The sequence below is a fragment of the Pseudomonas sp. DP-17 genome (assembly GCF_022380625.1).
Lineage (GTDB): Bacteria > Pseudomonadota > Gammaproteobacteria > Pseudomonadales > Pseudomonadaceae > Pseudomonas > Pseudomonas nitroreducens_A.
Genome location: NZ_JAKSXG010000009.1, coordinates 392014 through 449507, shown reverse-complemented (window position 1 = coordinate 449507; position 57494 = coordinate 392014). Strand labels below are relative to the sequence as shown.

General features: G+C 66.0%; 51 protein-coding genes (2 of these 51 only partly in view). 18 read left to right on the top strand and 33 right to left on the bottom strand.

Annotated elements, in window-relative coordinates; genetic code table 11:
* The 9 genes from hutG to MJ122_RS16515 all read right to left on the bottom strand — a co-directional run.
* On the bottom strand, positions 1-135 hold the 5' portion of the coding sequence (gene hutG / locus MJ122_RS16555) for an N-formylglutamate deformylase (protein ID WP_239744842.1). The gene continues 669 nt to the left of window position 1, outside the view; 135 of the gene's 804 nt are visible here — the first part of the coding sequence; its start codon is at positions 133-135; its stop codon lies off the left edge, out of view.
* Positions 136-339: 204 nt separating this feature from the next.
* The gene (gene hutI / locus MJ122_RS16550) at positions 340-1536 is read right to left on the bottom strand and encodes an imidazolonepropionase (RefSeq protein ID WP_239744841.1); all 1197 of its coding nucleotides are present in this window, start codon (positions 1534-1536) and stop codon (positions 340-342) included.
* Complete coding sequence (hutH, locus tag MJ122_RS16545) at positions 1533-3065, bottom strand: histidine ammonia-lyase (protein ID WP_239744840.1); 1533 nt, start codon at positions 3063-3065, stop codon at positions 1533-1535. Before hutH (MJ122_RS16545) ends, hutI begins: the two co-directional genes overlap by 4 nt.
* Before the next feature lie 49 nt (positions 3066-3114).
* Complete coding sequence (locus MJ122_RS16540) at positions 3115-3930, bottom strand: glycine betaine/L-proline ABC transporter ATP-binding protein (protein ID WP_239744839.1); 816 nt, start codon at positions 3928-3930, stop codon at positions 3115-3117.
* Positions 3927-4781: a proline/glycine betaine ABC transporter permease gene (locus tag MJ122_RS16535; RefSeq protein ID WP_045215843.1), complete on the bottom strand. Its 855-nt coding sequence runs from the start codon at positions 4779-4781 to the stop codon at positions 3927-3929. The genes MJ122_RS16540 and MJ122_RS16535 overlap by 4 nt, the downstream gene beginning before the upstream one ends.
* Positions 4782-4843: 62 nt before the next feature.
* Positions 4844-5815: an ABC transporter substrate-binding protein gene (locus tag MJ122_RS16530; RefSeq protein WP_088416039.1), complete on the bottom strand. Its 972-nt coding sequence runs from the start codon at positions 5813-5815 to the stop codon at positions 4844-4846.
* Between the two features lie 80 nt (positions 5816-5895).
* A complete protein-coding gene (locus tag MJ122_RS16525) occupies positions 5896-7308 on the bottom strand; it encodes a cytosine permease (RefSeq protein ID WP_088416038.1) in 1413 nt (470 codons plus the stop codon).
* A gap of 118 nt (positions 7309-7426) precedes the next feature.
* On the bottom strand, positions 7427-9094 hold the full coding sequence (gene hutU, locus MJ122_RS16520) for a urocanate hydratase (protein ID WP_239744838.1): 1668 nt from the start codon (positions 9092-9094) through the stop codon (positions 7427-7429).
* Between the two features lie 544 nt (positions 9095-9638).
* Positions 9639-10655: an ABC transporter substrate-binding protein gene (locus MJ122_RS16515; protein ID WP_239744837.1), complete on the bottom strand. Its 1017-nt coding sequence runs from the start codon at positions 10653-10655 to the stop codon at positions 9639-9641.
* Positions 10656-10889: 234 nt separating this feature from the next.
* Here MJ122_RS16515 and hutH (MJ122_RS16510) point away from each other — a divergent pair, with 234 nt between their 5' ends.
* Entirely contained in the window at positions 10890-12419 is a 1530-nt protein-coding gene (hutH, locus tag MJ122_RS16510) for a histidine ammonia-lyase (protein ID WP_239744836.1), read from the top strand.
* Between the two features lie 71 nt (positions 12420-12490).
* Here hutH (MJ122_RS16510) and MJ122_RS16505 read toward each other — a convergent pair whose 3' ends face one another.
* A complete protein-coding gene (locus MJ122_RS16505) occupies positions 12491-13081 on the bottom strand; it encodes a HutD family protein (protein ID WP_239744835.1) in 591 nt (196 codons plus the stop codon).
* The gene (gene hutC / locus MJ122_RS16500; RefSeq protein WP_088416422.1) at positions 13078-13788 is read right to left on the bottom strand and encodes a histidine utilization repressor; all 711 of its coding nucleotides are present in this window, start codon (positions 13786-13788) and stop codon (positions 13078-13080) included. Before hutC ends, MJ122_RS16505 begins: the two co-directional genes overlap by 4 nt.
* A gap of 235 nt (positions 13789-14023) precedes the next feature.
* Here hutC and MJ122_RS16495 point away from each other — a divergent pair, with 235 nt between their 5' ends.
* A complete protein-coding gene (locus MJ122_RS16495) occupies positions 14024-15388 on the top strand; it encodes a formimidoylglutamate deiminase (RefSeq protein WP_239744834.1) in 1365 nt (454 codons plus the stop codon).
* 559 nt (positions 15389-15947) lie between these two features.
* Here MJ122_RS16495 and MJ122_RS16490 read toward each other — a convergent pair.
* From MJ122_RS16490 to bioB, 10 genes are all read right to left on the bottom strand, one after another.
* Complete coding sequence (locus MJ122_RS16490; protein WP_239744833.1) at positions 15948-17726, bottom strand: acyl-CoA dehydrogenase C-terminal domain-containing protein; 1779 nt, start codon at positions 17724-17726, stop codon at positions 15948-15950.
* Positions 17727-17934: 208 nt separating this feature from the next.
* Complete coding sequence (locus tag MJ122_RS16485) at positions 17935-19731, bottom strand: acyl-CoA dehydrogenase C-terminal domain-containing protein (protein ID WP_088416031.1); 1797 nt, start codon at positions 19729-19731, stop codon at positions 17935-17937.
* Between the two features lie 118 nt (positions 19732-19849).
* Positions 19850-21130, bottom strand: a complete 1281-nt coding sequence (locus tag MJ122_RS16480) for a GGDEF domain-containing protein (protein ID WP_239744832.1) — start codon at positions 21128-21130, stop codon at positions 19850-19852.
* Positions 21131-21301: 171 nt separating this feature from the next.
* Positions 21302-23107 carry a phenylacyl-CoA dehydrogenase gene (locus tag MJ122_RS16475; RefSeq protein WP_017520219.1) on the bottom strand — a complete coding sequence of 602 codons (1806 nt, stop codon included), beginning with the start codon at positions 23105-23107 and terminating at the stop codon, positions 21302-21304.
* Positions 23108-23417: 310 nt separating this feature from the next.
* Positions 23418-23654, bottom strand: a complete 237-nt coding sequence (locus MJ122_RS16470; protein ID WP_088416029.1) for a hypothetical protein — start codon at positions 23652-23654, stop codon at positions 23418-23420.
* A 74-nt stretch (positions 23655-23728) separates the two neighbouring features.
* Positions 23729-24412 carry a dethiobiotin synthase gene (gene bioD / locus MJ122_RS16465; protein ID WP_088416028.1) on the bottom strand — a complete coding sequence of 228 codons (684 nt, stop codon included), beginning with the start codon at positions 24410-24412 and terminating at the stop codon, positions 23729-23731.
* Positions 24413-24498: 86 nt separating this feature from the next.
* Complete coding sequence (gene bioC / locus MJ122_RS16460; protein WP_239744831.1) at positions 24499-25305, bottom strand: malonyl-ACP O-methyltransferase BioC; 807 nt, start codon at positions 25303-25305, stop codon at positions 24499-24501.
* Positions 25298-26023, bottom strand: coding sequence for an alpha/beta fold hydrolase (locus tag MJ122_RS16455; RefSeq protein ID WP_239744830.1), 726 nt, complete (start codon positions 26021-26023; stop codon positions 25298-25300). The genes bioC and MJ122_RS16455 overlap by 8 nt, the downstream gene beginning before the upstream one ends.
* Complete coding sequence (gene bioF / locus MJ122_RS16450) at positions 26016-27221, bottom strand: 8-amino-7-oxononanoate synthase (protein WP_239744829.1); 1206 nt, start codon at positions 27219-27221, stop codon at positions 26016-26018. Before bioF ends, MJ122_RS16455 begins: the two co-directional genes overlap by 8 nt.
* A gap of 138 nt (positions 27222-27359) precedes the next feature.
* Positions 27360-28418 carry a biotin synthase BioB gene (gene bioB / locus MJ122_RS16445; RefSeq protein ID WP_239744828.1) on the bottom strand — a complete coding sequence of 353 codons (1059 nt, stop codon included), beginning with the start codon at positions 28416-28418 and terminating at the stop codon, positions 27360-27362.
* A gap of 243 nt (positions 28419-28661) precedes the next feature.
* On the opposite strand from bioB, the gene MJ122_RS16440 reads away from it, so the two are divergent.
* The 6 genes from MJ122_RS16440 (at position 28662) to rarD (ending at position 33140) form a co-directional block, all read left to right on the top strand.
* Positions 28662-28955: a hypothetical protein gene (locus MJ122_RS16440; RefSeq protein WP_017520212.1), complete on the top strand. Its 294-nt coding sequence runs from the start codon at positions 28662-28664 to the stop codon at positions 28953-28955.
* Positions 28956-28980: 25 nt separating this feature from the next.
* The gene (locus MJ122_RS16435) at positions 28981-29703 is read left to right on the top strand and encodes a ComF family protein (RefSeq protein WP_088416022.1); all 723 of its coding nucleotides are present in this window, start codon (positions 28981-28983) and stop codon (positions 29701-29703) included.
* 93 nt (positions 29704-29796) lie between these two features.
* Positions 29797-30561, top strand: a complete 765-nt coding sequence (locus MJ122_RS16430; protein ID WP_088416021.1) for a TOBE domain-containing protein — start codon at positions 29797-29799, stop codon at positions 30559-30561.
* A gap of 119 nt (positions 30562-30680) precedes the next feature.
* The gene (locus tag MJ122_RS16425; RefSeq protein WP_239744827.1) at positions 30681-31052 is read left to right on the top strand and encodes a hypothetical protein; all 372 of its coding nucleotides are present in this window, start codon (positions 30681-30683) and stop codon (positions 31050-31052) included.
* A gap of 68 nt (positions 31053-31120) precedes the next feature.
* Positions 31121-32095 carry a serine/threonine protein kinase gene (locus MJ122_RS16420; RefSeq protein WP_239744826.1) on the top strand — a complete coding sequence of 325 codons (975 nt, stop codon included), beginning with the start codon at positions 31121-31123 and terminating at the stop codon, positions 32093-32095.
* A gap of 157 nt (positions 32096-32252) precedes the next feature.
* Positions 32253-33140, top strand: coding sequence for an EamA family transporter RarD (rarD, locus tag MJ122_RS16415; RefSeq protein WP_088416018.1), 888 nt, complete (start codon positions 32253-32255; stop codon positions 33138-33140).
* A gap of 646 nt (positions 33141-33786) precedes the next feature.
* Here rarD and MJ122_RS16410 read toward each other — a convergent pair.
* Both MJ122_RS16410 and MJ122_RS16405 read right to left on the bottom strand, forming a co-directional pair.
* Positions 33787-34305 carry a glycine cleavage system protein R gene (locus tag MJ122_RS16410; RefSeq protein WP_017520206.1) on the bottom strand — a complete coding sequence of 173 codons (519 nt, stop codon included), beginning with the start codon at positions 34303-34305 and terminating at the stop codon, positions 33787-33789.
* A gap of 19 nt (positions 34306-34324) precedes the next feature.
* On the bottom strand, positions 34325-34774 hold the full coding sequence (locus tag MJ122_RS16405) for a GNAT family N-acetyltransferase (RefSeq protein ID WP_017520205.1): 450 nt from the start codon (positions 34772-34774) through the stop codon (positions 34325-34327).
* Positions 34775-35068: 294 nt separating this feature from the next.
* On the opposite strand from MJ122_RS16405, the gene MJ122_RS16400 reads away from it, so the two are divergent.
* Positions 35069-37246, top strand: a complete 2178-nt coding sequence (locus MJ122_RS16400; RefSeq protein WP_239744825.1) for a malate synthase G — start codon at positions 35069-35071, stop codon at positions 37244-37246.
* A gap of 459 nt (positions 37247-37705) precedes the next feature.
* The gene (locus tag MJ122_RS16395; protein ID WP_239744824.1) at positions 37706-39235 is read left to right on the top strand and encodes an NCS1 family nucleobase:cation symporter-1; all 1530 of its coding nucleotides are present in this window, start codon (positions 37706-37708) and stop codon (positions 39233-39235) included.
* A 59-nt stretch (positions 39236-39294) separates the two neighbouring features.
* Here the strand turns inward: MJ122_RS16395 and pcaD are convergent, their stop codons facing one another.
* Positions 39295-40092, bottom strand: coding sequence for a 3-oxoadipate enol-lactonase (pcaD, locus tag MJ122_RS16390; protein ID WP_239744823.1), 798 nt, complete (start codon positions 40090-40092; stop codon positions 39295-39297).
* A 94-nt stretch (positions 40093-40186) separates the two neighbouring features.
* Between pcaD and MJ122_RS16385 the strand changes: the two genes are divergently transcribed.
* The gene (locus MJ122_RS16385; protein ID WP_239744822.1) at positions 40187-41062 is read left to right on the top strand and encodes a LysR family transcriptional regulator; all 876 of its coding nucleotides are present in this window, start codon (positions 40187-40189) and stop codon (positions 41060-41062) included.
* On the opposite strand, the gene MJ122_RS16380 is transcribed toward MJ122_RS16385, so the two are convergent.
* Positions 41063-41815, bottom strand: a complete 753-nt coding sequence (locus MJ122_RS16380; protein ID WP_239744821.1) for a glutathione S-transferase family protein — start codon at positions 41813-41815, stop codon at positions 41063-41065.
* Positions 41816-41987: 172 nt separating this feature from the next.
* Here MJ122_RS16380 and MJ122_RS16375 point away from each other — a divergent pair, with 172 nt between their 5' ends.
* The 3 genes from MJ122_RS16375 to MJ122_RS16365 all read left to right on the top strand — a co-directional run bounded on the left by MJ122_RS16375 (position 41988) and on the right by MJ122_RS16365 (position 46054).
* Positions 41988-42506, top strand: a complete 519-nt coding sequence (locus tag MJ122_RS16375; RefSeq protein WP_088416012.1) for an RNA polymerase sigma factor — start codon at positions 41988-41990, stop codon at positions 42504-42506.
* Positions 42503-43465 (top strand): FecR family protein, encoded by a 963-nt coding sequence (locus MJ122_RS16370; RefSeq protein ID WP_239744820.1) that lies wholly within the window; start codon positions 42503-42505, stop codon positions 43463-43465. Before MJ122_RS16375 ends, MJ122_RS16370 begins: the two co-directional genes overlap by 4 nt.
* 189 nt (positions 43466-43654) lie before the next feature.
* On the top strand, positions 43655-46054 hold the full coding sequence (locus tag MJ122_RS16365; RefSeq protein WP_239744819.1) for a TonB-dependent siderophore receptor: 2400 nt from the start codon (positions 43655-43657) through the stop codon (positions 46052-46054).
* A gap of 208 nt (positions 46055-46262) precedes the next feature.
* Here MJ122_RS16365 and MJ122_RS16360 read toward each other — a convergent pair whose 3' ends face one another.
* Positions 46263-47120, bottom strand: coding sequence for a protein phosphatase 2C domain-containing protein (locus MJ122_RS16360; RefSeq protein WP_088416009.1), 858 nt, complete (start codon positions 47118-47120; stop codon positions 46263-46265).
* 80 nt (positions 47121-47200) lie between these two features.
* Between MJ122_RS16360 and MJ122_RS16355 the strand changes: the two genes are divergently transcribed.
* Together MJ122_RS16355 and MJ122_RS16350 are read left to right on the top strand one after the other, a co-directional pair.
* Complete coding sequence (locus MJ122_RS16355; protein ID WP_239744818.1) at positions 47201-48151, top strand: SMP-30/gluconolactonase/LRE family protein; 951 nt, start codon at positions 47201-47203, stop codon at positions 48149-48151.
* 31 nt (positions 48152-48182) lie between these two features.
* Positions 48183-48806: a glutathione S-transferase gene (locus MJ122_RS16350; RefSeq protein WP_239744817.1), complete on the top strand. Its 624-nt coding sequence runs from the start codon at positions 48183-48185 to the stop codon at positions 48804-48806.
* 301 nt (positions 48807-49107) lie between these two features.
* On the opposite strand, the gene MJ122_RS16345 is transcribed toward MJ122_RS16350, so the two are convergent.
* From MJ122_RS16345 to MJ122_RS16325, 5 genes are all read right to left on the bottom strand, one after another.
* Complete coding sequence (locus MJ122_RS16345; protein WP_088416005.1) at positions 49108-49407, bottom strand: hypothetical protein; 300 nt, start codon at positions 49405-49407, stop codon at positions 49108-49110.
* A gap of 11 nt (positions 49408-49418) precedes the next feature.
* Positions 49419-50861 carry a cell envelope integrity protein CreD gene (creD, locus tag MJ122_RS16340; RefSeq protein WP_088416004.1) on the bottom strand — a complete coding sequence of 481 codons (1443 nt, stop codon included), beginning with the start codon at positions 50859-50861 and terminating at the stop codon, positions 49419-49421.
* A gap of 187 nt (positions 50862-51048) precedes the next feature.
* Complete coding sequence (creC, locus tag MJ122_RS16335; RefSeq protein ID WP_088416003.1) at positions 51049-52467, bottom strand: two-component system sensor histidine kinase CreC; 1419 nt, start codon at positions 52465-52467, stop codon at positions 51049-51051.
* Positions 52467-53156, bottom strand: a complete 690-nt coding sequence (gene creB, locus MJ122_RS16330; protein WP_088416002.1) for a two-component system response regulator CreB — start codon at positions 53154-53156, stop codon at positions 52467-52469. Before creB ends, creC begins: the two co-directional genes overlap by 1 nt.
* A gap of 65 nt (positions 53157-53221) precedes the next feature.
* Positions 53222-53743, bottom strand: a complete 522-nt coding sequence (locus MJ122_RS16325; RefSeq protein ID WP_017520188.1) for an ATP-dependent zinc protease — start codon at positions 53741-53743, stop codon at positions 53222-53224.
* Between the two features lie 134 nt (positions 53744-53877).
* Between MJ122_RS16325 and MJ122_RS16320 the strand changes: the two genes are divergently transcribed.
* Positions 53878-54762, top strand: a complete 885-nt coding sequence (locus MJ122_RS16320; RefSeq protein WP_239744816.1) for an acyltransferase — start codon at positions 53878-53880, stop codon at positions 54760-54762.
* Positions 54763-54768: 6 nt separating this feature from the next.
* Here the strand turns inward: MJ122_RS16320 and MJ122_RS16315 are convergent, their stop codons facing one another.
* Together MJ122_RS16315 and MJ122_RS16310 are read right to left on the bottom strand one after the other, a co-directional pair.
* Positions 54769-55332 (bottom strand): DUF2780 domain-containing protein, encoded by a 564-nt coding sequence (locus MJ122_RS16315; protein ID WP_239744815.1) that lies wholly within the window; start codon positions 55330-55332, stop codon positions 54769-54771.
* A 97-nt stretch (positions 55333-55429) separates the two neighbouring features.
* The gene (locus tag MJ122_RS16310; RefSeq protein ID WP_239744814.1) at positions 55430-55972 is read right to left on the bottom strand and encodes a DUF2780 domain-containing protein; all 543 of its coding nucleotides are present in this window, start codon (positions 55970-55972) and stop codon (positions 55430-55432) included.
* Positions 55973-56265: 293 nt separating this feature from the next.
* On the opposite strand from MJ122_RS16310, the gene mdtD reads away from it, so the two are divergent.
* Positions 56266-57494: the 5' portion of a multidrug transporter subunit MdtD gene (mdtD, locus tag MJ122_RS16305; RefSeq protein ID WP_239744813.1), read on the top strand. It continues 208 nt past the right edge of the window; only the first 1229 of its 1437 coding nucleotides appear in the window; it begins with the start codon at positions 56266-56268; its stop codon lies off the right edge, out of view.

The window sequence follows — 57494 nt, the reverse complement described above, 5'->3', positions numbered from 1 at the left end:
CCAGTCGGTGTCGGCCAGTTCGCGGGCTTCGTCGACCAGGCCGGCTTCCACGGCTGGGGTCAGGCGGATGCCGGGGTGCGGCATGCTGATCAGCAGCGGCACGCGGCCGCGCTTGAATTCGAGAACGTTGTCCATCGGTAGTTATCTCCAGACCAAGCGAGATGAGTTCATTGTCGAACTGAATGTCGGTGCCAATGCTTTCCCCTCTCCCCAACCCTCTCCCTGAAGGGAGAGGGGGCTGTCCGCGCCGGCTGATGCTGCAATTTCATCCTGCACCGAACGGTCCCCTCTCCCGCTCGCGGGAGAGGGTTAGGGTGAGGGGCTTTTGATCTGGTGGCTTCACAGCTCCTGCCCGTGACGAATGACGCGCTTGGGCAGGTCGCCGCCGAGCCAGTAGGCCAGTTCGGCGGGGCGCTGGATGTCCCAGGCGATGAAGTCGGCGACCTTGCCCGCTTCCAGGCTGCCGTGGCTGTCGGCCATGCCGAGCGCGCGGGCGGCGTTGAGGGTGACGCCGGCCAGCGCTTCTTCCGGAGTCAGGCGGAAGGCGGTGCAGGCCATGTTCAGCATCAGGCGCAGCGACAGCGCGGGCGAGGTGCCGGGGTTGAGGTCGCTGGCGATGGCGATGTTCACGCCGTGCTTGCGCAGGGCGTCCATCGGCGGCAGCTGGGTTTCGCGCAGGACGAAGAAGGCGCCCGGCAGCAACACGGCAACGGTGCCGGCTTCGGCCATGGCGATGGCGTCGCTTTCATCCATGAATTCCAGGTGATCGGCGGACAGCGCGCCATACCGCGCGGCGAGGCTGGAGCCATGCAGCGAGGACAATTGTTCGGCGTGCAGCTTCACCGGCAGGCCCAGGCGCTGGGCGGCCTGGAATACTCGCTCGACCTGCGCCGGAGAGAACGCCAGGTGCTCGCAGAAGGCATCCACTGCGTCCACCAGCCCTTCCTCTGCCAACGCCGGGAGAATGTGGTTGCAGACCTGATCGATATAGTCGTCGGGCCGGCCAGCATATTCCGGCGGCAACGCGTGTGCCGCCAGGCAGGTAGTGCGTACTGTTACCGGCAACTCCTGCTCCAGACGGCGGGCAGCGCGCAACATACGGCGCTCGCTTTCCAAGTCCAGGCCGTAGCCGGACTTGATTTCCAATACCGTGACCCCGTCAGCCAATAAAGGCCGAGCGCGTTTGATGGCGCTGGCCATCAGTTCCAGGAGGCTGGCTTCGCGGGTGGCGCGCACGGTGCTGGCGATGCCGCCACCGGCCGCCGCGATCTCGGCATAGCTGACGCCGTTCAGGCGCTGCTCGAACTCGCCGCTGCGGTCGCCGCCGAAGACCAGGTGGGTATGGCAGTCGATGAAGCCCGGCGTGACCCAGGCGCCGCCCAGGTCGGTGCTCTGCACGGGGCGCTCGGGCAGTTCGGCGCGCGGGCCGATCCAGCGGATGCGCTCGCCCTCGGTAATGATCGCGGCGTCCTCGATGATCGAATAACGACCATCCTTCATGGTCGCCGCGTGGCAGTGTTGCCAGAGGTGGTTCATTGCAGTCTCCCGATGCTCGCGCCGACGCTGTGCAGCGCCGCCGGGTCGGCCAGCAGCTCGGCGGCGCGCTCGATATCCGGCGCCAGCCAGCGGTCGCTGTCATAGGCGGGCACCTGCTCGCGCAGCAGGCTCCAGGCGCAGTCGGTGCCGCTGCCGAAGCGCTGCGGCTTGAGGAATTCGAAGGCCTGGGCGGCCAGCAGGTATTCGATGGCGAGGATGCGCCGGCTGTTGTCGATGGCGCGGCCGAGCTTGAGCGCGGCGCTGGTGCCCAGGCTCAGGTGGTCTTCCTGCAGGCCGGAGGTGACGTAGTTGTCCACCACCGCCGGTTGCGCCAACTGGCGGTTCTCCCCGGCCAGGGAGGCGGCGACGTATTGCACGATCATCATTCCCGAGTTGACGCCCGGCTGGCTGACCAGAAAGGCTGGCAGGCCGCTGACCAGCGGGTTGATCAGGCGGTCCAGGCGGCGCTCGGAAACCCCGCCCAGCTCGGCCACGGCGATTGCCAGCAGATCGGCAGCCATGGCCACGGATTCACCGTGCGGGTTGGCCTGGGACACCACGCGGTAGTCGTCCGGCGTACCCAGTACCAGCGGGTTGTCGGTGGCGGAATTGAGCTCGGTCTCGATCTGCTTTGCCGCGTGCTCCAATTGGTCGCGGCAGGCGCCGTGGATCTGCGGCATGGAGCGGATGCTCAGGGCATCCTGGGTGCGGATGCCACGGTTCGAGGCGATCACTTCGCTGCCTTCGAGCAGCGCCCGCAGGTTGGCGCCGACCTTCTGCATGCCCGGGTGCGGCTTGAGCGCGATGATCTCGGCGTCGAAGGCGTCGATCTGCCCGCGCAGGGCTTCGAAACTCATGGCCCCGATGACGTCGGCCCACTGCGAGAGGCGCGTGGCGTCGTCGAGGGCGAGGCAGCTCAGGCCGGTCATGCACGGCGTGCCGTTGACCAGGCAGAGCCCGTCCTTGGCGCCCAGTTGCACCGGTTCCAGGCCCTCGGCGGCCAGCGCCTGGGCGGCGGGAACGATCTCGCCGCGATAACTCACCTCGCCGATACCCAGCAGCGCCACGCCGACGTGGGCCATGTGGGTCAGGTAACCGACCGAGCCCTGCGACGGTACGCGCGGGGTGATGCCATGGTTGAGCAGCGCGACCAGCGCTTCCACGACGCGGCGGTGCAGGCCGGACTTGCCATGGCTGTAGTTGGTGATGGCCGCGCAGATGATCGCGCGGGTCTGTTCGTCCTTCAGCGGCTCGCCGACGCCACAGGCATGGCTGAGCAGGGTGTTGCGCGAGAGCTGCGCCAGTTGTTCGCCCTGCAGCACCACGTTGCACAGCGCACCCAGCCCGGTGCTGATGCCATAGGCCCGTTCCCCGCGGCTGACGATACGCTCGACGATGCCATGGGCATTGTCGATGCGCGCCCAGGCCGCCGACGCCAGTTGCAGGGGCGCGCCATGGCGAGCCACCGCGACCAGGTCCTGCCAGCGCAGCGGGCCGTTGCCGAGGGTGATGGTGGAAGAGGACGACATGCAGAACTCCTGTAGGCGGGGAAGCCCCCTTCCCCGCCGGTGAATGGCTTTAGATCGCGGCGACGCGGCGCTGGACGAAGCGGTCGACGTATTCGTCGGCGGGCTTGTGCAGGATGTCGGTGGGCGCGCCGACCTGGATCAGCTGGCCGTCCTTGAGGATGGCGATGCGGTTGCCGATGCGCACCGCTTCGTCAAGGTCGTGGGTGATGAAGACGATGGTCTTGTGCAGGGTCTTCTGCAGCTCCAGCAACTGGTCCTGCATGTCCGCGCGGATCAGCGGGTCGAGGGCGCTGAAGGCTTCGTCCATGAGGATGATGTCGGTGTCCGCGGCCAGTGCGCGGGCAAGACCAACCCTTTGCCGCATGCCGCCGGAAAGCTGGTGCGGGTAGGACTTCTCGTAGCCCTTCAGGCCCACGGTGGCGATCCAGTGCAGGGCGCGCTCCTGGCACAGCGTCTTGCTCTCGCCACGGATCTTCAGGCCGTAGGCGACGTTGTCGAGCACGCTCTTGTGCGGCAGCAGGCCGAAGCTCTGGAACACCATGCTGATCTTGCGCCGGCGGAAGTTCTCCAGCGCGGCCGCGTCATAGGCGAGGACGTCCTCGCCGTCCACCAGGATCTGCCCGCTGGTGGGGTCGATCAGGCGGTTGAAGTGGCGCACCAGGGTCGACTTGCCGGAACCGGACAGGCCCATGATGACGAAGATCTCCCCGGCATCGATGGACAGCGAGAGGTCGTTCACCCCGACCACGCAATCGGTGGCGGCGAGCACCTCGGCCTTGCTCTTGCCCTGGCGGATCATCGCCAGGGCCGCATCGGCCTTGGCGCCGAAGATCTTGTAGACGTTCTTGACCTGGATCTTGCTCATTTGCTGGCCTCATGGTGGCGCGAGCGGCCGTAAGCCTGGGTGATGCGATCGATGACCACGGCGAGGATGACGATGGCGAGACCCGCCTCCAGCCCCTTGCCGACGTTGAGCGTCTGGATGCCCACCAGGACATCCTCGCCCAGCCCGCGGGCGCCGATCATCGAGGCGATGACTACCATCGACAGGGCCATCATGGTGGTCTGGTTGATGCCGGCCATGATGCTCGGCAACGCCAGCGGCAGCTGCACGCCGAACAGTTGCTGGCGGCGGTTGGCGCCGAAGGCGGTGATGGCTTCCATCACCTCGCGGTCGACCTGGCGAATGCCCAGGTCGGTGAGGCGGATCAGCGGCGGCGCGGCGTAGATCACGGTGGCGAAGATCGCCGGCACCTTGCCCAGGCCGAACAGCATCAGCACCGGGATCAGGTACACGAAGCTGGGCATGGTCTGCATGATATCCAGCATGGGCAGCAGCACGGCGCGGAAGCGGTCGCTGCGCGCGGCGACGATGCCCAGCGGAATGCCGATCAGCACCGAGATGATAGTCGCGACCATCATCAGCGCGAGGGTCTGCATCAGCTTGTCCCACAGGCCCACGGCGCCCACCAGGAACAGCAGCCCGACTATGACCACAGTCGGCAGGATGCGCCGGGTGGCGTGCCAGGCAATGCCAGCGACGATGGCCAGCATCAGCCACCAGGGCGTGGCTCGCAGCACGCTCTCCAGGTTGACGATGGCCCACAGCAGGGTATCGGAGATGTGGCGGAACACGTCGCCGTAGTTGGTGACCAGGGCATCGACCCAACCGTTGACCCAGTCGGCGATGGAGAAGGTGAAGCGTTCGGGAAACATGGCACGTACTCGTCAGGAGTGGGCATCACCGGGGAAGCTGGGCCTCCCCGGATTCGGCAGCGTCAGAGCGCGGCCTGGACCTTCTTCGCAGCGTCCTCGCTGACCCAGGTGGTCCACACCTCCGGGTGCTCCTTGAGGAAGGCCTTGGCCAGTTGCTCGGAGGTGAGCTTCTCCTTGGCCATCTTCGCCAGGTTCTGGTTCAGCAGGTCGATGGGCAGGTTGACCTTCTCCAGCACGGCCACCAGTTCCGGGGCCTGGTCATGGAAGGCCTTGGACAGGCCGACCTGGATCTTCACGTCCTTGTTCACGCCCGGCTCCTCCAGCTTCACCAGGTCGGCCTGGCCCATCAGCGGCGTCGGCGACCAGTAGTAGAAGAGAATAGGCTCCTTGCGCTTGTAGCTCGACAGCACGGCGGCATCCAGGGCCGGGCCCGTGCCGGGGCGGAAGTTGGTGTACTTGTCCTCCAGGCCGTACTTCTTCAGCATCTCGGAGTTTTCCAGCTCGCAGGTCCAGCCGGCCGGGCAGTTGTAGAAGCGGCCCTTGCCCGGCTCTTCCGGATCGCGGAAGACTTCGGCGTACTGGGCAAGGTCGGTCACGGCCTTCAGGTTCGGCGCCTTGGCTTCGATGTTGCGCGCCTTGTCGCCCTCGATCACGAAGCGCGGCACGTACCAGCCCTCGGTGGCGCCGACGATGGGCGCGCCCACGCCGACCACCTTGTTCGCGGCGGCGGCCTTGTTCCAGGCGTCGCTGCGGCCGATCCATTCCTCGCTGAAGATCTGGATGTCGTTGTTCGCCAGTGCCTGCTCCATGGTGATGGAGTTGCCCGGCAGGCTGTCGGTTTCACAGCCGTAGCCGTTCTTCAGGATGATCTGCATGAGGTCGGTGAGCAGCATGCCGCTCTCCCAGTTCAGCCCGGCGAATTTCACCGCCTTGCCGCTCTCGCACCAGCCGGCGGCCTGGGCCGAAGCCATGGTGCCGCCCAGCAGACCGGCGGAAAGGAACAGGCCCAGCAGCGTCTTCTTGGTGTTGTTCATCTGATGCTCCTAAACGTGAATGAGGTTGGGCAGTGCAAGGGCCGCGCCTGCATGTGGCCGCGCGGCCGGGCCGGGTCTGTTCAGGTGCGGGCCGGCAGGATCAGCCGGTCCGGTACTGGCCGCGTGACGCGGCGGGCGACCAGGTAATAGAGAACGGCCGGAACCACGAGGCCGATGATCCAGGAGATGTCCACGCCGCCCAGGGCGTCCACCAGCGGGCCGGTGTAGAACTTGGTGGAGATGAAGGGCAGCTGCACCAGCACGCCGATCACATAGACGCTGATGCCGGGGATGTTCCAGCGGCCGTAGCGGCCATCGGGGTCGGCCAGCGCCGGTACGTCGTAGTGCTCGCGGGTGATGCAGTAGTAGTCCACCAGGTTGACCGCGCTCCACGGGGTGAAGAAGGCCAGCAGGAAGAGGATGAAGGACTTGAACGCGCCGAGGAACGAATGCTGGCCGAGCAGCGCGATCAGGGTCGCGGCGCCGACGATCAGCAGGACGAACACCAGGCGCTGCATGCGGCTCACTTCCAGGTGGCCGCGGAAGCCGCTGATCACGGTGGCGATGCACATGAAGCTGCCGTAGGAGTTCAGCGTCGAGATGGTGATCTTGCCGAAGGCGATGCTGAAATACAGCAGCGCGGCGACGGCACCACTGCCGCTCAGGCCGACGATGTAGGCCACTTCATGTCCGGCGAACTGGCCGTTGGCTCCGGCGGCAGCGAACACGCCGAAGATCATCGCCACCTGCGCGCCGATCACCGAGCCTGCGCCCACGGCGAGGAAGGTTTTCACCGAGGACGTCTTGCTCGGCAGGTAGCGCGAGTAGTCCGCGACGTAGGGACCGAAGGCGATCTGCCAGGAGGCGGCCAGGGACACCGCGAGCAGGAAGCTGCTCCAGCTGAAGTGGCGGATCTGCAGCAGCGCGCTGACGTCGGTCTGGCTCATCAGGCGGCTGAACAGGTAGACGAAGGCAATCACCCCGATGACGCTGGCGATGCGGCCGATGACGTGGATCACCCGGTAGCCGAGCACGGTCACCAGCACGATGACGCTGGCAAACATCAGGATGCCGACGCTGTCGCTGACACCGAACAACTGGCCCAGCGCCTGGCCGGAAAGCACCGTGCCGGTGGCGGTGAAGCCCAGGTACATCAGGCACACCAGCACGATCGGAATGGCCGCGCCGTAGACGCCGAACTGCACGCGACTGGAGATCATCTGCGGCAGGCCGAGCTTCGGCCCTTGGGCGGCGTGCAGCGCCATCACGCCACCGCCCAGCAACTGGCCGATGAGCAGGCCGATCAGCGACCAGAACACATCGCCGCCCAGCACCACGGCGAGGGCGCCGGTGACGATGGCGGTGATCTGCAGGTTGGCGCCCAGCCACAGGGTGAACTGGCTGTAGAGCTTGCCGTGGCGCTCGGCCTCGGGAATGTAGTTGATCGAACGCACTTCGATCAGGGGTTTGGAGCTATCACTGGCCTGGGACATCGCTATTGTTCTCCCGAAGGGATTTCTTGTCTGTCGATGTACTGCTTGTTTACGGACCGGGCCGCCGCACCACGCCGTGCGGCGGCCCTCTCCCTGGTCCTGGCTTGCTGTCGCCGGATTACTTGCCGGTGATCATCGGCAGGTTCAGGCCCTGCTCCTTGGCGCAATCGATGGCGATCTGGTAGCCGGCGTCGGCATGGCGCATCACGCCGGTGCCCGGGTCGTTGGTCAGCACGCGGGCGATGCGCGCAGCGGCCTCATCGGTACCGTCGCAGACGATCACCATGCCCGAGTGCTGGGAGAAGCCCATGCCCACGCCGCCGCCGTGGTGCAGCGAGACCCAGGTGGCGCCGCTGGCGGTGTTCAGCAGGGCGTTGAGCAGCGGCCAGTCGGATACGGCATCGGAGCCGTCGCGCATGGCTTCGGTCTCGCGGTTCGGGCTGGACACCGAGCCGGAGTCGAGGTGGTCGCGGCCGATCACGATCGGCGCCTTCAACTCGCCGCGACGGACCATTTCGTTGAAGGCAAGGCCCAGCTTGGCGCGCTGGCCCAGGCCGACCCAGCAGATGCGCGCCGGCAGGCCCTGGAAGCTGATGCGCTCCTTGGCCATGTCCAGCCAGTTGTGCAGGTGGGCATCGTCCGGGATCAGCTCCTTGACCTTGGCGTCGGTCTTGTAGATGTCCTCGGCATCACCGGACAGCGCCGCCCAGCGGAACGGGCCGATACCGCGGCAGAACAGCGGGCGAATGTAGGCCGGGACGAAGCCGGGGAAGTCGAAGGCGTTGTCGACGCCCTCTTCCTTGGCCATCTGGCGGATGTTGTTGCCGTAGTCGAAGGTCGGCACCCCCTGCTTCTGGAACTCCAGCATGGCTTTGACGTGCACGGCCATGGACTGCTTGGCGGCCTTCACCACGGCAGCCGGTTCGGTCTGCGCGCGGTCACGGTACTGCTCCCAGGTCCAGCCGGCCGGCAGGTAGCCGTTGAGTGGGTCATGGGCAGAAGTCTGGTCAGTGACCATGTCCGGGCGCACGCCGCGCTTGAGCAGTTCCGGGAGGATTTCCGCGGCGTTGCCCAGCAGGGCGATGGAGATGGCCTTGCCTTCGGCGGTGTATTTCGCGATGCGCGCCAGGGCGTCGTCGAGGTCCTTGGCCTGCTCGTCGACGTAGCGGCTGGCGAGGCGGAAGTCGATGCGGCTCTGCTGGCATTCGATGTTCAGCGAGCAGGCGCCGGCCAGGGTGGCGGCCAGCGGCTGGGCGCCGCCCATGCCGCCGAGGCCGGCGGTGAGCACCCAGCGCCCCTTGAGGTTGCCGTCGTAGTGTTGGCGACCGGCCTCGACGAAGGTTTCGTAGGTGCCCTGGACGATGCCCTGGCTGCCGATGTAGATCCAGGAACCTGCGGTCATCTGGCCGTACATGGCCAGGCCCTTGGCGTCGAGTTCGTTGAAGTGCTCCCAGTTGGCCCAGTGCGGCACCAGGTTGGAGTTGGCGATCAGCACGCGCGGGGCGTTGGCGTGGGTCTTGAAGACGCCGACCGGCTTGCCGGACTGCACCAGCAGGGTCTCGTCCTCATTCAGCTCCTTCAGGGTCTCGACGATCCTGTCGTAGCACTCCCAGTTGCGCGCGGCGCGGCCGATGCCGCCGTACACCACCAGCTCCTTCGGATTCTCGGCGACTTCCGGGTCGAGGTTGTTCATCAGCATGCGCAGCGGCGCTTCGGTCAGCCAGCTCTTGGCGTTCAGTTGGGTGCCGCGCGGGGCACGGATTTCGACGTCGCGGAATTTGGTCACGGAAGGCTCCTTCGCTTTGCTCGGATCGTTAAGCCGGTGAAGGCTTGGCGGTTCGTTCGACGGTCTCGAGGGTTCGAAACCATCATGTCTATGCTTGTATGTACAAGTATAAGCAAAGCGAAGGCCAATATTGACCGACGAGGGCCTCAGCCAGTCACCAATCGATATTATCTTATTGATTTAAAAGAAATAAAAATCCGAAAGCGGGATCCTGGAACGGCTGTCATCCATTGCCATCCTTCAGACAATTGCACCAGAAGGAGACTTCTCTGCACCGTTTCGTTGCGTTCGGTAACACCGCTCGCTACCAAGGGACACAGGTTGTATAGACAAGCATATTGCAGCGAGATTTTGGCGCAGTGTCTTCCGGATACACCCACTCCCTGAAGGGAGAGGGCGCGCCCGACTAAAGCGAACCGTTCGCCCTCTCCTGCTACCTCGCATGCAGGATGACACCAGGGGCCCCAGTACTGCCGAACCCGTCCCCTCTCCCTTCAGGGAGAGGGTTAGGGAGAGGGAACGCCCCCGCACCCTCTACACCCGTTTACTTCAACGCCGCATCGATTTTCATCGCCGCGTCTGCCGTCACCCACTTCGACCACAGCTCCCGATGCTCGCGGAAGAACTTCGCCCGCACGTCCGCCACGTCCCGGTGGTGCTCGGCCATGTCGGCCAGCAGTGCGTTGAACATCGGCAGCGGCAGCTCGACCTTCTCGAACACCTGCACCAAAGCCGGCGCCTTGTCGTGGAAGTCGCGGGACACGCCGATGCTGATCTTCGCCGGCAGCGAGCGCGAGCCCTTGGGGTTGGGGTCGTTGGGATCGGTCAGGGTCTTCCAGGCCGCCTCGTCGAACGGCGGTTCCTCCAGCTGCACCAGCTTGAAGCGCCCCAGCAGCGGAGTCGGCGCCCAATAATAGAAGAGCACCGGCCGGCCCTGGGCGATGCCTGAGCTGATGGCGGCGTCCAGCGCCGGGCCGGCGCCGGTGCGGAAGTTCACGTAGCTGTCCGTCAGGCCGTAGGCCTTGAGCTTCTGCGTGTTGACGATCTCGCAGGTCCAGCCGGTGGGGCAGTTGTAGAACCGGCCCTTGTCCGGCTCCTCGTCATCCTTGAACAGCGCCTTGTACCTGGGCAGATCGCTGACCGACTTCAGCTCCGGCGCAGAGGCCTTGATGCCCCGTTTCGCGTCGCCGTGCACCACATAGTCGGGCACCCACCAGCCTTCACTGGCGCCCTTGACCGTCTCGCCCACGGAGAACACCTGGCCGGCCTTCTCCGCCTGCTGCCATACGGTGCTGCGCCCGGCCCACTGCTCGCCGGTAACCTGGATGTCGTTCTGCTTCAGCGCGTTCTCCATGGTCACGGTGTTACCCGGCACCGCGTCGGTCTGGCAGCCGTAGCCCTTCTCCAAAATGAAGCGCAAAACCTGGGTGGTAAACATGCCGCTCTCCCAGTTCAGCCCGGCGAACACCACGGGTTTCGGATAGGGACAGCCAGCGGCAAGGGTTTGCGCGCACAGGCCGAAGGCCAGCAGCAGCGCGAACAGGCAACGGGGGGTGGACATGGGACGGTCTCCGGGCACGTTGGTGTCCATTGGGTTTAGCCGCCGATCCACGATTTGCCCACGACCATCGGACTGGAAATGCCACCGCCGGTGACATTCATTCTCTTCATGCATCACCGCACGTCCGGTGAAATGCCGAACCATGCGCCCCGGAGCGCCATGGCACAGCGATTGCTATACCTGTATATACAGGAACGATCCACGGTAACACTTCACCGAATCCAGGATGCCGCCATGCCCGAAACCCTGCTCCTGACGCCCGGCCAGTTCGACCTCGACCAGCTGCGCGCCATCTACCAGCACCAACCCGACCTGCAGCTCGCCGACGAATGCCGCGAAGCCATCCTGCGCAGCGCGCAGACGGTCAGCCAGATCATCGCCGACCAGCGCACCGTCTACGGCATCAACACCGGCTTCGGCCTGCTGGCGCGCACCTCAATCGCCGAAGACCAACTCGCCACCCTGCAGCGCAACCTGATCCTTTCCCATTGCACCGGCACCGGCCCGCTGCTGGACGACGCCAGCGTGGCGCTGATCATGGCGTTGAAGATCGGCTCCCTGGCGCGCGGCTTCTCCGGCGTCGGATTGCCGGTGATCGAGACGCTGCTCAAGCTCTACCGGGCGCGGGTCTACCCGTGCATCCCGTCCCAGGGTTCGGTGGGCGCCTCCGGCGACCTCGCGCCGCTGGCGCACCTGTCCGCGACCCTGCTGGGCGTCGGCCAGGTGCGCCATGAAGGGCGCATCCTCGAAGCCATCGAGGGCCTTGCCATTGCCGGCGCCGAACCGCTGGTGCTGGGCCCGAAGGAAGGCCTGGCGCTGATCAACGGCACCCAGGTGTCCACCGCGCTGGCCCTGCGCGGACTGTTCGCGGCGGAAAAGCTGTTCATCTCGGCGGTGGTCGCCGGCAGCCTGACGGTGGAGGCGCTGAAGGGCTCGTTCGTCCCCTTCGATGCACGTATCCAGGAAGTGCGCGGCCAACCGGGGCAGATCGCGGTTGCCGCGCTGTACCGCGAGCTGCTGCACGACAGCTCGATCAACCAGTCGCACATCGACTGCAAGCGCGTGCAGGACCCGTACTCGCTGCGCTGCCAACCACAGGTGATGGGCGCGTGCCTGGATCACCTGCGCTTCGCCGCCGGGGTGTTCCTGCGCGAGGCCAATGCCGTGTCCGACAACCCGCTGGTGTTCAGCGCTGACGGCGATGTTCTGTCAGGCGGTAATTTCCACGCCGAGCCGGTGGCCATGGCCTCCGACGTGCTGGCGCTGGCGATCTCCGAGATAGGCGCGCTGTCCGAACGACGCATCGCCCAGCTGGTCGACCCGGCGATGTCCGGGCTGCCGGCCTTCCTGGTCAAGGAAGGCGGACTGAACTCCGGCTTCATGATCGCCCAGGTCACCTCGGCGGCCCTGGCCTCGGAGAACAAGACCTGGGCCCACCCGGCCTCTGTGGACAGCCTGCCGACCTCGGCCAACCAGGAAGACCACGTATCCATGGCCACCTTCGCCGCGCGCCGCCTGCAGGACATGGCCGGCAACAGCGCCGGCGTGGTCGCCATCGAGCTGCTCGCCGCCGCGCAGGGCGTGGACTTCCATGCGCCGCTGCAGAGCTCGCCGCAGTTGCAGGAAGTGCGCACGCTGATCCGCAGCCAGGTGCCGCATTATGAGCAGGACCGCTACTTCGCCCCGGACATCGCCGCGGCGCGGGCCTGGGTGGAAAATGGGGTGCTGAGCCGGTGGATTGGTTACGAGCGGCTTTACGACTGACGCGGCAACCAAGGCTGTCCGGCTTACCCATCCTACAAACGACAAGGGCGCCTCGAAGGCGCCCTTGTCGTTCAACGCGGATCGAGTTCGATCACGCAGATATCCGCCCTGTCCACCGCTGACAGCCGCCACTCGCGCAGCGCGCCTTCGCCCTCGGCAATCAGCGTGTCATGCAACCCCAGCACCCCGGCGGCCGCACCGTTCAGGCTGGCATGTATCCCTTCTCCCGCACTGAACAACAGCACTGTCGATGCGCTGCTGAAGAAATGCGCCCCGCCCTCCAACCGCAGCCATTGCAGCCGTGCGCGGTAGCGAGTGGGTGAATAGATCAGGTTGAAGTCGCGGATCGCACCGCCCAGCAGCGTGCAGTCCACTGCGCTGGCGCCATCGAAGGCGAAGGCATCGAGCGCGCGCAGATCACGCGAGCCGACGCCATCTACTTTCAGGCGCATGCCCTCGCCTTCCAGCACGCTGATGACCCGCTGATAGCCGGTGAACGCGGAGAACGGCCCCGGTGCGCCGACATCGGCGATGGACACACGCCAGCCGAAACCTTCCAGGCCGTCGCCTGCGTCGCGGACGATCTCTCGGGTAGTGCCCGCGCCGTTCTTCCAGGGCATCGCCGGATAGTCTACGGCGCGCAAAAGCTTTACGTCGGTCATGAACTGAATCGTCCTTCCAGGCGGTAGCGCGACCCCGGATAGAGCAGGCGCGCGCTGGTCACGGTATTGCGTCCCGACCAGGTGCGCCGACGGATCAGCAGGCACGGCTCATGGCGGTCGACGGACAGCAGCTTGCATTCCTCGGGGCTGGGCAGCACCGCCTCGACCACGTGCTCGCCCTCGCTCAGCGGCGCAACCTGGGTCAGGTAGGCGAATGGCGTCTGCCCGGTGAAATCCTGCTTCAGGTAATCCGGCGCCACGGCCGCGTTGACGTAGCGATCCTCGATCTGCACCGGGATATCGTTTTCGTAGTGCACGATCACCGAGTGGAAGATGCGCTGGCCTTCGCGCACGTCCAGCGCCAGCGCTCGCTCGGCACTGGCCAGCTCCTCCACCAGGCTGACCACCACCAGATGGTGCTTGTGCCCGCGGGCGGTGATTTCCTCGGCGATGTTCTGTACCTGGAACAGCGCCGACTGGCCCTTGGGCTCGGCGACGAAGGTACCCACGCCCTGCATGCGCACCAGCAGGCCGTCCGCGGTCAGCTCGCGCAGCGCGCGGTTGATGGTCATGCGGCTGACGCCCAGCTCGTCGACCAGCTCCGCCTCGGACGGCACGCGGTGGTGCGGCGGCCAGGTGCCGGACTGGATCTGCTGGATGATCAACTGCTTGACGCGGGCATACAGCGGCGCGGGAATTTCCCCCATCTGCGCGGCGAGCGACGAACCCTCGACGGGCGAGGTAGGCGTGGGCGATGCGGGCACGGGAAACTCCTTGTCTGGGCGACGGTGGGCGAAGGCCTGGGTCTGACTCCGGCATGTACCGGATTCGACCGGTGCATACAAGTCCTCTGACGACCGTCGGGTTCCTGGCAGTTTACGGTCTCGGCAAACGTCTGTATATGTATATACAAATTCCAAGAACCCCGCGAGGCCTCCGCGCATGTCCGTCCTGTTCGCCGAATCCGCCCTGCTGCCCTCCGGCTGGGCGCGCAATGTCCGTTTCGAGATCGATGCTGACGGCCTGTTCACCGCGATCACGCCGGACGCCAGCGCGGAAGGCGCCGAGCACGTCGCCGGGCCGCTGCTGGCGGGTATGCCGAACCTGCACTCGCATGCCTTCCAGCGCGCCATGGCAGGCCTGGCGGAAGTGGCCGGCAACCCCAACGACAGCTTCTGGACCTGGCGCGACCTGATGTATCGCCTGGTCGGACGCCTGTCGCCCGAGCAGGTGGGCGTCATCGCCCGCCAGCTGTACATCGAGATGCTCAAGGCCGGTTACACCGGTGTCGCCGAATTCCATTACGTGCACCACGACGTCGATGGCAATCCCTACGCCAACCCGGCGGAACTGGCCCTGCGCGTCAGCCAGGCGGCAACGGACGCCGGCATCGGCCTGACCCTGCTGCCGGTGCTCTACTCCCACGCCGGCTTCGGCGGCCAGGCACCCAGCGAGGGCCAGCGTCGCTTCATCAACAGCACCGAAAGCTATCTGAAGCTGATCGACGGCCTGCGCGCGCACCTGGCGAAGCAGCCGCAGCAGAGCCTCGGCCTGTGCTTCCACTCCCTGCGCGCGGTGACGCCGCAGCAGATCAGCGAAGTGCTGGGCGCCGACTCCAGCGATTGCCCGGTGCACATCCACATTGCCGAGCAGCAGAAGGAGGTCGACGACTGCCTGGCCTGGAGCGGCCGCCGTCCGTTGCAATGGCTGCACGAGAACGTCGCGGTGGACCAGCGCTGGTGCCTGGTCCACGCCACCCACGCGCAAGCCGATGAAGTGACCGCCATGGCCCGCAGCGGCGCGGTCGCAGGCCTCTGCCTGACCACCGAGGCGAACCTGGGCGACGGCATCTTCCCGGCGGTGGACTACCTCGCCCAGCACGGCCGCTTCGGCATCGGCTCGGACAGCCATGTGTCACTCAGCGTGGTCGAGGAACTGCGCTGGCTGGAATACGGGCAGCGCCTGCGCGACCAGCGCCGCAATCGCCTGTACGGACAAGATCAACCCATGGTCGGCCGCACTCTGTTCGACGCGGCGCTGTCCGGCGGCGCCCAGGCCCTTGGCCAGCCCACCGGCGAACTGGCGGTAGGCAAGCGCGCCGACCTGCTGGTGCTCGACGGCGGCGACCCTTACCTGCAAACCGCCCGTGGTGACGCCATCCTCAACCGCTGGCTGTTCGCCGGTGGCGATCGCCAGATCCGTGATGTGATGGTTGCCGGGCAATGGCGGGTACGCGAGGGCCGGCATGCGCTCGAAGAACAGAGCGCCCGCGAGTTCGCCAGCGTGCTGCGCCAATTGCTGGACTAAGACACCGTTGTAGGATGGTGTGGAGCGAAGCGATACCCATGTGGTTGAAGGCCAGGATAGAGCCCCTACGTGGGCGCAGAACCTGGAACAGCTCATGCGCCACCCGGCCCGGCGGCGGATAATACTGGCGCATTATTCGCCCTACGGTGACGTTCGACCGCGCGTAGAGGCGGACTCTGTCAGCGTTGGTTTGCGGCGCTGTTTTCCGATTGCGGACGGAGTCCGCTCCTACACAAAGGTTGAATCCCCCGCCGCGCAAAAATCGCAGGCAAGAAAAAACCCCGCTTCTTGCGAAGCGGGGTCTTGCAGACCGATATCCTGACGTCCGTGCTAGCCACCGTCCTTGGTGGATTCCCTTGTTTCCGTATTGTCGTTGGCGCTTCCTGCGCAATGTCCTGACTGAGATAAAGGTTACCGCTGCAGGCCTTTGTCAGATAGACGCCGATCACCACCGCTGTTTGTAAGCCAAGGCTTACAAAGTTTCGAAATAGCAGCCTTGGAAAAAGAAATATCCCATAAAAAACCCCACCGGAGCGGGGCTTTTTTCAGACGCAGAGGCTTAGAACTGCGCGGCATCCAGCAGGTACAGCGACTCGCTGCCGGCCTTCACCGAGGCGGTCAGGGAGTGGATGCGCGGCAGCAGGCGGGCGAAGTAGAAGCGCGCGGTGCCCAGCTTGCTGGCATAGAACTCGTCCTGGCCTTCCTTGCCCAGCGAAGCGCGAGCCATCAGGGCCCACATGTACGCATAGGCGGTGTAGCCGAAGGCGTGCAGGTACTCGACCGAGGCAGCACCGATCTCGTTCGGGTTGCCCTTGGCGCGGTCCAGGACCCAGGCGGTCAGCTCGTCCAGGTTCTGCACGGCGGCGTTCAGCGGGCCGGTGAATTCAGCCAGCTCGGCGGAGGCGGAAGCGGTGAAGGCGCGGATCTCGTCGGTGAACAGCTTGGCGTAGGCGCCGCCGCTGCCGACGATCTTGCGGCCCATCAGGTCCAGCGCCTGGATGCCATTGGTGCCTTCGTAGATCTGGGTGATGCGGCAATCGCGCACCAGTTGCTCCTGGCCCCACTCGCGGATGAAGCCGTGGCCGCCGAAGATCTGCTGGCCGTGAATGGTGGTTTCCAGGCCCATGTCGGTGAGGAAGGCCTTGGCCACCGGGGTCAGCAGGGCGACCAGTTCCTCGGCGCGCTTGCGGGTGGTCGGCTCTTCGCTGTACTTGGCGGTGTCCAGCTGCATGGCGACGTAGCTGGAGAAGGCGCGACCGCCCTCGTTGAGCGCCTTCATGGTCAGCAGCATGCGACGCACGTCGGGGTGGACGATGATCGGGTCGGCGGCCTTGTCTTGCGCCACCGGGCCGGTCGGCGCGCGGCTCTGGATACGCTCGCGGGCGTACTCCACGGCGCTCTGGTAGGAACGCTCGCCGGTGGCCAGGCCCTGGATGCCCACGCCCAGGCGCTCGTAGTTCATCATGGTGAACATGGCGGCCAGGCCCTTGTTCGGCGCATCGACGATCCAGCCGGTAGCGCCGTCAAAGTTCATCACGCAGGTGGCGGAGGCCTTGATGCCCATCTTGTGCTCGATGGAGCCGCAGGACACGGCGTTGCGCTCGCCCAGCGAACCGTCGGCGTTGACCATCACCTTCGGCACCAGGAACAGCGAGATGCCCTTGGAACCGGCCGGCGCGTCGGGAAGCTTGGCCAGCACCAGGTGGATGATGTTCTCGGTCAGGTCGTGCTCGCCGCCGGTGATGAAGATCTTGGTGCCGGAAATCTTGAAGCTGCCGTCAGCCTGCGGCTCGGCCTTGGTGCGGATGATGCCCAGGTCGGTGCCGGCGTGCGGCTCGGTCAGGCACATGGAACCGGCCCAGGTGCCGGCGTACATGTTCGGCAGGTACTTGGCCTTGAGTTCTTCGCTGGCGTGGTTGAGCAGCGACAGGCAGGCGCCGGCGGTCAGCATCGGGTACAGGCCGAAGGACAGGTTGGCCGAGTTGACCATTTCCTCGACCTGGGCGCCGATCACCTTGGGCATGCCCATGCCGCCGAATTCCGGTGCGCCGCCGACACCCACCCAGCCGCCTTCGGCGTAGGTGCGGTAGGCCTCGGGGAAGCCCGCCGGGGTCTTCACGCCCTCGGCGCTCCAGCTGCAGCCTTCTTCGTCGCCGCTGCGGTTCAGCGGGGCGATTACGCCGCCGGTGACCTTGCCGGCCTCTTCGAGGATCGCAGCAGCGGTCTCGGCATCGACGGTTTCGGCCAGGGCGGGCAGTTCGGCCCAGAGATTGGCGACCTCGAAGACTTCATTGAGGACGAATTGCATGTCGCGCAGGGGAGCTTTGTAGTCAGCCATGATGGATCCTCGAACGAAAACGACGGCTGATCTGGCAGCCAGCGGTATCAGAATAGGAGGTACTCGAAGGTACGCCGCCGGAGTTTACTCCAACAACTTTTCAGACTTTAAGCGTCATGATGTGACCGCACAACTATTGATTGGTCACAATATGTAGCCTGAACGAGAAGGCCCGCTCGGGGCGGGCCTTCTTGTCTGGCGCGGGGATTTACAGGGCGAATTGCTCCGCCGACAGGCGCATCAGCACCTCGGCGCCGGCCTCCACCGCCGCCACATGGCCCGACGCGCGGGGCAGCAGGCGGCTGAAGTAGAACTCGGCGGTGGCCAGCTTGGTCTCGTAGAAGGCCTTCTCGCCGGCGCCCTCCTCCAGCTTCTGCTGGGCGACCAGCGCCATGCGCAGCCAGAAATAGCCGAGGGTGACGTAGCCGGAGAACATCAGGTAGTCCACCGAGGCGGCGCCCACTTCGTCCGGGTTCTTCATGGCGGCCATGCCGACTCTCTGGGTCAGCTCGCCCCATTGCTTGTTCAGCGCGGCCAGTTGGGCCACCTGGGCCTTGAGCTGCGGATGCTCGGCATGCTGCTGGCAGAGCTGGTGCACCAGCTTGGTGAAGCCCATCAGCAGCTTGCCCTGGCTGCCGAGGACCTTGCGGCCCAGCAGGTCCAGCGCCTGGATGCCGTTGGTGCCCTCGTAGATCGGCGCGATGCGGCAGTCGCGCACCAGCTGCTCCATGCCCCACTCGCGGATGAAGCCGTGGCCGCCGAACACCTGCATGCCGTGGTTGGTGACTTCCAGGCCGGTCTCGGTCATGAAGGCCTTGCAGATCGGCGTAAGGAAGGCCAGCAGGTTGGCCGCGCGCTCGCGCTCCTCGGCGTCCTGGGACAGGTGCTCGATGTCCAGCAGTTGTGCGGTGAAGTAGGCCAGCGCGCGGTTGCCTTCGTTGAACGCCTTCATGGTCAGCAGCATGCGGCGCACGTCGGGGTGGACGATGATCGGGTCGGCGGGCTTCTCCGGTGCCTTCGGCCCGGTCAGCGAGCGCATCTGCAGGCGGTCCTGGGCGTAGCGCACGGCGCCCTGATAGCTGGTCTCGCCGAGGCAGAGACCCTGCATGCCGGTGCCCAGGCGCGCGTGGTTCATCATGGTGAACATGCAGGCCAGGCCCTTGTTGGCTTCGCCGATGAGGAAGCCCTTGGCGCCATCGAAGTTCATCACGCAGGTGGCCGAAGCCTTGATGCCCATCTTGTGCTCGATGGAACCGCAGGCCACGGCGTTGCGGCTACCGACCTCGCCGTTCGCGTCCAGGTTGAACTTGGGCACGATGAACAGCGAGATGCCCTTGGTGCCAGCGGGCGCGTCGGGCAGCTTGGCCAGGACCAGGTGGATGATGTTCTCGCTCATGTCATGCTCACCGGCGGAGATGAAGATCTTGGTGCCGGTGATCGCGTAGCTGCCGTCGGCGTTGGGCACGGCGCGGGTCTTGATGATGCCCAGGTCGGTGCCGCAGTGCGGCTCGGTGAGGCACATGGTGCCGGTCCACACCGCGCTGGTCATGCGCGGCAGGTAGGTATTCTTCTGATCCTGCGTGCCGTGGGCATGGATGGCGGCCATCGCGCCCTTGGTCAGGCCGGGGTACATGCCCCAGGAGCAGTTGGACGCGCCGATCATCTCGCTGACCAGCAGGCCGAGGGACGGCGGCAGGCCCTGGCCGCCATATTCCGGGTCGCTGGAAACGCCGTTCCAGCCGGCCTCGACGTACTGCGCGAAAGCTTCCTTGAAGCCTTTGGGCGTGGTCACCACGCCGTTGTCGAAGTGGCAGCCTTCCTCGTCGCCGGAGCGGTTCAGCGGGGCGATGACCTGCTCGCAGAACTTCGCGCCTTCCTCGAGGATGGCGGCGAACATGTCCGGGGTGGCGTCGGTGGCGCCGAGGGCTTCGTAGCGGCCGGTGAAGTCGAAGACTTCGTCGGTGAGGAAGCGCACGTCGCGCAGGGGGGCCTTGTACTCGGGCATCGCGAATCTCCGTTCGGTTCGTGCGCCGAAGCGGCGCGTAAAACCCGAACCTAACGATCCGTGACCGCCCGGACAATCACGCTGCACGCCCTGAATGCGCAGTCATAACGCAGGCCGCTCAGGCGGTGCGCACCGCTCCACGACGGGATTGCCCATGCACGGCCACGCGGTTGCGCCCGCCGCTCTTGGCCGAATACAGCGCTTCGTCAGCGCCCTTGATGACCTCGTCCGGGCTGCGCCGCTCGCCGTCGCGCTCGGCGACGCCAACGCTGATGGTCACCGAGACGGTCTGCGCATCCTTGCCGCTGCGCTTGCTGCGGCCCTGGCGATCATCCTTGGGACGGTTGCCGCGGTCGCGCAGGTGCATGGCATAGCCCTCGATGGCCTGGCGCACGCCATCCAGGTAGGGCAGGCACTGCTCCACCGTCTTGCCGGCGAACACCAGGGTGAATTCCTCGCCGCCGTAGCGGTAAGCCTTGCCGCCGCCACCGGTGCGACGCAGCTGGCTGGCGACCATGCGCAGCACCTGGTCGCCGACGTCGTGGCCGTGGCTGTCGTTGAATTTCTTGAAGTGGTCCACGTCGATCATCGCCAGCACGTACTGCTGGCCCAGGCGCTGGAAGCGTTCGTTCAGCGCGCGACGCCCCGGCAGGCCGGTGAGCTCGTCGCGGAACGCCATCTGGTAGGCCTCGTGCGCCACAGCGCCGGCCAGGGTGAGCATCACCAGGCTGGTCATCACGGTGAGCGCATGGGGCAGGATGAACACCTTGGGCAGCATCCACAGCAGGCCGACCAAACCGAACAGCTGCGCAGCATGCAGCGGGCGGGGCTGGCGCACGTAGGCGGCGACCAGGGCGATGAAGGCCATGAGGAACCCGAAGTAGGACAACTGCGCGAGGTTCATCCACTGGCCGTGCAGCACCGGCCAGTAAGTGTCGCTGAGCAGTTCCGCCAGGCCCTGCGGGAAGCGCTTGGCCAGGGCCATCGCCACGCCGGCCACGGCGATCAGCGCGGCGCTGCGGGCGAGCAGGTCCTGCAGCATGTGCATGCGTTCCTGCCAGATGCCATACAGGCCGTAGAGCAGCGGCAACAGCACGCAACACAGGTGGAACACCAGCGCCGCCTCGGGCATCACCACGCGGTGCGCCTGGAAGTAGTCGACCTGGGTATCGAGGAGGAAATACGCGATATACACCACCGCCAGCATGAACAACTGGCGCTGGCGGCCATAGACCAGGCACAGCGCGCCACCTAGCAGGAGCAGCAGGGTCGGCAGCACATTGAACAGGGAGATGAAGAAGTCAGACAGTTCGCCCAGGGAGCCGGCGGCGATGCCGGCCGGAATCAGCAACAGGGGCGTGAGGAAATGGCTGATCCGGTAAGGGGCCTTGGGTCGCACAGGGGGTTCCGCAAAGTGGGTGCCGGGCTCGCCATCAGCGCAACGGCATGTGGCGTAATGATGGCATTTTCTGCGGAGATTTGTGTGGCTTGGGAGACGAAAAAGCCCGCCTTGCGGCGGGCTTTTTCCTGGTCAGCAGACGGACGGCGAGCCGCCCGTTTATAGCGCCGATCAGTAACCGAGGGCGAAATCTTCCTCGGCCAGGTCCATCAGGTTGTTGGCGCCCGACAGCATGGCACCGACGTGCGCGCGGGTGCGCGGCAGGATGCGCTGGAAGTAGAAGCGCGCGGTCTTCAGCTTGGCCTGGTAGAAGGCCTCTTCGCTGGTACCGGCAGCCAGCTTCTCGGCAGCCAGGCGAGCCATGTCGGCCCAGAAGTAGGCCAGGCAGGCGTAGCCGGAGTACATCAGGTAGTCCACCGACGCGGCGCCGACTTCCTCGCGGTCCTTCATGGCGGCCATGCCGACCTTCATGGTCAGGTCGCCCCACTCCTTGTTCAGCGCGGCCAGCGGGGCAACGAACTCCTTGACCGCTTCGTTGGCTTCGTTGGCCTGGCAGAACTTGTGCACGATCTTGGTGAAGCCCTTGAGCGCTTCGCCCTGGGTCATGAGGATCTTGCGGCCCAGCAGGTCCAGCGCCTGAACGCCGGTGGTGCCTTCGTACAGCATGGAGATACGGCTGTCGCGGACGTTCTGTTCCATGCCGTGCTCGGCGATGAAGCCGTGGCCGCCATAGATCTGCACGCCGTGGTTGGCGGCTTCGAAGCCCACTTCGGTCATGAATGCCTTGGCGATCGGAGTGAGGAAGGCCAGCATCGAGTCAGCGGCTTTCTTCTCTTCTTCGTCCTGGCTGCGCTGGACGATGTCGACCTGCTTGGCGGCGAAGTACAGCATGGCGCGGTTGCCTTCGGCGAAAGCCTTGGCAGTCAGCAGCATGCGGCGAACGTCCGGGTGCACGATGATCGGGTCGGCGGCTTTTTCCGGCGCTTTCGGGCCGGTCAGCGAACGCATCTGCAGACGCTCGCGAGCATAGGCGATGCCACCCTGGAAACCGATTTCGGCGTGGGCCAGGCCTTGCAGCGCGGTACCCAGGCGAGCGGTGTTCATGAAGGTGAACATGCAGTTCAGGCCCTTGTTCGGCGGGCCGATCAGGAAGCCGGTAGCGGCGTCGAAGTTCATCACGCAGGTGGCGTTGCCGTGAATGCCCATCTTGTGCTCGATGGAGCCACAGGACACGGCGTTGCGCTCGCCCACGTTGCCTTCTGCGTTGGGCAGGAACTTCGGCACGATGAACAGCGAGATGCCCTTGGTGCCCTGCGGGGCGTCGGGCAGGCGGGCCAGCACGATGTGGACGATGTTGTCGGCCATGTCGTGTTCACCCGCGGAGATGAAGATCTTGGTGCCGGTGATCTTGTAGGTGCCGTCAGCCTGCGGCTCGGCCTTGGTGCGCAGCATGCCCAGGTCGGTGCCGCAATGCGGCTCGGTCAGGCACATGGTGCCAGTCCACTCGCCGGACACCAGCTTGGTCAGGTAGGCCTGCTGCTGCTCCGGAGTGCCGTGGGCGTGCAGGGTGTTCATGGCGCCGTGGGACAGGCCCGGGTACATGCCCCAGGACCAGTTGGCCTGGCCGACCATCTCGCTGATGGCCAGACCAAGGGATTCGGGCAGGCCCTGGCCGCCGTGCTCGACGTCATGGGCCAGGCTCGGCCAGCCGCCTTCGACGAACTGCTGGTAGGCCTCTTTGAAGCCGGTCGGAGTCTTGACGCCTTCCGGGCTCCATTTGCAGCCTTCCAGGTCGCCAGTGCGGTTCAGCGGAGCGATTACCTGTTCGCAGAACTTCGCACCCTCTTCGAGGATGGCATTGACCATGTCCGGGGTGGCGTCTTCGGCGCCCGGCAGGTTCTGGTAGTGCGCTTCGTAGCCCAGCAGCTCGTCGCGAACGAAACGGATATCACGCAAGGGGGCCTTGTAATCAGGCATAGCGGTAAACCTCTACGAAGGGTTCTGGTTAATGGGCGACCGGTTGCTGCGGTCGCAGTGCGGGAGCATTCCCGGCCGCCCAGTCGGTGCGCGCACGCATCCGGACAGTCAAACAGGCGTTTGAAACATACGTTTACGCCATACCCTTGTCAAGCGTGCAAACCGACCGCCTGGTCACGCTCGCCGGGCTGTCCGCAGGGTGTATTCGCAGCGCCGTGATGAAGCTAATTAAAGCCCATGGCAGAGCGGCCGGCGTGTCACGAGGACAGCCGGCCGCTGAGCAGGAATCAGGGGGTGAAGACGGTCGCGCTCAGGCGCGGATATCGAGCAGCGTGCCGAGCGTTTCGTCGGCGGCCTGGATGACCTTGGCGCCGGCTTCGACCTCGTGCTGGCCACGGCGCAGATCCACCAGATGGTCGGTCAGGGCGTCACTGGAGGCGGTACGCGCGCCGGCGCTGGCGATATCGCTGCCGGCCTGGTCGACACGGCGCTGCCCTGCCTGGACGCTGGCCAGACCCGCAGAGAAAGCATTACCGGAGATTTCCATCGACGCGCCTCCTCGGCAAAAAGCAGCAAGTGGCCAGTATTCAAGCAGACGGCGCCCGCCAGGCCAAGGGCTGGTTACAAATCCAGGATGCCCAGGTCCAGGTGCGCAGCCACCGCCGCCGGCGTCGCCTGGGCCAGGCGCGGCACGCGTCCAACGCAAGGTGCCGGCAGGCGTTCGGCGAGGGTGGCGAGGTTTTCTTCCAGACGGGAGGTCTGCGCATCGACGATGTTCGCCACCCAGCCGGCCAGCACCAGGCCGTCGCGCTGGATCGCCTCGGCGCTGAGCACGGCATGGTTGATGCAGCCCAGGCGCACGCCGACGACCAGAATTACCGGAAGCTGCAGAGCGATGGCCAGGTCGGAGAGGTTCTCCTCCCCCGCCAGCGGCACGCGCCAGCCGCCAGCGCCTTCGACCAGAGTGAAGTCGGCACCCAGCGCCAGCACCGAGCGTACCGGTCCCGCGAGCGCATCCACGGCCAGTTTCACGCCCTGCTCGCGGGCGGCGAGGTGCGGAGCGATGGCCGGCTCGAAGGCGAAGGGGTTCACCTGTTCATAGACCAGCGGCACGCTGCATTCGCCCAGCAGCGCCAGCGCGTCTGAGTTGCGCAGTCCCTCGGGGCTGCGCTCGCAGCCGGAAGCCACCGGCTTGGCGGCCGCCGTGGACAACCCGGCCAGCCGTGCTGCATGCAGCAGGCCGCAGGCGACGGTGGTCTTGCCGATTTCGGTGTCGGTGCCGGTAACGAAGTAGGCGTGGGACATGGGTTCCTCGGTGTCTTTCGTAGGAGCGGACTCCGTCCGCGACAGGTCCGCTTCGCGCCGGATATCATCGCGGACGGAGTCCGCTCCTACAGGGAATTGATTTTGCGCAGGACGGCGTAGACCACCCGGTAGGTCGCGGGTAACCCCTCGGGCTGGCGGAAGCGCTCGTACGCGGCGATCAGCGCGCGCACCCGTTCGCGCCCGGTGAGGCCATCAGGCCGGCCGGGGTTGAGGTTATGCGCGCCGAGCGCCTTGAGTTCATGGGTCAGGCAGCGCAGGTCGGGGAAGTGCAGGACGCGGTCCTCGGTGCGCAACTCCAGCACTTCCAGGCCGCTGCCTGCGCAGTGCTGCTGGTACTGCTCGAAGGCGCGGAAGCGGTTCACGTGGACGAAGCCGTCCACCGCTTCCCAGCTCTGCCGCAGCTCGCCCAGGGTGCCGATACACAGGCTGCTGAAGGCCGCAACGCCGCCTGGGCGCAGCACGCGACAGGCTTCACCGAGCACCGCCGGCAGGTCGGCGCACCACTGCACGGCCAGGCTGGAAAACAGCAGGTCGCAGGCCGAATCGCGCAACGGCAGCCGTTCGGCATCGCCACCGATGAAGTGCAGCGCACCACCCTGCTCGCGGGCGTGGCGCAGCATGCCCTCGGCGATATCGACGGCCAGGCCCTGTGCCTGCGGATAACGCGCCGCCAGGGCGCGGGTGAAATAACCGGTGCCGCTACCCAGGTCGATCCAGCGCTGCGGCGCAGTCTGTGCCGGCAGCAGCTCCAGCAGGCGGCTGCCGACAGCGCGCTGCAGTTCGGCCACTGCGTCGTAGGTCGACGCGGCGCGGGAGAAGGAGGCGGCTACCTGGCGTTTGTCGGGCAGCGCGCTGGTACTGCAATCAGGCATCGTCGCCCTCGTGGATGAACTTCAGGATGGCGCTCGCCACTTCGTCCGGCTGCTCCAGCGGCAGACCGTGGCTGGCGCCGGGCAGCAGGCTGACTTCGACGTCCGGCAGCCAGTCCAGCAACGCGTCGGCGGCGCTCGCCGGGACTAGCGCATCGTTAGCGGCGAACAGGTGCAGTTGCGGGCCGGGATAGCGGCCGAGGGCGGCGCGGGTATCGAGCTGCCCCAGCAGTTGCAGGCCAGCGGTCAGGCCCTCCACGTTCAGTTGCGGCAATGCCACCTGCAATTGGCGAGCGAGGGTGCGCGCATCGCGGGCGCCCTGGCTGACCAGCATCGTAAAGCGCTTGCGCACCAACTGCGGCTCGAGCAGGAAGGCCTCGAAGAAGTCCTCGAAGACTTCGTTGGCCATGGCATCCGGCCAATCCTCGCGGCGACGGAAGCAGGGGTTGCTGGCAATGGTGACCAGCCCGCGGCAGGACTCGCCACGGCGAGCCGCCAGCTCGGCGCCAAGCATGCCACCCAGGGACCAGCCGGCAATCCAGGCATCATGGGCGACGTTGTCGTCCAACTCGTCGAGCCAGGCGTTCGGGTCGGCATCCGCCGGCAGCGGCTCGATCTGCACGTTCAAATGCGGCGCCTGCTCCAGCAGCGCGTCGCGCAGCGGTTCCAGGGGAGCGCTGCCCAGGCCCCAGCCCGGCAGCAGGATCAGTTGGTCACGCATCATCGCCCTCCTCGGCATCGATCTCTGCCAGAAGGCTAGACGACACGCGCTGCCAGCTTTCGGCAAGCGCCAGCAGCAGGCGGTCAACCTGCGCCTCGGTGTGCGAAGCGGACAGGGTCACGCGCAGGCGTGCGGTACCCGCCGGCACGGTGGGCGGGCGAATTGCGCCGACGAGAATGCCGCGCTGGCGCAGCTCCGCGGACAACGCCATGGCCTGGGCGCTGCCGCCGATGAGAATCGGCTGGATCGGCGTCGGGCTGTCCATCAGCTCCAGGCCGATGGCTTGGGCACCGGCACGGAAGCGCGCGATCAGCCCGTTCAGGCGGTCACGGCGCCAGCTCTCGGCGCGCAGCAATTCCAGGCTCTTCAACGTGGCGCAGGCCACGGCGGGCGGCTGGCTGGTGGTGTAGATGTATGGGCGGGCGAACTGGATCAGCGTCTCGATCAGCTCCTCGCTGCCGGCGACGAAAGCCCCAGCAGTGCCGAAGGCCTTGCCGAGGGTGCCGACCAGCACAGGCACGTCCTCGATCCCCAAGCCGAAGTGCTCGACGATGCCGCCACCGGTCGCACCCAGCGGGCCGAAACCGTGGGCGTCGTCGACCATCACCCAGGCGCCCTTCTCCCTTGCCCTGGCGCAAAGCGCGGGCAGGTCGGCCAGGTCGCCGTCCATGCTGAACACGCCGTCGGTGACCACCAGCGTGTTGCCCTCGGCTTTCTCAAGCCGAGAGGCGAGGCTGGCGGCGTCGTTGTGCAGGTAGCGCGAGAAGCGCGCGCCGGAAAGCAAGCCGGCATCCAGCAGCGAGGCGTGGTTGAGGCGGTCCTCCAGCACGCTGTCACCCTTGCCGACGAGGGCGGTGACAGTACCCAGGTTGGCCATGTAGCCGGTGGAGAACAGCAGCGCACGCGGGCGGCCGGTGAACTCGGCGAGCGCCAGCTCCAGCTCATGGTGCGGACCGCAATGGCCATTGACCAGGTGCGAGGCGCCACCGCCAACGCCCCAGCGTTCGGCGCCGGCGCGCATCGCCGCGATCACCTCGGGGTGATTGGCCAGGCCCAGGTAATCGTTGGAACAGAAGGCCAGCATCGGCTGACCATCGATGACCACGTCCGGTCCCTGCGGCGATTCCAGCAGCGGACGGCGGCGGTAGAGGTCCTCCGCCTGGCGCTGGGCCAGGCGGGCGGCGAGATCGAAAGGCATGCGCAACCCCGTGTCGGCGGTGGTCCTGCGAGGCGAGGACCTGTAGGAGCGAGCTGGCTTGCGAACCGCCCGGCACCGAAGGATTCGGGAAAATCGTTCGCGAGCCAGCTCGCTCCTACATGAAGAAAAGCGGCTCTATCAGGCCGAAGCCGCGTTATAGAACAGCTGGGAATCGCGTTGCTCCACCAGTGCCTGCTCGATGGCGGCCTGGTGCACCTCGTCGGCGTGCTCCTCGCGCTCCTCGGGCTTGATGCCCAGACGTGCGAACAGCTGCATGTCCTTCTCGGCCTGCGGGTTGGCGGTGGTCAGCAGCTTCTCGCCGTAGAAGATCGAGTTGGCGCCCGCCATGAAGGCCAGGGCCTGCATCTGCTCGTTCATCTGCTCGCGGCCGGCGGACAGGCGCACATGGGATTTCGGCATCAGGATGCGGGCGACCGCCAGGGTGCGGATGAAGTCGAACGGGTCGACGTCCTTCTCCTCGGCCAGCGGGGTGCCCTTCACCTTTACCAGCATGTTGATCGGCACCGATTCCGGGTGCTCGGGCAGGTTGGCCAGCTGGATCAGCAGGCCGGCTCGGTCGTCCACCGACTCGCCCATGCCGAGGATGCCGCCGGAGCAGATCTTCATCCCCGCCTCGCGCACGTACGCCAGGGTCTGCAGGCGCTCGGCGTAGGTGCGGGTGGTGATGATGTTGCCGTAGAACTCCGGCGAGGTATCGAGGTTGTGGTTGTAGTAGTCCAGGCCCGCTTCGGCCAGCGACTGGGTCTGCTCCTGGGTCAGCTTGCCCAGGGTCATGCAGGTCTCCAGGCCGAGCTTCTTCACGCCCTTCACCATTTCCAGCACGTAGGGCATGTCCTTCGCCGATGGATGCTTCCAGGCGGCGCCCATGCAGAAGCGCGTCGAGCCGATGGCCTTGGCCTCGGCTGCGGCCTGCAGCACCTTCTGCACTTCCATCAGCTTTTCCTTGTCCAGGCCGGTGTTGTAGTGGCCGGACTGCGGGCAATATTTGCAGTCTTCGGGGCAGGCGCCGGTCTTGATCGACAGCAAGGTCGACACCTGTACGCGGTTCGGATCGAAATGTGCCCGGTGCAGGGTCTGCGCCTGGAACAGCAGGTCGTTGAAGGGCTGTTCGAACAGGGCCCGGACTTCGGCAAGAGTCCAGTCGTGGCGGGTTGCTTGGGCTGCGGTGGCACTCATCGGCAAAAGTCCTTCGACGCTTGGGGGCGCCTCTTGTCCAGGGGTGCCCCGGCGGCGCGCCACCGGGGAAATCAGGCTCAAGGCATCATATGTGGAGCTGTGACGCTGTCAACCACTCTCGCGACACAGGTCGACAAGTGACCATTTATTGACCAATTGCACGGGTGGATTTGCCGCTGTGGCTGAACCGATCCGCCTCATCGCCGCTCCAATCAGTCAGAACACTCAGGAGTCATACCCCAGATGGGAACAGAAGGATTCTTCGACGGCCTTGGCCAGATGGTCGGCAAGGCCATCCGCTTCATCGTCGATCTGCTGTCAGGCGTGCTCGGCGGCCTGTGGCGCGCGATGGACGACTTCTTCCACGGCCTGGCGCGCGCCGTGGGAATCGACGTCTCGATCTTCAGCTTCGTCCTGCTCTTCATCGGCTTGCTGCTGCTCTACAGTGGCATCCGCGCCTTCATGCGGCGCTCGATCTTCGGCGGGCTGATCTGGACGGTGCTGGGGCTGGTGGTCCTGAGCTGGCTGATCCATTGAGCAGCGCCGCCCACGGAGGGGCGAAATGCGGTTGCTTCACTGGCGCCCCGTCTGGTGGCGCCCCCGGGTGCAATGTCTTCTCTGTGGCGGAGCGGCGGAACAGGCCGCCCTGCCCCTCTGCGCCGGCTGTGACGACGACCTGCCCTGGCTGGCCGGGCATTGCACCGTTTGCGCACTGCCCCTGCCCGTCACCGGCCTGACCTGCGGGCAATGTTTGCGCCGCGCGCCAGCATTCCACCGCGTCGAAACTCCGCTGCGCTACGGCTTCCCCGTCGATGCGCTGATCACCCGCTTCAAGCACCAGGCCAATGCGCCGCTCGGGCGGCTGCTTGGTCAGTTGCTCGAACGCCATTTGCTGCATGCCTTTGACGAAGGATTGCCGCGCCCGGACCGACTGATCCCCGTGCCGCTGTCGCGCCGGCGCGAACGGCAACGCGGCTTCAACCAGGCGCAACTGCTGGCGCAATGGTTGGCCACGCCACTGGGCCTGCCGGTGGATGACCACCTCGTCCGCCGCACGCAGGACACCCCGGCCCAGCAAGGCCTGGACGCCGCCACCCGCAAGCGCAACCTGCGCAGCGCCTTCGCCCTGGGCGACGGTGCACGGGTCGAAGGCCTGCATCTGGCGCTGGTGGACGACGTGCTGACCACCGGCGCCACCGCCGAACGCATCGCCCGCCTGCTGCGCCGCGCCGGCGCGCGGCGGGTCGACGTCTACTGTCTGGCGCGCACACCGCCCCCGCAATAGAACGCCGTTCGGCCACATTCCCGACATCTGCCCCTTGCGTTTTGCACGCCCGCAACGGAGCCTCCCCGCATACCAATAAATACTCGCGAAACCATGACCACCCTCAGCCTGTTGACCCAACACGTCACCCGCCGCCCGCAGCGCATCGCCCTGCTGGCGCAGATCGCCCAGCTCGGCTCGATCACCCACGCCGCCAAGGCCGCCGGGATGAGCTACAAGACCGCCTGGGACGCCATCGATGAACTGAACAACCTCTCCGACCGCCCGCTGGTGGAACGCAGCGTTGGCGGCAAGGGCGGTGGCGGCGCCCGCCTGACCGCCGACGGCGAGCGCCTGCTGGCGCTGTACCAGCGCCTGGAAGCCCTGCGCGAACACATTGTCGAGCATGTCGAGCACCAGGCTGACCTGGAGCTGATCGGCCGCCTGATGATGCGCACCAGCGCGCGCAACCAGCTGCACGGGCATGTCGTCGCCGTGGAGCCGGCCGGCCTCAACGACCTGGTGCGCATCGAGCTGCCCGGCGGCTCGCGCATCCAGGCGCGGGTCACCCGCGAGAGCGCGGAGAAACTGGAGCTCGCCGGCGGCGTAGCGGTGGTGGCGTTGATGAAGGCCGGCTGGCTCTACGTTGACCTGCCGCACATTCCCTGCCCGGAAGGGCTGAATGCGCTGGAGGGCCATGTCGACGATATCCGCGAAGCCGAAGACGGCCCCAGCGAAGTACGCATCCAGTTGCCCAGCGGGCAGATGCTCTGCGCGCTGACCGACCCGGAGCGGGTCGATATCCTCGGCCTGAAAGCCGGCTCGGCGGTGCGCGCACAGTTTTCCCCGGCCCAGGTGATCCTCGGCACGCCGCTATAGCCCCCGGTTACCCTGGATTTCCCTGCCTCATATCAAGCCCGGCAGCACTGTGCCGCGCTCCAATAGCCAACGCGTTCCGCCCGTGCCGGGCGGGACCCTGGCCAACCGGAGCTCCCACCATGCGCCGCCCACTTCTGCTGCTCGCCCTGCTGTTCCTGCCCCTTGCCGGTCACGCCGGCCCCGACGTACTGCGGGTCGGTGCCAGCGACGAACTGATGTCGATACTCGAACCCGTGGTGGACCAGTACCAGATCGAGACACGCAACAAGGTTCTGCTGATCGGCGGCGACGAAGCCGAACTCGTCGAGCAGGTCCGCCAGGGTACGCCCTATGACCTGCTGCTGACCCCGCTGCATCACGCGGACAAGCAGGCGCAGCCGGTCAAGTGCAAATTCCGTTCGATGCAGGAGTTGACCCTGGTGAAGGGCGAACGCCGAGGGCTGGCCACGGACTTCGTCGAGTACCTGAGAAAACACTGCGCCGACCGTTGAGGCAACTGCCCACCCAAACGAAGCGGACTGGGTAAACTAGGCAGCTTTACCCTTGCCGGAACGTCGCCATGTCCCATCCCTTTTCCGCCCTCACCCCCGACCTGGTGCTGGATGCGGTGGAAAGCATCGGTTTTCTCAGCGACGCCCGCGTACTCGCGCTCAACAGCTACGAGAACCGCGTCTACCAAGTCGGCATCGAAGACAGCGAGCCGCTGATCGCCAAGTTCTACCGCCCCGGCCGCTGGACTACCGAGGCCATCCTCGAGGAACACAGCTTCTCCGCCGAGCTGGCCGAATGCGAAGTCCCGGTGGTGGCGCCGCTGGTGCACGAGGGCAGGACCCTCTTCGAGCATGCCGGCTTCCGTTTCACCCTGTTCCCCCGCCGCGGCGGCCGCGCACCGGAGCCGGGCAACCTCGACCAGCTCTATCGCCTGGGCCAACTGCTCGGCCGCCTGCACGCCGTGGGCGCCAACCGTCCGTTCGAACACCGTGAGTCGCTCACACCGCAGAACTTCGGCCACCAGTCCCTGACCACCCTGCTGGAGGGCAACTTCATTCCCAAGAGTCTGCTGCCGGCCTACGAGTCCGTTGCGCGCGACCTGCTGAAGAAGATCGACGACCTCTACGCACGGGTGAAGTACACGCCGATCCGCATGCACGGCGACTGCCATCCCGGCAACCTGCTGTGCCGCGACGAAACCTTCCACGTCGTTGACCTCGATGATTGCCGCATGGGCCCGGCGGTGCAGGACTTGTGGATGATGCTTGCCGGCGAACGCCAGGAGCGCCTCGGGCAGCTCTCGGAACTGGTCGACGGCTACCAGGAATTCCACGACTTCGACCCACGCGAGCTGCCGCTGATCGAAGGCCTGCGCGCCCTGCGCCTGATGCATTACAGCGCGTGGCTGGCACGCCGCTGGGACGACCCGGCGTTCCCCCCGAGCTTCCCCTGGTTCGGCACCGAGCGTTACTGGGGCGAGCAGGTGCTGGTACTGCGCGAGCAACTGGCGGCGCTGGATGAGGAGCCGTTGCGGCTGTTCTGACCCGCCAGGTTCTGGCTTTCGTAGGCCTCCCCGTAACGACATCGTTACGCCCATTCGCCGACGCGACCGGGACGTCCAGCGAAGCAGCACAGACAAGCCCGGTTGCGCGCCCTAGAATTGTGCAGCCACTCATTAGCTGCCTAACCAAGGATGTTCCATGGCCACCGCCAATCCCCGCCGGGGCTACGCCCTGGGCTTGACTGCCTATGTCATCTGGGGGCTCTTCCCGATCTACTTCAAGCTGCTCGAACGCATCCCCGCGCTGGAAATCATCACCCACCGGGCCATCTGGTCGGCGGTGTTCGGCGCCCTGCTATTACTCGTCTGGAAGCACCCCGGCTGGTGGCGCGAGCTGCGCGAGAACCCCAAGCGCATCGCCGTCCTCACCGCCAGCGGCCTGTTGATCGCCAGCAACTGGCTGGTCTACGTCTGGGCGGTGAATAACGGCCACATGATCGAGGCCAGCCTGGGCTACTACATCAACCCGCTGATCAACGTATTGCTGGGCCTGGTGATCCTGCGCGAACGCCTGCGCCCGCTGCAGTGGGTAGCGGTCGGCCTCGCCGCGCTGGGCGTGGCCCAGCAGCTCTGGCAACTGGGCAGCCTGCCCTGGGTGTCGCTGGCACTGGCACTGACCTTCGGCTTCTACGGGCTGATCCGCAAGCAGGCTCCGGTGGCAGCGCTACCGGGCCTGGTGGTGGAGACCTGGATTTTGCTGCCACTGGCGATCGGTTATCTCGTGCTGTTCGCCGACGGCCCGAGCGTGCACGCAGACTTCTGGACCACCAAGGACGCCATCTGGCTCGCCGCCGCCGGCCCGATCACCCTGGTGCCACTGGTGTGCTTCAACGCTGCCGCGCGCCACCTGCCCTACGCGACCCTCGGCTTCCTGCAGTACCTGGCACCGACCCTGGTGCTTTTGCAGGCAATCCTGCTGTTCGGCGAGCACCTGGACACCACGCGCCTGATCTCCCTCTGCTGCATCTGGGCGGGCCTGGTCGTCTACAGCGTGGACATCTGGTACCGCCTCTCCCGCGGCGACTGATCACTATTTGATCCACTACCTGCAAGCCGCGCCAGCTGCGGCTTTCAGGCAGTCACCCGCAGATTGTCCACAGCTCTATCCCGCGAATGCGGGGATAACGGCCCCTTCTTCCACAAGCCGTCGGTCGCGCCCTACGCAGTACAGCGCTCTCTGCCTGAATAGGGCACTCTGTTCAATATTTGATCAAAACCCTGTAGACCTTGTAATACCTGACCTGCCGAGACATTCCCCCGGCTTTTCCACAGGTCGATCCCCGCTTCGTGTGGATGGATGAACGCTGCCCGATCAGAAAGTGGACAACCTTATGAAGGCCAGAGACAGCGCGGTCTTCGGCGTTCCATGATCGGCTTCTCCACAGACTCTTCCAGTGGTTTTGTGCACAGCGACGGGAAAGCCCGGAACGCTCAGCTTGCGGCACACGCCCTGGACAAAAAACGACCAGATCACTGGAAGCCGCGTACGCAGAGAGCTCCAGCTACTTATCAACAGATTGCCCACGGCGCGATCCCCGCAATCTGTGCACATTGCGAATGCCTTTAGTGGATAAATGGATCAACCAGAAACCCATATGAAATGGGCCTTCTGTCAATCCATCAACAGAAAGCCCACAGGGTTTTCCACAATTCTTGCATTCAGAGCGGCACAGTCATTCCCCGCTGTGGAAATTCAGCTCTACCATCAGGTCGTCCGCCAGCTCTTCCAGCTTCTGCTGCAGGTTCTCCAGCGGCAGGGTCAGCGGCACGGCCAGCAGCGCCTCGGCGTGGAACAGCGGCTCGCTGCTCATGGGCGCGGGCAGTACTTCTGTGCTCAGGCGCTCCAGGTTTACACCGTGCTCGGCCAGCAGCTGGGTGATGTCGCGAACGATGCCGGGGCGGTCGTTGCCCACCAGGTCGAGGTGGATCGGCTTCCAGTTGCAGGCCGGCTCGATGCCGCTTTCCGCCAGCAGTACGCGGATGCCGTGCTCGCTCAGCTCCTGCAGGCCTTCCACCAGTTCGTCATAGCCCTCGGCGGGCACGGCTACGCGAAGGATCCCGGCGAACTGCCCGGCCATTCGCGACATGCGGCTTTCCAGCCAGTTGCCGCCGTGAGCAGCGATGCATTTGGCCACGCGCTCCACCAGACCGGGCTGGTCCTGGGCGATGACGGTCAATACGAGGTGGTCCATGAGCAGTCTCCGCGAAGGGCTAGGCCGTGAGGTCCAGCCAATAGGTGTAGAACTGGTCGTCCCGCTTGTAGCCCAGGCGCTCGTACAGCGACTGCCCCGCGTGGTTGGTCTTCGCCGTTTCCAGCATCAGTCCGCAGGCTCCTGTGGCTTCGCCGTGGGCACGGGCAGCGTTCATCAACGCCTCGCCATAACCATCACGACGTGCGGCGGGCAGCACATAGAGGTCACTGACCAGCCAGGACGCCTGCAGCGCCAGGGAAGCGAAGAACGGGTACAGCTGCACGAAGCCGACCGCCAGCCCATCGATGCTGCGCGCGATGAACACTGTGGACTGTCCGCTGCCAATGCGCGCCTGGAGGAATTCGCGAATCTTCGCGTGGGGCGCGGGCACCTCGTAGAAATCGAGGTAGCCGGAAAACAGCGGAACCAGGTCATCCAGATCGGTGGGGGTGGCAAGCGTCACGGACATGCGGGATTCTCCAGGAGGGAAGAAGCAGTATAGGCACGGCGAGGTCAGCCGGCTGCGACGGGCTGCCACAGGTACCCATTCGGCTAATGCGTGTACAGTTTTAAGATTTATCTGGAACAATCCAGATGATATTTGCGAACATAAGACCTGCTACGTGACTGATATGCGTACTTTGGTCTAACCGCGACGCTAGCCCACTGATTTTTCCCACGGCATCATGTAGTATTCCGCGGCTCGGACTACAAGGCGTTTTGCCTGTGTCCAGAGCCGGTCCTGAGCAGAGTGAGGCAAGCAATGACTGAACGCGTTCAAGTCGGTGGCCTGCAGGTCGCCAAAGTCCTTTTCGACTTCGTGAACAACGAAGCCATTCCCGGCACCGGCATCGACGCCGGCAAGTTCTGGGCAGGCGTAGAAACCGTAATCAACGACCTGGCCCCCAAGAACAAGGCCCTGCTCGCCAAGCGCGATGACATCCAGGCGAAAGTCGACGGCTGGCACCAGGCCCGCGCCGGCAAGCCGCACGATGCGGTTGCCTACAAGGCCTTCCTGCAGGAAATCGGTTACCTGCTGCCCGAGCCGGCCGACTTCCAGGCCAGCACTCAGAACGTCGACGAAGAAATCGCCCGCATGGCCGGCCCGCAGCTGGTCGTGCCGGTAATGAACGCGCGCTTCGCCCTGAACGCCGCCAACGCCCGCTGGGGCTCGCTGTACGACGCACTGTACGGCACCGACGCGATCAGCGAAGAGAACGGCGCCGAGAAAGGCAAGGGCTACAACAAGGTCCGCGGTGACAAGGTCATCGCCTTCGCCCGCGCCTTCCTCGACGAAGCCGCCCCGCTGGAAACCGGCTCCCATGTCGACGCCACCGCCTACGTGGTGAAGAACGGCGCGCTGGCCGTCACCCTGAAGAACGGCAGCGAGACCGGCCTGAAGAACGCCGCTCAGTTCCTCGCCTTCCAGGGCGAAGCCGCCAAGCCCAAGGCCGTGCTGCTCAAGCACAACGGCCTGCACTTCGAAATCCAGATCGACCCGACCAGCCCGATCGGCCAGACTGACGCCGCTGGCGTGAAGGACGTCCTGATGGAGTCCGCGCTGACAACCATCATGGACTGCGAAGACTCCGTGGCGGCCGTCGACGCCGACGACAAGGTCGTGGTCTACCGCAACTGGCTGGGCCTGATGAAGGGAGACCTCGCCGAGCAGGTTTCCAAGGGCGGCAGCACCTTCACCCGCACCATGAACCCGGACCGCGTCTACACCAGGGCCGATGGTTCCGAGCTGAGCCTGCATGGCCGCTCCCTGCTGTTCGTGCGTAACGTTGGCCACCTGATGACCAACCCGGCGATCCTCGACGCCCAGGGCAACGAAGTACCCGAAGGCATCCAGGACGGCCTGTTCACCAGCCTGATCGCCATTCACAACCTGAACGGCAGCGCCACCCGCAAGAACAGCCGCACCGGCAGCGTGTACATCGTGAAGCCGAAGATGCACGGTCCGGAAGAAGTCGCCTTCGCCGCCGAGATCTTCAGCCGCGTCGAGGACCTGCTGGGCCTGCCGCGCAACACGCTGAAAGTCGGCATCATGGACGAAGAGCGCCGCACCACCGTCAACCTGAAGGCCTGCATCAAGGCCGCCGCCGAGCGCGTGGTGTTCATCAACACCGGCTTCCTCGACCGCACCGGTGACGAAATCCACACCTCCATGGAAGCCGGCGCCATGGTGCGCAAGGGCGCCATGAAGACCGAGAAGTGGATCGGCTCCTACGAGAACAACAACGTCGACGTCGGCCTGGCCACCGGCCTGCAGGGCAAAGCCCAGATCGGCAAAGGCATGTGGGCCATGCCCGACCTGATGGCCGCCATGCTCGAGCAGAAGATCGCTCACCCACTGGCCGGCGCCAACACCGCCTGGGTTCCTTCGCCGACCGCCGCCACCCTGCACGCGCTGCACTACCACAAGGTCGACGTGTTCGCCCGCCAGGCTGAACTGGCCAAGCGCGCGCCGGCTTCGGTGGACGACATCCTGACCATTCCGCTCGCCCCCAACACCAACTGGAGCGCGGAAGAGATCAAGAACGAGCTGGACAACAACGCCCAGGGCATCCTCGGCTACGTGGTCCGCTGGATCGACCAGGGCGTCGGCTGCTCCAAGGTGCCGGACATCAACGACGTCGGCCTGATGGAAGACCGCGCCACCCTGCGTATCTCCAGCCAGCTGCTGGCCAACTGGCTGCGCCACGGCGTGGTGACCGAAGAACAAGTGCTGGAAAGCCTCAAGCGCATGGCTTCGGTGGTGGATCGCCAGAACGCCGGTGACGCCCAGTACCGCCCGATGGCACCGAACTTCGACGACAACGTGGCCTTCCAGGCTGCGCTGGAACTGGTCATCGAAGGCGCCAAGCAGCCCAACGGCTACACCGAGCCGGTCCTGCACCGCCGCCGCCGCGAGTTCAAGGCCAAGAACGGTCTGTAAGCACCTCGCGTCGCGATGAATGAACCGCCCTTCGGGGCGGTTTTTTTATGGCCGCGAGTTGGGGTGGGACGTTGGGTTGGTGCATTCCCCACCCCATCGCGGACAGAGTCCTATTCCCACGCCAATGGGCAATCCTGCGCAGCAGCGGAATCTGTTCGCCATTGGCGTCCTGCCGCATCGAAGCGGACACGTAACGCCTGTGCACAATTATTGTGTACAAAATCCCCATTTCGCACATTGCTCGCTCACGCCCGAGCTGACTCTCAAGTCAATGACTGGCTTGGAAAATTTATTTCCTGACCATATGGACAGCCCCTAAGGCCGTACCAAATGAGGGCTTCGACGAATTCCGCAGGGGAGACGCGAAAGCAATCCGGGGCGACAGGGAACCGCACTGGCATGGAATTGGCTTTTGCACACAAACCATAAAAAGCCGTGCATACAAAAGCCGAGTAGCCCATGACCAGCAGTCCCACGCACCTGTCCGGCGTTACCCCCGTCCAATCTGTCGACAGCGCGGCCTCCGCCAGGACCGCCGCGCCGACCCTGAGCCCGCGCCTGTACAGCGCCGACCTGGCCCCGACCAAGGCCCAGGGCCGCAGTTGGGGGCGCTACAGCCTGTTCGCGTTGTGGACCAACGATGTGCACAACATCGCCAACTATTCATTCGCCATCGGCCTCTTCGCCCTGGGCATGAGCGGCGCGCAGATCCTCGCTGCTTTCGCCCTCGGCGCACTGGTGATCTACGGCCTGATGAACCTGTCCGGCTACATGGGCCAGAAGACCGGCCTGCCCTACCCGGTGATGTGCCGCATCAGTTTCGGCATCCACGGCGCACAGGTGCCGGCGCTGATCCGCGCAGTGATCGCCATCGCCTGGTTCGGCATCCAGACCTACCTCGCCTCGGTGGTCCTGCGCGTGCTGCTCAACGCCATCGCGCCGAGCCTCGCGTCCTACGACCAGGATTCGGTCCTCGGCTTGTCGACCCTCGGCTGGATCACCTTCCTCGGCATCTGGTGCGTGCAACTGGTGATCTTCGCCTACGGCATGGAGATGGTGCGCCGCTACGAATCCTTTGCCGGGCCGATCATCCTGGTGGCCTTCGCCAGCCTCGCCGGCTGGATGTACTGGCGCGCCGGCCTGTCGATCTCCTGGTCCAGCGGCGACGCACCGACCGGCTCGGCGATGTGGCTGAAGGTGCTGGGCGCCGCCGCGCTGTGGGTCTCGCTGTACGGCACCATGATCCTCAATTTCTGCGACTTCACCCGCAACTGCCCGGACCGCCGCACCATCAGCATCGGTAACTTCTGGGGCCTGCCGGTGAACATGCTGGGCTTTGCGCTGATCGCCGTGGTGCTGGCCGGCGCGCAGTTCAGCATCGACGGCAAGCTGGTGCAGAACCCCACGGAAATCGTCGCCGCGATCCCCAACACCTTCGGCCTCGTGCTGGCCTGCCTGGCCTTCCTGATCGTCACTGTGGCGGTGAACATCATGGCCAACTTCGTCGCCCCCGCCTATGTGCTCACCAACCTTGCGCCGAACCTGCTGAACTTCCGCCGTGCCGGCCTGCTCAGCGCCACCATCGCGGTGCTGATCCTGCCCTGGCACCTGTACAACAGCCCGGCGGTGATCGTGTATTTCCTCGGCGGCCTGGGCGCACTGCTCGGCCCGCTGTACGGGATCATCGTCACCGATTACTACCTGGTGCGCCGCAGCCGGGTGAACCTGCCCGAGCTGTACAGCGAAAGTTGCGAGGCGGCCTATCACTACAACGGCGGCGTGAACCTGCGTGCGGTGGCGGCGTTCGTCCCGGCGGCGCTGATCGCCATCGTGCTCGCACTGGTGCCGGCGTTCGAGGCGCTGTCGCAGTTCTCCTGGTTCTTCGGCGCCGGCCTCGGCGCGCTTATCCACTACACGCTGGCCGACCGCAAGCGCCGCTATGCGGACGTCTGCGGCGAACTTATCGCAGTGGATGCCGCGCACCATTGAGCCGGAATAACCGAGCTTGTGGATAAACGACAAGGCCGCCCTCGGGCGGCCTTGTTCGTTCAGGGCGCCAGCAGGAAATCCAGCACCGCGCCTTCGAACTCACGGGGGAACTCGATGTTCGACAGGTGCACCGCCGGCAGCGTAAGCAGGCGCGCACCGGGAATCGCCTGGGCAATCAGCTCGCTGTGGTCCGCAGCGGTGACCGTGTCGAACTGCCCGGCGATCACCAGCGTGGGCAGGCTAACGCCCTGCAGTGCGCTGCGCAGATCGGTTTCCTGCACCGCGGCGAAGGAGCCGGCCAACCCATGCCGGTTGGTTGCCAGCAGCGTAGCGCGGAACGGCTCAACCTCCGGGCGCTGTGAGCCCAGCCAGGACGCCGGGAACCAGTTGGCGAGGAAGGTCGCTGCGGTGCCCTGCATATCTTCCGCCTCGAGTACCTCGGCGATGCGCGCGTCCCACTGTTCCTGCGGCCCGAGCCAGGCGGAAGTGTTCGCCAGCACCAGGCGCTCGATGCGCGGCGGCGCGTTCAGCGCCAGCCACTGGCCGACGAAGCCGCCGAGGGAAAGACCGAGGAAATGCGCGCGCTTCGCGCCAAGCGAGTCGAGCAGCTCGATTACGTCCTCCCCCAGCCGCGCCAACGAATAGGGACCGGCGGGAACGCTGGAGGCGCCGTGCCCACGGGCGTCATAGCGCAGCACGCGGAAATGCTCGCTCAGCGCGGCAACCTGCCCGTCCCACATATGCAGGTCGGTGCCGATGGAGTTGGACAACACCAGCAGCGGCTGCTCGGTGGGGCCGTCTAGGCGATAGGCGATGCGGGCGTTGTCGCGGGTGTTCAGGTAGCGCAGCGGGCTCATGGCGGCCTCCTCAGGGGTGATGAGAGCGAGGCTAGTTGCGGCGGCCCTTCGAAAAAATTACAAAGAATGGACGATCCCTGTCAGGAAAGCTGACATGCCCGATTTCACGCTGCACGACCTGCAATGCTTCGACGCTGTGGTCGAAGCCGGCGGCTTCCAGGGCGCCGCCCAGCAGCTGCACCGCTCGCATCCGGCGGTTTTCGCCGCTGTCGCCCGGCTGGAGCGCCAGCTTGGATTCGAGCTGCTCGACCGCAGCGGCTACCGCGTCGCCCTAACGGCGGCCGGCGCATCCTTCCATCGCCGTGCCCAGGGCCTGCTGCGCGAACTGGGCAGCCTGAGGGACCATATAGCACACCTGGCGGCCGGTGAGGAAAGTGAATTGCGCGTCGTGCTCGGCGACTTCTGCCCGCGCCCTGCCCTGCTGGAAAAACTCGCGCGCTTTTTCGCCACGCAGCCCCGCACGCACTTGCAGCTGTACTTCGAAAGCGTCAGCGGCCCGCTGGAGAAGCTGCTCGACGGCGAGGCCGAGCTGATCCTGCACCGCGTGGACAAGGCCGATCCGCGCCTGGAATGGCTCGACCTGGGTACGGTGGACTTCATCCCGGTGATCGCGCCGACGTTGCTGGAGGGCAGAGGTGACATCCACCCCGGGCAGCTGCGCTCGCTCACCCAATGCGTGATGCGTGACAGCGCCCGCCACTCGTCGCCCGTGGACTATTTCACCCTGGACGGCGCACCGCAGTGCACGGTGCCGGACCAGGCGATGAAGAAGGAACTGGTGCTGCATGGCCTGGCCTGGGGCCACCTGCCGCGCCACCTGATTGCCGAGGAGCTGGCTGACGGTCGCCTGCGCGATCTCAGCGGGCCCCACCTGCCCGGCCGCCGCGAGGAGCTGGTCGCCGCGCGCCTGCGCGACCGCGCCCACGGTCCGGTGGCGCAGCGTCTGTGGAGCTTTCTGCAGCAGGCCTGATCAACTGCGGCTCATCGGCCCGCGCACCGGCTGCTCGCGCATGTGGCTCACCTCGCTGACCGGCGCGCCAGCAGCGATCAGCGCTTCGCGCTGCTGCAGGATCGGCGTGCGGGCGATGGCGCGCTCGAACGAGTTGAGCTTCTGGAACGCCGGCAGCGCAAAGGCCGCCGCGAGCATGGCCGCCAACTTCTGCCAGCGCTGGGCGTCCAGTTCGTAGCGGGCCAACTGCGCGTTGCGCATGAAGCAGGCGACGCTGATGTCGGCGATGGACAGCTCGCCGAACAGCCAGCCGCTTTCCGGCAACTGCGCCTCCAGGTAATCGAACACGGCCGGCAGGTCATGCTGGTAGGTCTTCTCCAGCAGCGTCGCGTCCGGTTCACGGCCCCACACGCCGCGGCCGATCACCAACTGGTCGAACAGTTGCCAGATCACCACCTGGCCCATGCGGCTGTCGGCAAATTCCTCGATCCAGCGCGCGCGGGCACGCTCGGCGATATCCGCCGGATACAGCGCCGGCTGTGGATAACGCTCCTCCAGATACTGGCAGATCACCGAGGAGTCGTTCAGCACCAGCTCACCATCCACCAGCACCGGCACCTGGCGCAACGGGCTCAGGCGCTCGAACACCTCGTTGCCGAAGAACGGCACGACGGAATCGATGCGGTAGTCCACGCCCTTCATTTCCAGCAGGACCAGCGCCTTGCGCACATAGGGCGAGAGGAAGGAACCGATGATCAACACGGGATCGGACATGGCGAGGCTTTCCGCGAAAAGGGTTGGCCGATTGTGGAACGACGCCGAAAAACGGGCGATGGGCGGCAAAAGGCGACAGGCGCCAATTGCGCGGGTCACTGCACTTTGCGATCATTTGCGAATAGTTATCGTTTTTGAGCTTGATCCCATTTGGGATCATTGGGGGAGTAGCTTGTCGGCCATCCAGATGGGTAGCGGCGAACTCGTTGGCGCCTTGTATCGCGATCACCGCGACTGGCTGACTGCCTGGCTGAACCGCAGCCTGGGCTGTCCGCAGCGCGCCGAAGACCTGAGCCAGGACACCTTCGTCCGCGTGCTCGGTCGTCGCGAGCTGCCCTCCCTGCGCGAACCCCGAGCCTTCCTGGTGACCGTGGCCAAGGGCATTCTTGTGGATCACTGGCGCCGCGTGGCGCTGGAACAGGCCTACCTCGAAGAATTGAAATGCCTGCCCGAGGCGGTGCAGCCCTCAGCCGAGGAGCACTGCCTGATCATTGCCGACCTTCGCGAGATCGACCGCCTGCTGGGCAAACTGTCCAGCCGCGCGCGCAGCGCCTTCCTGCTCAACCGCCTGGATGGCCTGGGCCATGCCGAGATCGCCGAGCAACTGGGCGTCTCCGTGCCGCGCGTGCGCCAGTACATCGGCCAGGGCCTGCGCCAGTGCTACATCGCGCTGTACGGCGAGCCGACGTGAAGGGACCGGTTTCCCTGCAGGTGCTCGACGAGGCGATCAGCTGGCAGCTGCGCCTGGGCTCCGGCGAACCGCGCCCCGACGATGAAGCCGCCTTCGCCCGCTGGCATTCGGCCCACAGCGAACACGCCCGCGCCTGGAGCCAGCTGGGCATGCTCGACCGCAGCCTCGCCGGCGCCGCGCCCAAGGCCGCGCGCAACGCCCTGCTGCGCTCGCCGGGCGAATCCCGGCGCAAGGTTCGCCGCCTGGCCGGCACCGGCTTGTCGTTGCTGCTGGTCGGCGCGCTCGCGCTGGGTGTCGGCAACCGTTACATGCCGGTGCGTTATGCCTTTTCCGACCTGCTGACCGCCACCGGCGAGCAGCGGGAACTGCGCCTGCCGGACAATACAAGGCTGTTGCTCAACAGCCGCACCGCCGTCGATGTGCACTTCGACGCCGAGCAACGGCGCATCGTCCTGCTCAGCGGCGAAATCCTGGTGGAAACCGCCCATGGCGACAGCCGCCCGTTCATCGTCGAGACCGACGAAGGCCGCTTGCGCGCCCTCGGCACGCGGTTCCTGGTGGAGCGCGACGATGGCGACAGCACCCTGCTCAGCGTCCTGCAGTCCGCCGTGGCCGCACGCCCCGAACAACTGCCGGACGAGCGCGTGATCAACCAGGGCCAGCAGATACGCGTGCGCGCCGGTGGCTTCGGCGCAGTCGAGGCCAATAGCGCGACCGCCGATGCCTGGACCCACGGCATGCTGGTGGTGGACAACGTGCGCCTGGCCGACCTGATCGACCAACTGGCGCGCTACAGCCCGGGCTACCTGGCAGTGGACCCGTCGCTGGCAGACCTGCGCATCACCGGCAGCTTCCCGCTGAAGAACATCGACCTGGCGCTCAGCTCACTGGAGCCGACGCTGCCGGTACGTATCGAGAAGCACGGCGCGTGGTGGTCCCGCGTGGTGCCGCGCGGCTAATGCGAACTCCCTCGTAGGAGCGGACTCTGTCCGCGATGGCCTCCGGCGCGATGCGGACCTGTCGCGGACGGAGTCCGCTCCTACCCGAAGCCTGCCTCAGCGGAATTCAGGAATTTTTTTCGCGCAGCCCTATCACTTTTTGAATCTCGTCCGGCAAGGAGGCATCGAGAACCGTAGGAGTCGTTTTCAATGCGCCGCCCGTTCGAACTGTCGCTCCGCCCCTGCCTGCTGGCCACCGCCATCCTGCTGGCTACCTCTTCGGCCATCGCCGCCGAAGCCGTGCGTGATTACCAACTGCCGGCCGGCCCGCTGGCCAGCACCCTCAACCGCATCGCTGCCGAAGCCGGCCTCTCCCTGAGCCTCGACCCGGCTCTGGCCCAGGGCCGCAGCGCGCACGCCGTGCAGGGCCGCTTCGATGGCGCGGGCGCGCTGCGCCAGGCGTTGCAGGGAACCGGGCTGGAACTGGTGGAAAGCGAGTCGGGCAGCTACAGCCTGCGTCCGGAACCGAGCGACACCCTGTCGATGTCTGCCACCACCATCAGCGCCGCCCAGGAAGACCCGGACGGTCCGGCCGTCGGCTACGTCGCCACCCGTTCGCGTATCGGCACCAAGACCGACACGCCGATCCTGGAGACCGCCAAGTCCATCTCCGTCGCCACCCGCGAGCAGATGCAGGACCGTGGCGTGCAGAACATCGACGATGCCGTGCGCTACATGCCCGGAACGGTCGCCAGCAGCTATGGCAGCGATACCCGCTCCGACTGGCTGCGCATCCGCGGTTTCGAGCCGACCCAGTTCCTCGATGGCCTGCCGATGGCCACCGGCGTCTATGCCAATCCGAAGCTGGACACCTGGGACCTTGAGCGCGTTGCCGCGCTGCGCGGCCCGGCTTCTTCCGTCTATGGCCAGACGCCACCCGGCGGCCTGCTGGACATGACCAGCCTGCGCCCGCAAGCCGAGCAGGCAAGCGCCGTGCAACTGCAGGCCGGCAACTACAACCACAAGCAGATCAACTTCGACAGCACCGGCCCGCTGGATGACGAAGGTCGCTTCCTCTACCGCGTCAGCGGCGTGGTGCGCGACAGCAACACGCAGATCGACCACATCCCGGACAAGCGCTACAACCTGGCGCCGAGCCTGACCTGGAACATCGACGACGACACCAGGCTGACCTTCCTCAGCCAGTTCACCCGCGACGATACCGGCATCACCACCCAGTTCCTGCCGCTCAAGGGCACCAAGTACGACGCGCCCTTCGGCGATATCTCGCACCACAAGAACCTGGGCGACCCGGATTGGGAAAACTACGACCGCACCACCTGGTGGCTGGGCTACGCCTTCGAGCATCGCCTGAATGACGTCTGGCAGTTCCGCCAGAACCTGCGCTACATGAAGAACGACCTGTCGTTCGATGCGCTCACTCCCGGCGGTTACCTCGACACCGTCAGCGACGATGGCACCCTCAACCGTGTCAGCACCTCGGTGGACGAGGACCTGGACCAGTTCGTGGTCGACAACAACTTCCAGGCCGACTTCGACACTGGCGAGCTCAAGCACACCGTGCTGCTGGGCCTGGACCACAACCGTAGCGACACCAGCTACACCTCGATCTATGGCTACAACGTGCCGCCGACCAACGTGGTGCATCCGATCTACGGCCAGCCCATCGTCACGCCGCCACGGTCGGACGCGTTCTACGACTACCGCCAGAAGATCGCCCAGACGGGGGCCTACGTGCAGGACCAGATCGCCCTGGACAACTGGCGCCTGACCCTCGGTGGCCGCTATGACTGGGTGCACACCGATACCCGGTTCCGCAACAAGGGCGATGCCACCACTTCCGGCACCGATCGCCAGTTCAGCGGCAACGCAGCGCTGAGCTACATCTTCGACAACGGCATCGCACCCTACCTGTCCTACTCCGAGTCGTTCCAGCCGGCCACCGGGGCAGACGTCTCCAGCACCGAGTCGTTCAAGCCGACCGAGGGCAAGCAGTGGGAGCTGGGCGTGAAGTATCAGCCGGTGGGCAGCGACACCCTGCTGACTGCCGCCGTGTATGACCTGCGCCAGGAAAACGTGACCGTCTCCGAGAACGTCGGCGGCGTGCCGGTTTCCAGCCAGACCGGCGAGGTGAAGGTCACCGGCCTGGAGTTGGAAGCCAACTCCAACCTGACCGAGAACCTCAAGCTGATCGGCAGCTACACCTACACCGACACCGAGGTGAAGAAAGGCCAGTACGCCGGCAATCGCCTGCAGCTGATCCCGCGCAACGCCGCTTCCCTGTGGGCCGACTACACCTGGCACGCCGGCCTGCTCAATGGCTTCGGCGTTGGCTATGGCGTGCGTTACGTGGGCGACACCTACGGCGACCAGGCCAACACCTTCGACGGCTACGCAGGCTCCTACACCGTGTACGACGCCGCGGTGCACTACGACCTGGGCAAGCTGGACAGCAGCCTCAACGGCGCCTCGGTGGCAGTCAACGCCACCAACCTGTTCAACAAGGACTACATCTCCACCTGCGACGGTTACTACTGCTACTACGGCGACCAGCGCAAGGTTGTGGCGAGCGTGACCTACAAGTGGTGATCAACGAGGCGTGCCTGAGTGCCGGATAGTTCCGGCACACGGCTCACCCGATGTGCATTGCCAGCCAAAAGCCCCGCTCCTTTCAGAGCGGGGCTTTTGCTTTTGCAGGAGCGGACTCCATCCGCGATGGGTCTGGCGCGACGAGGAGTCATCGCGGACGAAGTCCGCTCCTACGCACCTGCCACGCCATGGTCTTGCCGGGCGCGCCTTAGCGCCGCACCGTCCCCCACACCACGCTCGCATCGTCATGGATCTTCAGGCGCGGGTAGTCCAGCGCCTGGCCATCGGCGCTTTCCAGCGCGCGCAGTTCGTCGATCAGCGCCTCCACACCACGCTCAGGCAAGGCTGCGAAAAGCGCGTCCAGATCGTAGCGGCGGAAATCCAGCAGCCGGTCGAAGCCGTCGGTCACCAGCATGAACGCCTTCAGCCCCGCCGGGTCGAGCACCCGACGCTGCACGTGGGGAATCCAGCGTTCGCTCGGGTCGAGGCACCAGTATCCTTCCGGCGTATTGGCCAGCGCGCGATTGCGCCGCACCCACTCGCGGCTGGCCTGCCAAAGCTGCGCGTGAGTCCACTGCGGGTTCGCTTCGCGCAGCGCCAGCAGGCGTTGCACCGACTGACGATCGATTTCCTCCAGCGGCGTATCGCCGAAGCTCTCAACGCGGCCATCCTCCCAGGCCAGGTGGATGCAGGTATCGCAGAGGTTGAGCAGCTCCAGCGAGCCATCGCCCAGCACCCGCAGCAAGCTCAGGCAAGCGGTGGGCAGGTTGAGGTCCAGGCTTACGGCCACGCCGGAGTCGCGCTGGAAATCGGCGGCGATGCCCGCCTGCAATTGCGCCAGCAGATCGTCCGTCGGCCGATATGGCTGCTCTTCCAACAGGCGCTGCAGGTGCGCATTGGCGCTCTGCGCCAGCCAGCGCGCATCGCTGTCACCGCCCACCAGGCCGCGCCCCAGGCTGGTTGCGCCATCGAGCACCCAGGCCGCCGTCGCGGTATGGCCGATGGCGTCGTCATTCACCGGCGAGCCTTGGCGGCAAGCCGCCCCCAATACGGAAATCGTCGTCACAACCGCTCTCCTTCGTTTCGTCGGCCCCACTGACCGGCGTACAGTCTCATCACCTTACGGACCCTGCCAAGGAGAGCCCCATGCTTCGCGTCCTTTCCGTCCTCCTGACCGGCCTGCTACTGGCCGCCAGCGCCCATGCCGCCGAGGTGAAGTACTTCGACCTGCCCAAGGGTTCCGGCCCCCACGACGTGGCGCCCACCGGCGACGGCAAGGTCTGGTACACCGCGCAGAAGCTCGGCGTGCTCGGCCGGCTCGATCCGCAGACCGGGCAGACCGAGCAGGTCAGCCTGGGCAAGGGCTCCAGCCCCCACGGCGTGATCAGCGATGGCAACGGCGATGCCTGGATTACCGACAGCGGCCAGAACGCCATCGTCCACGTGGATGCCCTGCGCCTGGGCGTTGAAGTTATCCCGCTGCCCAAGGAGGCGGCCAACGCCAATCTCAACACTGCGGTATTCGATGACGACGGCGTACTGTGGTTCACCGGGCAGAACGGTTTCTACGGTCGCCTCGATCCAGACAGCCGCGACCTGAAGGTCTGGCCGGCGCCGCGCGGCAAGGGCCCGTACGGCATCGCCGTGGCTCCGGATGGCGGCGTCTGGTACGCCTCGCTGGCGGGAAACTACCTCGGCCGGATCGATGGCATCGCCAATCGCGTCACTCCCTACGACGCGCCGAGCCCGGAAGGCGGCCCGCGCCGCCTCTGGGCGGACTCCGTGGGGCGGCTCTGGGTCAGCCAGTGGAACGCCGGGAGCCTCGCGCGCTTCGACCCCAGCGACAACCAGTGGAAAACCTGGCAGTTGCCGGGCGATCATCCGCAGCCTTATGCGGTCTACGTCGATGCCATGGACCAGGTGTGGCTGAGCGACTTTTCCGCCAATGCGCTGCTGCGCTTCGACCCGCAGAGCGAGACATTCACCGCCTTCCCCAGCGACCATGAGCATGCCAACGTCCGCCAATTGCTTGGCCGGCCCGGCGAGGTGTGGGGCGCCGAATCCGGCACCGATCGCCTGGTGCTGATCCGCGATTGAACCGATGACCCAACCCCAGGAGTTGCTGTCGATGAGTCCCCGTCCCGTCCTGTTCCACGCCGCCGCTTCGCCCTTCGTGCGCAAGGTCATGGTCCTGCTGCATGAGACCGGCCAGATTGACTCCGTGGAGCTGTACGCCGCCGTCCATACGCCCATCGCGCCGGATGCCGGCGTGCTGCAGGACAACCCCGCCGGCAAGATTCCCGCCCTGCGTCTGGCCGACGGCCAGACCCTGCACGACAGCCGGGTGATCCTCGAATACCTCGACCAGCAACACGCCGGCGAACCCCTGATTCCGCGCAACGGAGCGGCGCGCTGGCGTCGTCTAACCCTCGCCTCGCTGGCCGACGCGGTGCTCGATGCCGCCGTGCTGATCCGCTACGAAACCGCCATGCGCCCGCCGGAAAAACACTGGGACACCTGGCTGGACAACCAACAGCGGAAGATCGTCCGCACCCTTGCCTACTTCGACGGCCCGGCCTACATCGAGCTGGCCGAGCGTTTCGACATCGCGGCCATTGGCGTGGCCTGCGCCCTGGGCTACCTAGACTTCCGCCAGCCGCACTGGGACTGGCGCGCCGACTACCCGCAGCTGGCCCAGTGGTTTGCCCAGGTCAGCCAGCGGCCCTCGATGCAGGCTACGGCGCCTGCCTGACTCATCGATGGGTATCGCTACGCTGCAGCCGCCCTACGAAGCTATACAGAACACTCCTGGAGTCGCGCCGGCTGACTCCAGACTCTCCAGCCGGCACCGCCCTGCCCCCTCTCCCCTCGGGAGAGGGTCGGGGTGAGGGCAGAACCCGCCCGCCATGACTTCACCACGGGGTGTCCGCGCCGCTGCACCCGCCGCTGAAATCTCTCGTCACGCACCGTACGCCGCTCCCTTCGCTGCTCGAACAACCCAGCTATCCGCTGCGCCAGCCGCCGTCCTGCTTCGCGCTCTTCGCGCAATCCAATCATGACTTTCTCCCCAGCCGGTAGATCGGCAGCGCCAGCAGCAGGCCGAGCTGCGCCACACCCATGCACATTTCCAGGAAGGAGCGCACGTGGGGATTGTTCGCCGCGTCCTCGACGCCAGTGAGCTGCGTCCACAGCTCTCCGGGCAGCAACAGCGCCAGGTAAGCCATCGGTTTGCCGGTGGCCACCAGCAGGGCGATCCAGTCGAAGCGGCCAAGCAGCATCAGCACGGGCAGGCACAGTCCACTGACCAGCAGGCCGGCGAACAGGCAAAGGGAAAAACGCATCAGGTTGGGCATTTCCATTCTCCTCAGCGCTGCACGCGCACGTCTTGCAGGGAAAATTCCGGGTCGTCGCCGCGGGGCTTGCCGATGCCGTACCAGTCCAGGTGACGGGTCAGCACCATCACGCCGCCCAGCACGCCGAACAGCAGCAGCGCCCCCATCAGCAACGCGTAGTCCTCGGCGCTGAGCAGCGCGTAGAGCATGCCGTAGAGCCCGGCCAGCCCGACGCTGAAGCCGGCGCCGCGCCACAGGCTGTGCAGCACATGGCAGAGGTAGAAACCGATCAGCACCACGCATGCGCCAGCGGACAGGAGGTAGGCCAGCTCGAAGCCGACATGCTCGGAAAGCGACAGCAGCAGCAGGTAGAACAGCGCCAGCGCCATGCCCACCAGCGCGTACTGGATGGGGTGCACCGACAGGCGCTTGAGCACTTCGAAGAGGAAGAAACCCGCGAAGGTGAGGACGATGAACAGCAGCGCATACTTCACCGCACGGTCGGTCTTCAGGTACTGGTCCACCGGGTCCACCAGCGCCACGCCGAAGCGGTGCTGGCCGAACTCGCTGCACTCCGCCGAACTGGCGCGAGTGGCATCCGGATCGACCGCTTCGACCGCGCGGGCGACATCCGCCTGTACCGGCGCCGTGCAGGCCCGCAGCTGGTCCTCCAGATTGGTGGCGAAGAAGCTGGTGCGCCAGCGTGCGCTGAAGCCCTGGTCGCTGACGCTGCGTTCGGCGGGCAGGAACTCGCCGCCGAAGCTGGGGTGCGGCCAGTCCGAAACCAGGTTGACCTGGCTGTCGCGGCCGACCGGGGTAATGTCCAGTCGGCTGCTGCCCAGCAGCGACAGCTCGAAGGAGTAGTCGAAGCGCTGCTCGCGGTCGCTGGCCTTGAGCGGCAGCACCGCATGCACGCCGTTGCCGAGGAACTGGCTCTGGGTGCCTGGCTGGAAGTCGCGCAGTTCGTCGCCGACCTTCAGTTTCGGCGCGTTCTCGATGCCGCGCACATCGCTGATGCCCACCGCCAGCAGTGGGTCGTCGAAGCGGTAGCTGCCCAGGTCGCTGGTGATGCCGTAGTTGGCCGGCAGCACGAAGCTGCCGCTGACCTGGCTGTCGGCGTGGAACAGCCGCGCTTCGTAGATGCCACGGTGACGCAGCTCGGTGCGCATCTGCCCGTCGAGACTGAACACCTCCGGGAGGAAGTACAGCCGCCCGCGCACTTCGCGCTCCTGCAGCACACGCTGCTGGCTCGCCTTGTCCAGGCGCCAGCCGCGAATGGTGCGGGTGTAGGGCACGACCACCAGCGGGCCGGTGACTTGCTGGCTGTAGCTGGCGCTGCGGGCGATGTCCTGCAGGACCTCGTCGCGGTAGTTCTGGCGCTCGTCGACCAGGCCGTCGATCATCAGCAGGGGGACGAGCAGGAGGATGATCAATAGCGCGATGGCGCCGAGCTTGATCCCGAGGTGGCGGTTCATCGAAGGCTTCTCCGTAAGTGGACGACGGAGCAAGCCTGGGGCCTGCGCGTGAGGACGCTCGGGCGGAAGTGTGGAGACTGTGTGGAGTTTGTGTGGCGCGGGTCGACTCTCCTGCAGGAGCAAGTTTGCCCGCGAACCACATCTGCAGCGGGGTTGTTCGCGAGCAAGCCCGCTCCGACGAGAAGCGTTACGGCTGCGGCAGCAACAGGCTCGCGCGCACCCCTCCCTCGACGTTCTCCACGCGAAGCTCGCCACCATGCAGCGCTGCTACCTCCGCGACGAAATTGAGACCGAGACCGGTGCTCTTGCGTCCGCTCGCCGGGCGCGGCAGCGAGTAGAAACGCTCGGTCAGGCGCGGCAGGGCGAATTCCGGAATGGCTTCACCCTGGTTGAACAATTCCACCCGCCAACCTTCGCCGTCCGGCTGCGCATCGAAGCGGATCACGCCTCCGGGCGGGGTGAAATCCAGCGCGTTGTCCAGCAGGTTGCCCAGCGCCTGGCGCAGCAGGAAACGCTCGCCGTGCACCATCGCCCGTGGCGCAATCGCATTCTCCAGCTGCGCGCCCTGGACGCGTGCCAGGCGCTCGTCGATCAGTTCATTCGCCAGTTCCCGCAACGCCACCGGCACACGCTCTTCCAACCCCTGGCGCTGTTCCACCTGGGCCAGGTTCAGCAGGCGCTCGATCAGTTGCTGCAGACGCTCGCTTTCCCCGGCGATGTTGCCAACGAAGCGCGCCCGCTGCTCGGCGGGCATCTCGCCTTCGAGCAGTTCCGCCGCGCCGCGAATGGCCGCCAGCGGGCTTTTCAGCTCGTGGGTCAGGGTGTGCACGTAGCGCTCGACGTAATCCTTGCCCTCCAGTTGCACGCGCATGTGCTCCACCGCGTCGGCCAGTTGCGCCATCTCGCCGCCTCGATAACGCGGCAGCTCCGCGCGCCGGCCTTCGCTGACCGCCTGGGCGTAGCGGGTCAGGCGATCCAGCGAGCGGCTCAGCCACCAGGACAGGCCCGCGCCCACCAGCAGGCCGAGCACGATCAACCCGGCGCCGAGCCACGCCAAACGGCGCTGCGAGCGGTCGATGTAGGGCTGCAGCGTGCGGTTGGGCTTGGAGACCGAGACCACGCCGATGATCTTCCCGCCGTCGCGGATGGGCGCGGCGACGTACATCACCGAGGACTCCGGATCGTCCGCCGATTCCCGGCTGGAGCGGGCGCCGTACTGGCCGCGCAGGGTCAGGAAGACGTCGTTCCAGCGCGAATAGTCCTGGCCCACGGCCTGGCCAAGGGAGTCCAGCAGGACGATGCCGCGCGCGTCGGTGACATAGATGCGGTGGTTCACCGCCGTCTTGTTCACGCCCCAGATGTCCGCCTGCGGGCTGCGCGCACCATAGGCGCGCAGCATCTCCGGCAGCCGGCTCTGGTCGAGGGTGCCGTTCTTCACGTCAGCCTGGAGAATCTCGGCCAGCAGGTTGGCGGTGTCCACCAGCGTCTCTTCGCTGGACTGCCGCACACCGGGACGGATCTCATCCATCACCGTGCGCAGGACGAACCAGCCGGTCAACCCGACGAAGAAGAAGTAGACCAGGAATATCCGCAGCGACAGCCGCATCAGCTCTTGTCCGGCGCGTAGCTGTAGCCCAGGCCGCGGTGGGTCTGGATCGGTTCGGCGGCGGGAACCACCTGGCGCAGCTTGGCGCGCAGGCTCTTGATGTGGCTGTCGACGTTGCGCTCGTAGCCGGCATCGGCGGCGACGCCCAGGGCATCGAGCAATTGCTCGCGGCTGAAGACGCGTTCGGGGCGCGCCAGCAGCGTCTGCAGCAGGCGGAATTCGTGACGGGTCAGGGCCAGCGGGTGGCCATGGTAGCGAATCTGGAAGCGCTCCTCGTCGACCTCGAACGGGCCGTTGCCGGCGGGTACCGTGGCTGGTGTTTCGCGCGGTGCGGTGCGCTTGAGGATGGCTTTCACCCGCGCGGCGACTTCGCGCGGGCTGAAGGGCTTGACCACATAATCGTCGGCGCCGATCTCCAGCCCCACCACGCGATCGATCTCGGCGTTGCGCGCAGTGAGGAAGATCACCGGTACTTCGGAAAAACGCCGCAGCTGTTTGCAGGCTTCGAAGCCGCTGATGTCGGGCAGGCCGACGTCGAGGATGACCAGGTCGAATGCGTCACGCTGCAGGCGTTCGAGGGCGGGGCCGGCGAGGTTCAGCCAGGTGGTCTCGAAACCTTCGGCCTGCAGGGCGTAGAGCAACGTGTCGGCGATGGCGGCTTCATCTTCGACGATGAGAATGTGGGGCATGGGATTCCGATTCCCGGGAAAGTCCCGAAAGGGTCCACCAAGCCCCGCGCCGCGTCAATCGAGGATCAGGAGCAGTCCGGCTTGCCGGCCACGAAGCGCTCGCCCGCATCCACCGCCACATGGAATTTGCGCAGGCCCTTGGCGCCCATCAGGAACGGGTAGTTGAAGTGGCTGCGGTCGGTGAGGTTGACCTCGATGGTGCGCTGGTCACCGCCCAGGCACACCGGCAGCTCGATCACCGGACGCTGGCTGAGGCCGGGGCTGGACTCTTCCTCTTCATCCTCGCCGGCTCCATCGGAGCGGTTCTTGATCTTCGAGATGCGCGCGAGCTTGTGCTCGTACACCGAGTCGCCGCCGTCCTTGGTCGCCAACTTGAAGCGCACCCAGTCCTCGCCGTCGCGCTGGAAGATCTGGATGTCCTTGGCCGACAGCGAGGAGGTGTAGGCGCCGGTGTCCATCTTGGCCTGCAGGGTCTGGTCGAGTTCGGGCAGGCTGACCCATTCGTAGCGGCCGTAAAGCTTGGTCTCGGCGGCCAGGGCGAGGCCGGGCAGGGCAATGAGCGTAAGCAGAGCGAGGGCGCGTTTCACGCGAAATCTCCGGGGTGGAATACGTCGCATAGGACTAGCACGGCAGCCATTGGTTCGCCATACCTGCGCCGCTTGGGCCGGAACAATTGTCTGCGTATCATGGCCGCGCCATCGTCGCACAAGGAATGGACCCCATGCCGGCCGTCAAAGGCGTCATCGCCAGCCTACTGCTGTTGCTCAATACCCTGATCCTGATCGGGCCGATGATGCTGATCGCGCTGCTCAAGCTGGTCGTCCCCGGCCAGGCCGCGAAGGACGCCTGCTCGCGCGGGGTGATGTGGATCGCCGAGACCTGGGCGGAGATCGACAAGGCCATCTTCGCGCTGATGACCCCGACCGTCTGGGACATCCGCGGCGGCGCCCAGCTGCGCGGCGACACCTCCTACCTGGTGATCAGCAACCACCAGTCCTGGGTCGACATTCCCGCGCTGGTGCAGGCCTTCAACCGCAAGACACCCTACTTCAAGTTCTTCCTGAAGAAGGAACTGATCTGGGTGCCCTTCCTCGGCCTGGCCTTCTGGGCGCTCGATTACCCCTTCATGAAGCGCTACAGCAAGGCCTTCCTGGAGAAGCACCCGGAGCTCAAGGGCAAGGACCTGGAAATCACCAAGGCCGCCTGCGAGAAATTCAAGCGCATGCCGGTGACCGTGGTGAACTACCTGGAGGGCACGCGCTTCACCCCGGCCAAGCAGGCCCAACAGCAGTCTCCCTACCAGAACCTGCTGCGGCCCAAGGCCGGCGGCGTGGCCTTCGTGCTGGCGGCGCTGGGCGAGCAGCTCGATACCCTGCTGGACGTCACCCTGGTCTATCCGAAGGGTCCGCGTCCGGGCTTCTGGGACCTGCTGTGCGGACGCGTGCCGCGGGTCATCGTCGACATCCAGGCACGGGAGATCGACCCCGCGCTGTGGCAGGGCGATTACGAGAACGACGCGGAATTCCGCCAGTACGTGCAGCACTGGGTGTCGCAGCTGTGGGAACAGAAGGATGCACGCATCGAACAGCTGCGCCAGGAGTTCTGACGCTCGTTACGCCCCCCTCCCGGCGACCGGCGCAGCCGGCGTCAGCGGGGCCGCTGGCGTCCCCCACAGACCACCGAGCGTACCGAGTAACTGGCTGCTCAGGCCCTGCTCGGTAAAGTAGTCGAGGATCACTCCGGCGAAGCGGCCGATCATCGACTGGTCCATGCCCAGCACGCCGAATATCTGGTCGACGTCCTGCAGGTTGTTGATCCCGCCCAGCAGCGCCGCAGCGCTGCCCAGGCCACCCAAGCCACCCAGTGCGCCCCCCAGGTCGCCCAGCGAGCTGTTGCCGGCGAGCTGGTCGAGGTTCGGCAGGGATTTCTGCAATTGCGCCGTGTCGGTGTCCTTCAGGCTGTTCATCGCCATCGCCAGCAGGGCGCCGGTGCCCCCAATGGCCTGCTGCTCGCTGACGCCCAGCTGTTTGGTGAGGTTGCTCAGCAGCGCGCTGGCAGCCGGCGGCACGCTCTGCGTCTGCGCGGCGGGCTCGCTGGTGTCGGTGAAGGTAGCGGCGAACACGGGGGAAGCGGCCAGCCAGGCGGCAGCCAGGAAGACGGCGGAACGGGTGGGCATCGACGGCTCCGGAATACGGAATTCCGGCCCCAGGACGGGGCCGGATCGACGATAGGACCGGAGCGCCTGGCGGCGGTTCCGCGCCGCCCGGCGGATATCAGGCGCCGGTGCCCCAGAGGTTGCCCAGGGTGCCGAGCAGGTTGCTGTTGGCGCCCTGCTTGCCGAAGTAATCCAGCAGCACGCTGGCGAACTTGCCGGTCATGTCCTGATCCATGCCCAGCGCGCCGAACGCCTTGTTGACATCGCCCATGCTGCTGACGTTGCCCAGCAGGCCGGTGGAAGCGCCACCACCCAGATTGCCGAGCTGGCCACCGAGGCCGCCCAGGGCGCTGCTGCCGGTGAGCTTGTCGAGGCCGGGCACGGTCTTGGCCAACTGCGAATAGTCCGTGCTGCTCAGCTTGTTCTTCGCCAGGCCCAGCAGTGCGCCGGTACCGCCGAGCGCCTGTTCGTCGCTGACGCCGAGCTGGCCGGTCAAGGCGCCGAGCAGGCCGCTGGTCTGCGGGGTGGAGGCAACGCGCGAGGTGTCGGAGCCGGTCGCGCCGGAAACCGCCTTGGCGGCATCGCCCAGGTTGAAGGCAAACGCGGAGGAAGCCGCCAGCAGGGCGGCCAGTGCGAGGGTGACGCGGGGATTGACGGACATCGCTGGCTCCAGGTAGTTGCAACCGCCATATCGACCCAGCCAGGCGGGCATCGTTCCGCCGCTACAGCCGGCGCAATCGGAAAGCGCGGGCCGATCACGCTACGGTAAAGAACTGGAGCCAGCGCAGCGGCCCATGGAACCTTCCGCTCGACCCTCCGCCTCTCTCGCAGGCCACTCGTACAATCCTTTGCGTCGACCCCGAGCAAGAATGGCCCCACCGTCATCGCGGCGTTTTCTCCCGCGATTGGCAAAGATTCCCTAAGCTAGACGCATCCACGTCCAACGGACCGACCATGAGCGAACCCTTCATCCTCACGCCCCGCGTGGCCCGCCTCCTGCCCTGGCTGGTGGCCATCGCCTTCTTCATGCAGGCCCTGGACGGCACCATCCTCAACACTGCGCTGCCGAGCATGGCCCGCTCGCTGGCAGAAGACCCGCTGCGCATGCAGGGTGTGGTGATCGCCTACCTGCTCACCGTGGCGCTGCTGATTCCCTCCTCCGGCTGGATTTCCGACCGCTTCGGCACGCGCCGGGTGTTCCTCTTCGCGATCTTCCTGTTCAGCCTGGGTTCGCTGCTCTGCGCCCTCTCGCCGAGTCTTGGCGCCCTGATCGGCGCCCGCGTGGTGCAGGGCATCGGCGGTGCGCTGATGATGCCGGTGGGGCGGCTGGTGATCCTGCGCGTGTACCCGCGCACGGAGCTGGTGCGCATCCTCAGCTTCGTCACCATCCCCGGCCTGCTCGGCCCGCTGGCCGGCCCGACCCTGGGGGGCTGGCTGGTGGAATACGCCAGTTGGCACTGGATCTTCCTGATCAACCTGCCGGTGGGCCTGCTCGGCTTCATCGTCGCCCTGCGGCTGATGCCGGACCTTCGCGGAGTGCGCGCAACCCGCTTCGACTCGATCGGTTTCCTGCTGTTCGGCGGCGCCATGGTGCTGATCACCATTGCCCTGGAAGGCCTCGGCGAGTTGCACATGCCCCATGTGCGCGTGGTCCTGCTGCTGGTGGGCGGGCTGGTGCTGCTGGCGGCCTATTGGCTGCGCGCGCTGCGCATCGAGTCGCCCTTGTTCCCGCCATCGCTGTTCACCACGCGCACCTTCGCCGTGGGCGTGCTTGGCAACCTGTTCGCGCGCCTGGGCAGCGGCTCCCTGCCCTTCCTCACGCCGCTGCTGCTGCAGGTCGGCCTGGGCTTCTCGCCGTCGCGGGCGGGCATGACCATGATCCCCATGGCGCTGGCGGCCATGGGGATCAAGTCACTGGCGCGCCCGCTGCTGGACCTGTTCGGTTACCGCAGGCTGCTGGTCGGCAACACGCTGTTGCTGGGGGCGTTGATCGCCAGCCTCGGCCTGGTGGACCAGGACACTCCCTACGCGCTGCTGCTGGTGCAACTGGCGATACTGGGCGGGATCAACTCGCTGCAGTTCACCGCGATGAACACCCTCTCCCTGATCGACCTGCGTGACGACAACGCCAGCGCCGGCAACAGCCTGCTCTCGGTGGTCATGCAGTTGTCCATCGGCATGGG

Coding starts and splice junctions, on each gene's coding strand:
- bioD (WP_088416028.1), bottom strand. CDS start 24,412: ATGTCCCACGCCTACTTCGTTACCGGCACCGACACCGAAATCGGCAAG.
- hutI (WP_239744841.1), bottom strand. CDS start 1,536: ATGAACCACCTCTGGCAACACTGCCACGCGGCGACCATGAAGGATGGT.
- MJ122_RS16350 (WP_239744817.1), top strand. CDS start 48,183: ATGAGTCCCCGTCCCGTCCTGTTCCACGCCGCCGCTTCGCCCTTCGTG.
- MJ122_RS16320 (WP_239744816.1), top strand. CDS start 53,878: ATGCCGGCCGTCAAAGGCGTCATCGCCAGCCTACTGCTGTTGCTCAAT.
- bioB (WP_239744828.1), bottom strand. CDS start 28,418: ATGAGTGCCACCGCAGCCCAAGCAACCCGCCACGACTGGACTCTTGCC.
- hutH (WP_239744840.1), bottom strand. CDS start 3,065: ATGTCGTCCTCTTCCACCATCACCCTCGGCAACGGCCCGCTGCGCTGG.
- MJ122_RS16365 (WP_239744819.1), top strand. CDS start 43,655: ATGCGCCGCCCGTTCGAACTGTCGCTCCGCCCCTGCCTGCTGGCCACC.
- hutC (WP_088416422.1), bottom strand. CDS start 13,788: ATGGGGGAAATTCCCGCGCCGCTGTATGCCCGCGTCAAGCAGTTGATC.
- MJ122_RS16515 (WP_239744837.1), bottom strand. CDS start 10,655: ATGTCCACCCCCCGTTGCCTGTTCGCGCTGCTGCTGGCCTTCGGCCTG.
- MJ122_RS16405 (WP_017520205.1), bottom strand. CDS start 34,774: ATGTCCGTGACGCTTGCCACCCCCACCGATCTGGATGACCTGGTTCCG.
- creC (WP_088416003.1), bottom strand. CDS start 52,467: ATGCGGCTGTCGCTGCGGATATTCCTGGTCTACTTCTTCTTCGTCGGG.
- MJ122_RS16315 (WP_239744815.1), bottom strand. CDS start 55,332: ATGCCCACCCGTTCCGCCGTCTTCCTGGCTGCCGCCTGGCTGGCCGCT.
- MJ122_RS16380 (WP_239744821.1), bottom strand. CDS start 41,815: ATGTCCGATCCCGTGTTGATCATCGGTTCCTTCCTCTCGCCCTATGTG.
- MJ122_RS16345 (WP_088416005.1), bottom strand. CDS start 49,407: ATGCCCAACCTGATGCGTTTTTCCCTTTGCCTGTTCGCCGGCCTGCTG.
- hutH (WP_239744836.1), top strand. CDS start 10,890: ATGCCCGAAACCCTGCTCCTGACGCCCGGCCAGTTCGACCTCGACCAG.
- rarD (WP_088416018.1), top strand. CDS start 32,253: ATGGCCACCGCCAATCCCCGCCGGGGCTACGCCCTGGGCTTGACTGCC.
- MJ122_RS16430 (WP_088416021.1), top strand. CDS start 29,797: ATGACCACCCTCAGCCTGTTGACCCAACACGTCACCCGCCGCCCGCAG.
- MJ122_RS16530 (WP_088416039.1), bottom strand. CDS start 5,815: ATGAACAACACCAAGAAGACGCTGCTGGGCCTGTTCCTTTCCGCCGGT.
- MJ122_RS16485 (WP_088416031.1), bottom strand. CDS start 19,731: ATGCCCGAGTACAAGGCCCCCCTGCGCGACGTGCGCTTCCTCACCGAC.
- MJ122_RS16440 (WP_017520212.1), top strand. CDS start 28,662: ATGGGAACAGAAGGATTCTTCGACGGCCTTGGCCAGATGGTCGGCAAG.
- MJ122_RS16495 (WP_239744834.1), top strand. CDS start 14,024: ATGTCCGTCCTGTTCGCCGAATCCGCCCTGCTGCCCTCCGGCTGGGCG.
- MJ122_RS16525 (WP_088416038.1), bottom strand. CDS start 7,308: ATGTCCCAGGCCAGTGATAGCTCCAAACCCCTGATCGAAGTGCGTTCG.
- MJ122_RS16355 (WP_239744818.1), top strand. CDS start 47,201: ATGCTTCGCGTCCTTTCCGTCCTCCTGACCGGCCTGCTACTGGCCGCC.
- MJ122_RS16540 (WP_239744839.1), bottom strand. CDS start 3,930: ATGAGCAAGATCCAGGTCAAGAACGTCTACAAGATCTTCGGCGCCAAG.
- bioF (WP_239744829.1), bottom strand. CDS start 27,221: ATGCCTTTCGATCTCGCCGCCCGCCTGGCCCAGCGCCAGGCGGAGGAC.
- bioC (WP_239744831.1), bottom strand. CDS start 25,305: ATGCCTGATTGCAGTACCAGCGCGCTGCCCGACAAACGCCAGGTAGCC.
- MJ122_RS16395 (WP_239744824.1), top strand. CDS start 37,706: ATGACCAGCAGTCCCACGCACCTGTCCGGCGTTACCCCCGTCCAATCT.
- MJ122_RS16410 (WP_017520206.1), bottom strand. CDS start 34,305: ATGGACCACCTCGTATTGACCGTCATCGCCCAGGACCAGCCCGGTCTG.
- MJ122_RS16455 (WP_239744830.1), bottom strand. CDS start 26,023: ATGCGTGACCAACTGATCCTGCTGCCGGGCTGGGGCCTGGGCAGCGCT.
- creB (WP_088416002.1), bottom strand. CDS start 53,156: ATGCCCCACATTCTCATCGTCGAAGATGAAGCCGCCATCGCCGACACG.
- MJ122_RS16400 (WP_239744825.1), top strand. CDS start 35,069: ATGACTGAACGCGTTCAAGTCGGTGGCCTGCAGGTCGCCAAAGTCCTT.
- MJ122_RS16420 (WP_239744826.1), top strand. CDS start 31,121: ATGTCCCATCCCTTTTCCGCCCTCACCCCCGACCTGGTGCTGGATGCG.
- pcaD (WP_239744823.1), bottom strand. CDS start 40,092: ATGAGCCCGCTGCGCTACCTGAACACCCGCGACAACGCCCGCATCGCC.
- MJ122_RS16475 (WP_017520219.1), bottom strand. CDS start 23,107: ATGCCTGATTACAAGGCCCCCTTGCGTGATATCCGTTTCGTTCGCGAC.
- MJ122_RS16535 (WP_045215843.1), bottom strand. CDS start 4,781: ATGTTTCCCGAACGCTTCACCTTCTCCATCGCCGACTGGGTCAACGGT.
- creD (WP_088416004.1), bottom strand. CDS start 50,861: ATGAACCGCCACCTCGGGATCAAGCTCGGCGCCATCGCGCTATTGATC.
- MJ122_RS16470 (WP_088416029.1), bottom strand. CDS start 23,654: ATGGAAATCTCCGGTAATGCTTTCTCTGCGGGTCTGGCCAGCGTCCAG.
- MJ122_RS16310 (WP_239744814.1), bottom strand. CDS start 55,972: ATGTCCGTCAATCCCCGCGTCACCCTCGCACTGGCCGCCCTGCTGGCG.
- MJ122_RS16435 (WP_088416022.1), top strand. CDS start 28,981: ATGCGGTTGCTTCACTGGCGCCCCGTCTGGTGGCGCCCCCGGGTGCAA.
- MJ122_RS16505 (WP_239744835.1), bottom strand. CDS start 13,081: ATGACCGACGTAAAGCTTTTGCGCGCCGTAGACTATCCGGCGATGCCC.
- MJ122_RS16385 (WP_239744822.1), top strand. CDS start 40,187: ATGCCCGATTTCACGCTGCACGACCTGCAATGCTTCGACGCTGTGGTC.
- MJ122_RS16490 (WP_239744833.1), bottom strand. CDS start 17,726: ATGGCTGACTACAAAGCTCCCCTGCGCGACATGCAATTCGTCCTCAAT.
- MJ122_RS16425 (WP_239744827.1), top strand. CDS start 30,681: ATGCGCCGCCCACTTCTGCTGCTCGCCCTGCTGTTCCTGCCCCTTGCC.